Raw genomic sequence first — 56,787 nt, forward strand, 5'->3', positions numbered from 1 at the left:
GCTGTCAGGCCTTTACTGCTGAGCCAGGCTGCGGTGTCGTCTACCCGTTTACGAGACAGGCAATAGACGATACCGGCATCGTGCTCATGCTCGTTGCGGATAAACCGCAGCAATTGATCTCGGGCATTACCCTGGTTTTCGGCGATTCGATAGCGGATGTTGGGGCGGTCAAAACCGTTGTTGAAAACGACGGCTGATTCCAGTGCCAATCGTTGAATAATCTCTTGTCGAGTGCGGGCATCAGCGGTGGCGGTGAGGGCAATTCTCGGGATGCCGGGGTAGCGTTGATGAAGAATGGAAAGCTGAATATATTCTGGTCGAAAGTCGTGTCCCCATTGGGACACACAATGGGCTTCGTCAATAGCAAACAGGGCCAGTTGGCTATTGTCCAACAGCTCCAGCATCCGGGGCATCATCAGGCGTTCTGGGGCGACGTAAAGCAGATCAAGATCGCCATTTCGCAAACGATGCTCGACCTCAAAGGCTTCACTGCCACTGAGGCTGGAGTTTAAACAGGCGGCGCGCACGCCATATTGCCGTAGGGCATCGACCTGATCTTGCATCAGCGCGATCAAGGGCGACACCACAATGGCGGTGCCGCTGCGCAGCAGGGCGGGAATCTGGAAACAAAGGGACTTGCCGCCGCCGGTGGGCATCAGTACCAGCGCATCACCGCCACCGGCAACCTGCTGGACAATGTCACTTTGAGGGCCACGAAAAGCTTCGTAGCCGTAAGTGTGTTGGAGTATCTCCAGTGCCTGCTCTTGCAGTTGCTGGCGGTGGGGAGCCGGGCTTTGCTTGGGGATTGTGTTGGCTTCGATATGCATTACCACATCAAATCATCGGGGATTTGATAATCGGCGTAAGGATCATCTTCGGCGATTTCAGTCTCGCTCTGGTCATTGAGGACCAGAATTGCGGCTTCATCCCGTTGGCGAATTTTTTCGGCGATTTGTACGGGTACCAGCTCGTATTGATCTTTCAGCCTGGCCACAGCCAGTTGTCCTTTAACCAGTTGGCGGTGCTGGAGCTCGCTGACATAGATTTTTTTGATTTTCTTGGCGTCACTGAAGTTATAGGGGGTGTCGCCCGGACCTTTGGCAACCCGGTTGAGTTCGATCAACTGAATAATTTGCGCCTGAATGGCTTTCTTTTCGGCCTCTACGTTGCGCAGGCGATTCATTTCTCGATCTCGCTCGGCCTTTTCTGCCAAGGCCCGCTGCGCGGCTAATTTACCCTCGTCGACGGTCTGGCCTTTGCCCTGTTGCTTGGTTTCCTTGCGCTTCTCTTGTTTAATTTTTTTGGCTTTTTTCTTATCGACGATGCCGGCTTGCAGAAGCTGTTCTTGTAATGAAGGCATAGAGGGTTCCGGTGCTGGGCTGGTGGTCAGCGGGTAAGTTTACGGGATCGGCGCCGTCTCTTGAAGTGTTGTCGTAAGCTGTTTGAATGTGGGCGCTTTAGGGCACTATTGTAGAAATTGGGGCTCTGAACTACGTAACTGCAGTAGCTGCTATATTTAGGGAGAATTTGCTTTTTTTATGCTCATTTGTGGTGATTTACGCACATTTTCAGAAATCGTACGCAGTCTGGGTGGCGCTTTGCTGGGGCTCGCTGCTGTCGCGCTTGTTGGTTGTGCTACCGCGACGAATACACAGGAGGCTTCTGTTGATAGCCCTCGTCATCCGCCCCTGTCGGTTACTTTTTCGCTGAGTGATCCCCAGTTGCTAAGAGATTGCCTTGGTTATAGCGAACGCCATGCGGTCAATCACTGCACGTTAAACATGCTGGATTTAAGCTATTATTGGAAAAGCCTGAACGACAGTCATCAGTTTCAAAAAGTACTCTATAACAGCGATAACTCTGATTACCAGCTGGCAATCACAACGGCTTATTATTCTGAAGAAGGGGTGCGGGATATTGCGATGTCGTATTTGTCAGGCCTGACATTCACGCTTTATCCGCTGACTACTCACCATGAAGTTGAAGCAACGCTAAGCTTGATGTGGCGGGATAAAGTGCTTAAGCGTTATCACTACCGCCTGCCATTTGATCGCAAAGTACGTCTTTATTATCGATAGGATGGTCTCCTCCTCGCTCCAATCTGCATAGCGATGTGCGAATATTGGAGACTTACTTTGTCTAACCGAGTAGGGAGAAGCCATCATGAAACTTAAAACACTCGCAATAGATTTGGCAAAAAATACGTTCTACCTTGTGGGCTTTGATCTGGACAATCAGCCCGTGTGGCGCAAGAAGCAAAGCCGCCGACAGCTAGAAATCTTTATTGCCAAACAAGAACCCCACCTTATTGTCATGGAAGCCTGCGCCAGCGCGCATCATTGGGCCCGCCGATTCAGCCAGCTTGGTCATCAGGTCAAACTATTACCGCCTCAGCATGTTAAAGCTTATCTTCGCGGGCAGAAGAATGACTATAACGATGCCCAAGCCATCGGCGAAGCATCTCTTCATGGCGTCACACGAAGCGTGCCAGTCAAAACGGTTGAGCAACAAGACAAGCAGGCCTTTCACCGTATCCGTCGTCAGCTCATGGGTGAACAGACGCGAATCATCAATCAGTTGCGGGGGTTATTGGGCGAGTACGGCATCATCATTGATACCGGTATTCACCAAGCAAACAAAGCGATCCCCCTTATCCTTGAGGATGCTGAGAATGGTCTGACGCCAAAGTTACGTGAGTTAGTATACCGGCAGTACCAGCGCTATCTCGTACTCAGAGAGGAGCTGGCATGGTATGAGCAACAGCTTGAGCAGGTGGCGAAAACCGATCCCGATGTTAAGCGCTTACAAGATGTGCCGGGATTCGGCCCCGTGAACGCTAATGTCCTGTGTAGTTGGCTAGGCGACGGCACTCAATTCAGTCGTGCTAGAGACGCCTCCGCAGCGCTGGGGGTCGTCCCGAGGCAGCATACGACCGGTGGGCATGACCGTTTATATGGCATTACGAAGCGGGGTGATAGTTATGTTCGCAGCATGGTCGTACATGGCGCTCGAGCAGTGGTCAGCCGTGCCAAAGGAAAAACAGATGCTCTGAGCCACTGGATAAATCAACTGGTAGCAAGGAGAGGCTTCAACAAAGCCGCTATTGCGTTGACCAATAAAATGATTCGCATTGCTTGGGTGTTAGTTACCCGAGGCGAGCGCTATAAACCCGCTCTGAGTATGTAAGCAGACAAAACAGAAAAGAAAAATCAGTAAGGGGTAAGTACTTCCCCCCAAGGTTGCGTAGGTAAAAGCAGAGATAGCAGCACAGGTGAGACCGGCATACTGTAAACCTGAATCCCCCGTTGACCCGATTCCTGAATCGATTAGGTCGTATTAACGTATAGGGCAGTGTGCGCGGATATTTATCGAGGCCAGAAGCTCAGCTTCAATAATAGGCCGGATATACGACAGCAAACCTGGTTCTGTTACCCGCTATTACCTTGCAAAAGAGGAGGAGACCATATACCGGGGGATGACAGCCGAGAGTTTGTCGATGAGCTGCTTGCCCGTTTTATGAATGACGCCGAGGCCGATGGTGCATTTTCTGAAGAATTTTTATACAGCGTGCTGAATGCGAGTGACTACTCTCAGGTTCTTGGAGAGGTGGCTCAGCTGGACAAATTACAGTTGAAAAAACAAAAGTTATCGCCCAATCCTTATCGGGGGCTGCATTTACAATACGAGTTGCCAAAGCAGCCAGAAGGGCAGTTTGAGGTGTATGTGTACCCAGTAGCGAGAACCGACTGGTCAGACCTCAATAGCACCTTATTAGAAGAAGAGTTACGAATCCGCCACTCCCAGGCCGATGTGGTTGTGGGCGATCTACTTGGCAGCATCGATTATGCAGATTCTATTTTCGTGTTATTTGAAAGCGAACTGAATTTGCCGATGAGAGGATTGTTGTTTCGAGGCGAGATTCTTACCAGCTTTGGTCAACGCCTCGTAAGAGATACCTATCTGTTTTTAAAGGAAGATAAATTTATTCAAGCCAGGGTGACTTGCCCTAATATTGAGTGTCTTGAGCAGAGTCGCTCGTTTGCTCGCAATGTAGCAAGACGCTTTGAGGCGCCGCCAGAGTCGGAGTTTATGGCAGATTTACGGCAGCGACACCGCCGAATATCATTGCGACGTTAGCCGTCAATGGTTTGGAGCTGAGGATAAGGTGGGGGGGGGGGTACAGAGCGCCATGGTGGCGCTCTGTTAAATCGGCGTTCTTATTAATTGCTACGGTCACGGCGGTTAGGACGGTAGCCTTGCTGTTGGGCTTGCTGGTTCACTTCTTCAAATGCCGCAATTTCAGTGTCTGCAACCAGTCCTTGGCTGAGGTAGGGGCGGTATTTGTCCAAGCGTCGTTGACCTTCTGCCTGGCTGAGTTCTACTGCGGGTCCAGCAACGTGCTCTTTTTCGTAGGACAGTTCAGTTAAAAATGGCGGTCTTGCTTGGGTACTGGCAGCGAAGACAGCTGTTGCGGCGAAAAGTCCAAAACGACTGATCAATCTCATAAACATTCTCCTTAAAGAGGGACAACAGGGTTTAAGACAAATATTAATAGCGCTAGTTTAGGGTGGTTTCTTTAAGTTTTCGCCCAATCTGCTGATAGCTTTTATTGATCAATACTGGCCTTGATATTGCAACTACCCATGTAAGTAATCATGGCGAAACCCGCAACTGACGCGGGTAGGGGTAGAGACAATGCATCAATACCAAGGGTCGAAAAGTCGAGATAGCCGCGCATTCTGCACAAAAATAATCCTTTCTTTGTTTTTTGTGCACTTTTTTTGTGCATCTTTGGTCAGTGCAGCTGACCTTGTGTCAGACCCGCAAGCCGTTTCCAGAAATGCTATGCAACACGCCCAGGTTGCTGAAATTGACTTGCTAGAAAAGAACACAGATGTTTTTTATCTTCGTGCTCGTTTGGGCGATGCTGATGAAAGCGAGTTTCTATTGGACACCGGTTCAGGTTATCTCGCGATCAGTGAGGATGAGCTGGCCAAGTTAAAGCAAAGTGATATGGCCCGGTATGAGCGCGGAATTAATGCCCGCTTAGCCAATGGTCAGGTTAAACGGGTATCGATCTATATTGTTGACAGTTTGGATTTAGGCGGTGGCTGTGTACTGCACAATGTTGAGGCGGCGGTGTTGCCAGGGGCAACCCGTAATATTATTGGTATGAATGTACTGAAAATGGTGGGTAACTTTAGTATTTCGTTTAACCCGTCCAAGCTGACGCTTAGCGACTGCAGTGCTAACACTGCCGAGGCCGTAGCAAGCCTTTAACCGTTTGAGTTAACAAATATTAAAACGAAATGAGGGCGATGTATTGCACCAATGCCCTTGTCACTGACGATTTGGCATGATGAACCTGCCCCTCGTTCCCTATTAGATCAGCACTAACTTTCCTGTGCTGGCTCCAGATGCCAGTTGCTGTTGCGCACGCGCCGCTTCTTCAAGTGAAATACGCTCACCGATCAACGGATCAATTTTGTTTTCTGCCAGCAAGCTTAATAGTGTCTCTAGATCTTCTCGATAAAACGCCGGGCGTTCAGTGCGCCAGGTATCGACGTTATAACCCACGACACCTTTGCTGGCACTAAGCAATTTCAAGGGCGATGCAGACAGGTTGTGAAGAAGGCTTTTGAGTACACTCAGCATATTGAGGCGACCATTTTTGGTTATGCCTAACATGCCATAACAGACCACCGTGCCGCTGGGTTTTAGCATGCTTAGCGCACGGCTGGTTTCTTTGCCGCCAATAGCATCAAAAACAGCATTAAGGCCTTTGCCTTGAGTGAAGGTGTCCACGGCTTGTTCAATGTCTTCGTTGCGGTAGTCGAGGGGGTGGCCGCCACGCTCTGTCACTATGGCGTGCTTTGACTTGGAGGCGTAGCCAATCGCGTTAACACCATGCATCGCGGCTAGCTCAAGTAGAGCTGTACCGACTCCGCCTGCGGCAGCGTGAATCAATATCGTGTCCCCAGCTTGTACCTTTGCAACTCTGTGCAGCATTTGCCAGGCGGTTAGGTAATTCAGTATCAGTGCAACGGCTTTTGTGGCATCAAGCGATTCCGGCACCACAACGCATTGATCTGCGGGTAGCAGGCGGTGTCGAGCGTAGCTGCCATAGACTGTGAGGGCTGCGACCCGAGTACCGGGTGTGAAATGTTCTGGTACGCCTGCACCCACGGCTTCGATTTTTCCTACAACATCGTAGCCGGGAGTTCTTGGCCAGCCAATATCTTTTGGCAGCGGATAAATACCTTCTCTAAGCATAATGTCGGCAAATGCAACGCCGGCTGCTTCCATCTTGATTTGAATTTCACCCGGGCCGGGTTTGGGAATTGGTGGGTGCAATGTTTTGAAAACCCGCGTATCGCCACGCTTTATAGCAATAATCTTGGTGGATAATTTGTCGCGCATGGTCTTCAGGTCCTAGAGAAATGACTTGGAAATAGTATTTCTGGCCTTATTTTCCGTCTGCAAGGCGGATAGGCCGCTATTTTTTAGCGCCCTTCTTGCGAGCCGCTTTTTTCTTGGCCGGGGCTTTTTTAGCTGCCGCCTTTTTAGGCGCTGCTTTTTTTACCGCCACTTTCTTTGCGGCTGCTTTCTTGGGCGCGGCCGGCTTCTTCGGCGTAGCTTTTGCCACGGCGGGCTTTTTAGTAGCTGCTTTCTTGGGTGCTACCCTCTTTTTAGGCGCTGTTTTCTTGGGGGCGGCCTGCTTCTTTGGAACAGCCTTTGCCACGGCGGGTTTCTTAGCAGCCACTTTTTTGGCGGCGACTTTTGTTTGGGTCGTGGATTTGCGAGGGGCTGCCGCTTTTGCGGGTGCCTTAGTCGCTGAGGTTTTAATAGGCTTTTTCGGATTAGCCTTGCTTGCTACGGCTTTTTTAGCTGTGGTCTTGACGGCCGCTTTTTTTACCAGCGATTTAGCTGCTGGGGCTTTTTTCACTTTGGCTTTCTTCTTGGTCGAAGCCGTTACCGCTTCCGCTTTAGATGCCGCGCGCTCCGCTTCTTCGATTTCGCCGCGCTTAGATGCCCAGAAAACACCTTTAATTCGGCTTATGCCATCTTTTCGAGCCTGAATCGCCAGTTGTTTAGCTTTCTTCTCGCCAAAGGTGTTGTAAGAAAAGCTGGCTTTGGCGCTACCGTTTTCGCCTACCGGCCAATGGGCTTCCCAATAGCGGGTTTCTCTTACACTGCCGTCTTTTAACTTATAGCGTTTGCCGTAGGTGTATACGCCAGGTATGCCCGAGGTATTGTTGCGGCGAACAGTGGCGCAAAACTGTTTGCGAGTTGTGGGTGGAAATTTGGCAATGATCTCGTCTCGAAATTGCTTGGCAGCCTGTTGGGCCTTGCGCTTGCCGCCAAATTTCTTGTCTGGAAAATTGCGGACGAGGAGTTTGCCCTGTCTACGAATACTGACTCGCCATGCATGCGTGCGATACAAATCGTCATCAATGCGAGATATTCCATACATTGCTTTGTTCTTGGTCATAGAATTTAAATCTAATCCGGTTGCAAAGGCAGCTGGTTCGCAATGAGGTGGGAGAGGTTTTCGAGAGGGAAATCCGTTTTCAGCTCATTCGCAATCCAAGGTCAATGGGTTTCGCGCCATTGATCTCTGCGGGAGATATGTGATTGTTGGGTATTCTAACAAGGGGCTTATCATGAACTTTAACTCAATAGAGTCAGCAAGATAGTCTATGGCGACCCATTGTCGTAACTGCAGGAATAATAATGTTTTTACCACTGATTAGCAATAATTTCAAAAAGTAAAAAGCTGGGCGGCAGTGGGTTTTAGCGGAATCACATCGTTTTTGTGAAGATTATTTCAACCGCGTTATTAAAAATGCTGGGTGTCACTTTGTGTGTATTTTGTATATTAAGGTTGCTTGGCGCCCACTCTGTTGGCCAAGATAAGATATACCATAGGTGGCGTTAATCTTGGCGTGGCAGCATAAATGTAGTCGGAGATAACATTTATGCTGCGCTTATTACTTCATTATTAAATTTTGGTGGGGCTCATTGGTTTGGGCTTGATACTTCCACTTGCCAGTTGTTACAGGCATGATTGCGGGTAGTTGTTAGTGAGGAGCAAGTTAAATATGTCATCTGAAACACAAGACATCAGAGGGGCGGGCTTAAAAGTCACTTTGCCTCGAGTAAAGATTCTACAATTGCTAGAGTCTGCAGCAGAAGAGGGTGCACATTTAAGCGCTGAAGATGTCTATAAACGGCTCATTCAAACCGGAGAAGATATCGGTTTGGCAACGGTATATCGTGTGCTGACTCAGTTTGAATCAGCGGGGTTGGTGATGCGGCATAATTTCGAGGGCGGGCACTCGGTGTTTGAGTTGGCCAGTGGTGAACATCATGATCATATGGTTTCTGTCGAGACCAATGAAGTGATCGAATTTACCGATCCGCTTATCGAGAAGCGTCAGCATAAAATTGCTGAAGAACACGGCTATGAATTAGTCGACCACTCTTTAGTTTTGTATGTGCGTAAGCTGTAAAGCAAACACCTCTGTGCTGGTATCGTTGCCAGTCAAGCGCCTGTAAATATACCAATCTCTACCGATATGTAATGTGCGAAGAGAGATTCTCTCTTCGCACATTTTTTATTACATACGTGCCTTGCAATGCAATGCAAGGCTCTAGCGTAAAAATTAGTACTGTTTCCTTGTTCTGTAAAAAGCTGAAATAAATTCGCTGCAATATTGCAACTTTGGCTTTTTCGGTTTGTCCGGATAGTAATGGCTCATGTAGTCATGTCCTTTACTGATTACGGGAGAAACAGCATGAAAGTACAAGAAGTGATGACCGCAAAACCAGAATACCTTCAAGCCGATGCCACTATTCGTGAAGCCGCTATACGAATGATGGAACACGATAGAGGTTTTGAACCCATTGGCGACGACAATAAACTCGTCGGGGTGATCACCGATCGAGATTTGGCATTGCGAGGCATGGCTGATGGCAAAACGCCAGACGATGCGGTGAGCTCGGTGATGAGTGGAACGCTACTTTATTGTTTTCAAGATCAGGATATTAACGATGTGCTGGAAAATATGAAGCAGCAAGCTGTGCAGCGTTTGGTTGTGCTAAACAACGAGAAGGATAAAGAGTTTGTTGGGATTGTTGCCATTAGCGATATTGCTGATCATTGTAAAGACCCGGCGCTAGCCCAGCGTATTGTGGATTGCTGTCGCGTTTATCATTAAACCGGTAGCTTGGAGTCGAGGCGATCTTGCTTCGGCTCCAAGCTTAAACGATACGGCCATTGACTCTATTCTACTGACCGAATAACACCACAGGCAACACGACCACCGGCATCCCCCGACGGCTGAGATACCAGATCATCAGCATTAGCGTGAACCACCACGGCTCTATTCAGAATATTGTTCTCTCCTGAAAAAGCGAGTCGTTCGTTGTTTATTTCTATATCAACATCGCCTTTGTTATTGGCAGTGATATTGCCGAGATCACCGACATGCTGAGAGGCTTGCCGGGGGCCGCTATGGTCGACTTCTTGTGGGTTAAAGTGACCGCCGGCTGCCTTACCTTGGTTGTCACAGTTAGGATCGGTATGAATATGAAATCCGTGTTCTCCGGGGGTAAGGCCGCTGATGTTGATGCTGACCTTCATTTCTGAGCGACCCTCGCTGGGCATAAAAGTGACTAAACCGTCGATTGTATTATCTTTAGTGCCTTTCAGTTTGGCCTGAGCTTTTTCGACAAGTGAGAATTTTTCTTTACCAGTGCTGCCGGCCTCCGCTTTTTGGTTATCTGCAAGTCCTTCAGGGACTCTCGGATTCGGGCGCTCGCATGCAGTTATTCCTAAGCATAAAATTGCACTGGCCGAGGTAAGCAATATAGTTTTTGCCATTGGCATTGTTTTGCCTCCGTTATCTATATGATGAACAAAATTGCTTCTACACCAGCTCCGACAAATAGAATGTACATTAATTCAGCCTCTTCTATTGATGGTTATATTTTCAATATTTTCTGTAAATTACTAAATGTTTTTTCCGAAAGCTTGTCGTAGCTAGACAGGCATTGATAACACATTTAGAAGGAGAAAATGTATGAGTAATGTCCATAAATTAGCCGACAAAAAAGTCGCTATTCTCGCGACAGATGGTTTCGAGCAGAGCGAGCTTTTAGAGCCTTTATCTGCACTTCAAGAAGCAGGCGCGTCGGTGGACGTGGTTTCACTTAAGGCAGGAAAAATTCGCGGTTGGCAAAAAGATGATTGGGGTGACGAAGTTGATGTTGATAAAACCCTGAGTGAAGTAGCGGCTGATGATTACAATGCCTTGGTCTTACCGGGTGGCTTGTTTAATCCTGATATTTTACGCACTGAGCCCAATGCCGTGAAGTTTGTGAAAGGTTTTTTTGGTCAAGCAGAAATTAAACCGGTTGCCGCAATTTGTCATGGTCCCTGGATGCTGGCCGAGGCAGGGGTGTTAGAAGGGCGAACCGTAACTTCCTACCCGAGCATTCAGACTGATGTGAAAAACGCCGGTGCCACCTGGGTAGATAAAGAGGTGGTGGTGGATCATGGGTTGGTCACTAGCCGAAATCCGAATGATCTTCCCGCGTTCAATAGCAAATTAATAGAAGAGATTGCCGAGGGACGCCACGCCGCTTAAATTGGCTCCGCAGGCGTTGTAGTAGACCCTGTAGTAGAGACCTTGTATAAGCGCAGACCAAGCTGCCTCGTGCATTTTCGGCTTGGTCGCGCGCTTTAAATTATGAGGCACATGCCTTTATTCAGCCAGCTGTGGCCAGCGTGTATTCAATCTACATTTACTGGGTGGGTGGTGCTGGGAGCTTCGCTTTCGTTGTGAGTGCTGCTGCGTAATTCATAATATGAAATATGCGGTTTTGCTCGTGGCTACCACTAACTAGTTCTGCACCGGGACCGGAGGCAAAAATGGCGACGTCTTCGCCGCCGTGGGTTTCTGAGGAGAGTGGTACCAACGACGATTGTATAAAGTTTGGGTCTTCAGTATCTATGCTCTTTAGATCTGGTCGGGACTCGGTGTTTGTGTGGTCTTGTTCATCCAAAAGAGCCATATGTGCACCGGGACCATTGCTGTAAGCCAAAGTGGTGTAGGGCTTACCGTCGTTTGCCAGCGTGGGCTTGTTTGAGCCAATGCTAACGACTTTGCCTAAAATGGGGTTGCCTCGTTTAGGGTAGCCCGCCATGGTAAATACATGGCTATGATCTGCTGTCACAATAATCAAGGTGTCATCGCTACTACTTAAACGCGCTGCAGTTTCTACAGCGTCTGACAGCGCGACAGTATCACTGAGTGCTCTATAGGCATTGCCAGCATGGTGAGCGTGATCAATACGACCTGCTTCCACCACCAAGAAATACCCCTTGTTGTTCTGGCTGAGTAGGGTGATCGCCTTTTCTGTCATTTCTGCCAAAGAGGGCTCGGTACTATCACCTTGCTTTCTGTCCGCCTCAAATTGCATATGAGATGGGTTGAACAGCCCTAGTAATTGCTGTTTTTCCTTAAGGTCAGCGGCCAAAAGCTCACTGCGAGTGCTGATGTATTGACCCGTTGGCGACTGTTGCTGCCATTGTTTAATTAGGTTGTTGCCATCGCTGCGTACGCCTGTTGTGGCCGTTGCGGTTTTGCCAGTGGGTAGGGTAGAGGCATTGGAGGCAGTTGCTGGCTCGTTATCGTTTTTAAGCGTTGGCTGGGCCGGAAGAAAGTTACGACGCCCACCGCCCAGTATCACCTCAATACCATTGGTTTTTTGGCCTGGAAATCGCTGGCTAAAGTGTTCTTTAAAGCGAATCAGTTGCAGGGCAATATCTTCACAGCCTGCGTCTTGTTCTGCTTTGGGTATATCGCTGTCGCTTTCCCAATTGCGCTCAATGGATTTGGCATAATTTGCCGCTGGTGTGGCATGGGTAATACGTGCGGTGCTGATGATGCCAGTGCTTTTGCCTGCCAGCTCAGCAAGTTCTAGTGCAGAGGGGAGCGCTGTGCCTTTTTGGGTGGCGCAGTGGCCGCGCTCAACACTTTCATTCACGGCCAGTACTCCCGCGTCAGTTTTGGCACCAGTAATAATAGCTGTCATGGTACCGGCAGAGTCAGGAACCTGCGCGTCGACATTATAGGTTTTGATTAGGCCGCTGTAGGGAAAACGCTCAAAACTCAGGCTGTTTTCCTCGCCACTTTTTCCTTGTTGCTGGCCCTGAAAAATGCGCGCTGCGGTAAGGGTCGAGATGCCCATGCCATCGCCAATAAAGAGGATAATATTCTTTGCTTCACCCCTTTTATGATTGCTATTGGCTCGCGTCATCATTGAGTTGTTGACGCTGTGGTGTCCGGCACGATACCAGGTGTTTGTCAGGGCATTTTGAACAATAGCGGCGGGGGCTGCTGTGTTGCTGGCTGGTTCAGCTGCTTTTTCACAGGCACTAAAAAATAGGCAAAGTGCTAGAAGGGCTGGGGTTCTCATTTTAACTCCGGAGTGTATAAATGGCTGCGCAGAGATAGTATCTAAGCCAAATGACAGTTTAAGGACGTTATTTTTGCCAGACAGTTGTGGCAAGCACTTTATGCGGTTAATTTGAGGCCCGCCGCGCCAATAATAATTAAACCAATACAAGCCAGTCGAACAGGGCTGATGGCTTCACCAAACCAGATGACTCCGCAGACAGTGACCCCTACGGCCCCTAATCCGGTCCAAATGGCATAAGCCGTTCCCATGGGGATTCCTCTGAGTGCAAAGCTCAGTAAGCTAATTATCGCAAAGGCTAATAAAAATACGGTGATCCCAGAAAAGATCCCCGGCTGTTTGCTGAACCACTTCATTGACATGGCCCAGGCAATCTCAAATAAAACAGCAAGAAGTAATAATAGCCAATAGCCCATGTTAATGCTCGGTAGTTTAGGTTTGTGACGCAAAGATAAGCCCATAAGTGCTTAGCAGCTCAGCAGTATAAGCAATGCAATGCTAATAATCGAAATTGATTTTATGGGGTTTAGTGTGCTCAAAATTCGTGGTTTTAGGGTTTATATCAGAGTGTATTCGCCTATATTGCAAAACAGATTATCTCATTAGGTGTTTTTACGTATGTCTATACCGCTTTCTAAGGATCAGAATCACAAATTCTGAATATTGAGATTTCTATCAATAATAATTGTTCTCATGGAATGAGGTCGATATTGGGAATGTATTAAAAATAGGGTCTTCTATCATTACGCGGTCAGTTGCTTGAGCGTTTTCTGTGATTTAGTGGGTTTGATTTTTGAAAGTAGTACGTATTAGAGGTTTATATATGAAAAAAATAATGGTTACTGGTGCCATCGCTTCCTTAATACCATCGTTGTTAAATGCTGGCGCTCTAGAAGAAGTTGTCGTTACGGCTCAAAAACGTTCCCAGTCTATTAATGATGTTGGCTTGTCGGTATCTGCAGCGACGGGTGAGCAAATTACCGATGCGGGTATTAGTGACACGGGTGATTTGATCAAAGTTTCTCCTGGCCTGGTGTTTACTGCCAGCCAAAACGGTACGCCTTTATTCTCTCTGCGCGGTGTTGGTTTTAACGACTATACCTTGGGTGCCAGTCCTGCGGTGAGCGTGTATGTGGATGAAGTTCCGCTGGCCTACGGTGCTTTTACCAAAGGGGCGACGCTGGACCTGGAGCGGGTTGAAGTGCTTAAAGGTCCACAAGGCTTATTGTTTGGTCAAAACTCGACCGGTGGGGCAATTAACTATATTGCGGCAAAGCCGACAGAAGAATTTGAAGCCGGTGGTCGCATTAGTTATGGCCGCTTTAATAAGATGGAAGTTGATGGGCATGTTAGCGGCCCTCTGTCAGAGACGGTTTCTGGCCGCGTGGCATTGGCGACGACCCAGGCTGATGAATGGCAAGAAAGCATTTCTTCCAGCCGAGAACTGGGCGCTGAGGATTTGTTTAAAGGCCGTGCTCAGTTGTTAATTGATGTGAGTGATCGCACCACGGTATTGGCTGGGGTCAATGGCTGGACAGACAAGTCAGACACTCAAGCAGCGCAGTTACAGGATTTAAAACTGCAATATTCGTCACCCAGTGAGCCACTGGTGTCTGATACGGCGGCAATGCAGTCCCGTATTGATGCTTTTTTCGATCAGCCCAATGCTGACAATGATGCCCGTAGCGCTGAGTGGGATGAAGGCCGTGATTTATCCCGAGATGATAGGGAAGGTCTGCACAACCTCCCTCGTTCATAAAAATACCGCTAAAAATACGCGTTAGTTTCTTGGGCCGCGGTGATTCTCAGCTTTTCCCGGCCTGTAACCAGCCATTTGGCTGATTACAGGCGCACCTTCCCTACGAAGGCAGATATTTCTCCGCTCTCAGCAGGTTGGTAAACGCCGAGAGGACATACAGGCGATTGGTGTTTTTCGCCAGTCCACGGTAGCGAACCTTCCCATAACCAAACTGCTGTTTGATCGTCCGGAACGGATGCTCGACTTTCGCACGCACGCTGGCCTTTATTCCCTCCAGCATTTCCTGTAGCTGGTCAGCCAGCTTGCGCCGGGTGCCGGGGCGTAGCGCGATACGCCAATCGACATCCCGATCTTTAAACTCATCTCGCTTATGGATGCCGGTATAACCCGCATCACCCCAGACCCGCTGCTCTTCTCCGTGAAGAAGCTGATCTGCCGCAGTGAGATCATGCACATTCGCGGCTGTGGTCTCGATGCTGTGAATCAAGCCGTCCCGGTCATCCACGCCAATATGCATCTTCATGCCAAAGTGCCATTCATTGCCTTTCTTTGTCTGGTGCATCTCCGGATCCCGCTCCCCGTCCTGATTCTTGGTTGAGCTGGGCGCGGCGATAATCGTGGCATCAACAATGGTGCCTTCACGCATCATCAGACCCTGCTGGCGCAGCTGGGCGCTCACGGTATCGAAGATCACTTTGCCCAATTTGTAGCGTTCTAAAAAATGACGGAAGCGGAGAATGGTGCTTTCATCCGGTAGCCGATCAGACAAACGGAGCCCGGCAAAGCGGCGCATCGACTCGATCTCGTACAGGGCATCCTCCATCGCCGGATCACTGAGGTTGTAGAACAGCTGCAGGCAGTGAACCCGAAGCATTATCGCCAGCGGGTACGGCGGATTCCCGTTCTCACCCTTGGGATAGTGCTTGCGGAGCTTCTTCTCCAGCTTGGCCCAGGGAATCAAGCCATCCATTTTCTCGAGGAACAGCTCCCGCCGCGTCTTGCGCTTCTTGTTTTGGTATTCGGCTTCGGCGAAAGTCAGTTGGCTCATGCTATATTCCGGTTGAAATGGGTCATCACGAAATTATCTCAAATTTTCGAGGTTGTGCAGAGGTTCCATAGTTTTCTGCAGTTTACCTTACGGGTTGATCACGATATTAATGACAGCTTGACCTTTACGTCTATTACGGCGGTTTCAGAGTATGAAGAAGATTACTCGATGGATCGCGATGGCACCACGCTGGAAAATATGGGCATCAATTCTGTCGGCAGCGTAGACAGCTTGACTCAGGAGTTGCGTCTGTCTGGCAACACGGACCGCAGCCAGTGGTTGCTGGGTGTTAATTATGCCACCAATGATGTCGTCAGTGATGAAACCGTTCTCGTCGGGGACTCAACCAATGTGGCGCTGTTGCCCGGCGGTCCTTTTATCGATAATGCGACCACCAGTATCACCCAGGACATAAAGGATATTGGTATTTTCGCCAACCTCGAATACGATCTGAGTGAGCGTTTTACACTGCTAGCCGGTGCTCGCTACACAGAGAGCAGCAATGACTTCTCGGCCTGTAGTCATAGCCAGGATCCGGGTTTGAATGCCACTTTTGCTTTTGTCTCTGATGCCCTGCAGGGCCAAGCTCCGGGCACGACTGTTATCGCTCCAGATGAGTGTGTGACCTTGGATGCGACCACTGTTCAAGTAACTCGAACGCCTTATACCGACTCGCTGGATGAGGATAATGTGTCATGGCGTTTGGGCCTGAATTATCGGGCCAGTGATGACCTGCTGTTATATACCTTGGCATCTAAGGGCTATAAAACAGGCAGCTATCCCATTCTTCCTGCATCGACAAACGCGCAGTTTGAAGCTGTCACGCAGGAATCTGTTCAAGCGCTTGAGGCGGGTTTGAAATGGAGTTTGCTGGATCGTAAAGCCCAATTGAATTCGGCGGTGTTTTATTACGAGTACGATGACAAGCAGGTACGGGGCAGTGTCAAAGACCCAGTTTACAACCAGCTTGACCGTTTGGTGAATATTCCTGAGTCCAGCATCCAAGGGATTGAAATGGATTTCACCTACAGTCCTATCGACGGTTTGTTGCTGCGGGCATCGGGAACTTACGTGGATACCGAAGTGAATGAGTGGTACACCTTTGTTAACCCAACCACGGGTCAGGATGAAGATGGTCTGAATGGCCTGAGAGAGCAGGGGGATTTCAGCGGCTCTGAATTGCCCTTTACCCCAGAATGGCACTTTGTTGCAGATGTGGATTATCGCTGGCCAGTTAGCGACACCCTCGGCGCATTCGTTGGTGCTAATTTGCTCTATAACAGCGAAGCCAATTCCACCTTTGGTGACCCGGAGCAGACACGCATCGACAGTTTCGCAACCCTGGATCTGCGGGCCGGGCTTGAGTCACTGGATGGACGTTGGACTGCCACTGTCTGGGGGCGGAATGTCACTGATGAATACTACTGGAGTAATCAGTTTGTGACCCAGGATGTCGTGGTGCGCTACGCGGCCAAGCCAGTGACCTACGGCATCAGTTTCGCCTACAACTTTATGTAATGATATTGCCGTCATTAGGACAAAAGTTATGACCTGAGCGACGATATATCAGTACCACCATAAAGGCCTGTTCAATGGACAGGCCTTTTGTTTGTTGGCGTCGAAGTAAGAAGATAATCGTTGAGTTATTGTGGTGCATGCGCTCTAAAGTGGTGCTTTCCTGGCTTGGGTTGCTCCTTGATCAGCGGTTCGCCTTGGCGGTAAAACACGCTGATTTAGCGGGTTTTATGCAAAAAAAGAGGCTTGGCACGAAACCTGTATTAGTGATAATGTCCGCACTCTTGGTGAAACAGGACGCAATACAATTTAAAAATGGAAGGCTAGGGTTCCGGTTGTGGTTTGGATTTTTAAACTGCAATGACTGGTCCGAGAGCTTTCGACCTTCGCACACTTCTTTCTGATTTTTTTCAAAAGTAGTGTCAGGCTTCGGCCCTCAGCAAGGTTACACGGCGGGACAAAAGCCCGGGAGACGATCGGCGATTTCGCCAGGAGTGCTCCGTAATCTGTGTAACAAACCGCTGGAGGTTTGCAATGAAGCGACTCGCTGCTTTACTACTCACACTGACGTTCTCGTCATTCTCATCGGCTGCAGATAGCTTTAAAGTCTGTTGGTCTATCTACGTTGGTTGGGTGCCCTGGGGCTACGCCGACGAGCAAAAAATCGTTGATAAATGGGCCAAAAAATACGGCATCGAAATCGACGTGGTACAAATTAACGACTATGTCGAATCCATTAATCAGTATACCGCTGGCGGTTTTGACGCCTGCACCATGACCAATATGGATGCGCTGACGATTCCTGCCGCAGGTGGCGTGGACAGTACTGCGTTGATTGTGGGTGACTTTTCCAACGGCAACGATGGCGTTGTCCTGAAAGGCAGTGACAGCTTGGCGGATATCAAAGGCCAGCGGGTTAATTTGGTTGAGCTAAGCGTATCTCACTATTTATTGGCCCGTGGCCTCGAATCTGTGGGCATGAGCGAGTCAGATGTCACGGTGGTTAACACCTCCGATGCCGATATGGTCGCGGTCTTTCCAACCTCGGGTGTGACCTCGGTAGTAACCTGGAATCCGCTACTCAGCGAAATACTCGAAATGCCCGCCGCCAATAAAGTTTTTGATTCCTCGCACATTCCCGGTGAAATTATCGACCTGTTGGTGATCAATACCGAGACCCTCAAAGCCAACCCCAAATTGGGTAAAGCCTTGACCGGTGCCTGGTATGAAATTATGGCGACTATGAGTGGCGAGAGTGAAACAGCCGTGGCTGCCCGCACGGCAATGGGTACCGCGTCGGGTACCGATTTGGCGGGTTATGACGCCCAGCTTGCCAGCACCGAAATGTTTTTTGAGCCTTCTGCAGCGGTGGAATTTACTAACAGCGCGGCGTTAAAAGAAACCATGAAAAATGTTGCGGAGTTTTCTTTTGCCCACGGCCTTTTGGGCGAGGGCGCGCCAGATGCTGGTTTTATCGGTATTGAAACACCCGCAGGTGTTTATGGTAATCCCGGCAATATTAAATTCCGCTTTGATCCCAGTTATATGCAAATGGCTGCCGACGGCAAACTGTAAGCCCTCCGCTGAGTGGTGGGCATTATTTTTATGGCCACCACACATTGTTAAGCCACGGGCATTACAGCCAATGCCCCTCATTTAGAAGGCAATATGAAACGACTCATCAACCAAAGCCCTAACCGCGTCTGGCGTGTCGGCCTGGCATTGTTGCCCTTTGCCATTTTGTTGCTGCTGTACATCTCGGCATCAGAGGCGCGATTGGCCGAGAATGCCTATGACAAATTGCTGCCCAGTTTTGAGCAAATGGGCGATGCTATTCATCGTTTGGCCTTTGAGCCCAGTAAGCGCAGCGGCGACTATTTGTTTTGGCAGGACACTGGCAGCAGTTTGCGTCGCTTGGGCTTGGGTATGTTGATTGCCGCGTCGTTGGGAATGTTTTTGGGCTTAATGACCGGCGCCATTCCACTGCTAAATGCCTCGTTTGCACCGCTGCTGACGATTGTTTCGCTGGTGCCACCAATGGCGTTGCTACCCATTCTGTTTATTGTGTTTGGCTTGGGGGAGTTGTCTAAGGTGGCATTGATCGCGATTGGGGTGACGCCTTTTGTCGCCAGAGATATTCAAAAGCGGGCATTAGAAATACCTCGGGAGCAATTGGTCAAGGCGCAAACCTTGGGGGCAAACAGTGCTCAGATTATCTTACGGGTATTAATTCCCCAGCTGATGCCTCGGCTGATTGATGCGGTGCGATTATCGCTGGGTAGCGCGTGGTTATTTCTGATCGCCGCCGAGGCGATTGCTTCCACAGATGGCTTGGGTTATCGGGTATTTTTAGTGCGCCGCTATCTGTCGATGGATGTGATTTTGCCCTATGTGGCCTGGATTACCTTCCTCGCTTTTCTGATCGATTATGCCTTGGTCAAAATCAGTCACTTTGCCTTCCCCTGGCATGCGCAGCAGGAGGGTAAGTAATGATTGAGGTAAAAAATATCTGGAAGCGTTACGGCCATAATGTGATTCTGGAAAATATTTCCGCCACCGTTAAAGAAGGGGAGTTTATTACTCTCGTCGGCGCATCTGGCTGTGGTAAATCCACCTTTCTAAAAATGCTGCTGGGGACAGAAACACCCTCACAAGGCAGTATTCTTATTGATGATAAACCCATTCCCGCTGAGCCGGATGCCGAGCGAGGGGTGGTTTTTCAGCAATACTCCGTGTTTCCACATATGACAGTGTTAGAAAACGTCGCAGTTGGTCGCGCGTTTGAAAAAACCAAGCTGGGTTTTCTTTTTGGTGCTCGTAAAAAGGCAGCGCGGGCCGAGGCTGCCGAGCTGTTGGACATAGTGGGCCTGAGTCATATGCAAGACCGCTATCCCGATGAGCTATCCGGCGGTATGCGTCAGCGTTTGGCTATTGCCCAGGCACTGATTTTAAAGCCCCGCATTCTTTTGCTAGACGAACCTTTCGGCGCATTGGATCCCGGTATTCGCGCCGATATGCACGAGCTGGTATTGAATCTGTGGCGCAAACACAAGCTCACTATTTTTATGGTTACCCACGATTTGAAAGAGGGCTTTCATTTGGGCACTCGGCTATGGGTATTCGATAAACTTCGTGTCGACCCTCAAAGCCCTAATGCCTATGGCGCCGGTATTACCTACGATTTACCGGTGGGCGTGTGCGGTGACGAACTGCTGAATGAAATTGATCAAAGCCTGTCCGCCAATGCGGCAGAGGAACTGTAGTGATGGATGTTTATAAAACCCAAATTCCCGCCGGTGGCCACTGGTCGCTGGAAGTGCGCAAGGGCACGCAACTGACCCTCACCGATATTAATGGGAGTGGTAACGCGGGAATGTTGTTCTACAACCCCCGCAATTTACTGGAACGCTATAACGCCCCCGACACCTTAAAGTGCCAGCACACCTTTAAGCTCACGGCGGGCCACTGCCTGTATTCTGATATGGGGCGTATTTTTGCTTCGGTGATTACCGATACGGCCGGCTGGCACGATACCGTTTGTGGCAATGCCAATGCGAACATCGTGGCTGAAAAATGGGGTGCCAGAGATTACCAAAATCATCGTAATCACTGGCATCAAAATGGCTACGATGCCTTTTTAACCGAGCTGACCAAATACGGCTTAGGCGCTGCCGATATGGCCGCCAATATTAACTGGTTCAGCAAAGTTGCCACCGATGCCCAAGGCAATATGCAGTTGGTCAGCGGTCATAGTCAGCCCGGTAGCCGCGTCACTCTGCGTTTTGAAATGGACACACTCGTTGTGCTTCACGCATGTCCTCATCCTTTAAACAGTGCGGCTGAATATCCACGTTACGACATTGGTATTGACATGGCTGTTGCCACGCCGATGACAGAAGATGATCTCTGTTTAAACCACTGCGACGAAAACCGTCGTGGTTTTGCCAATAACGCCCTCTACCATCTTGGCGCTTGATTACCGGGTAAACGGGAGACATATATGATTAAAGAAAGTGCATTACAGCCCGCTAGCGCCATCTTCAATGAAGTGATTGGCGCTGGGGATTACTACTTGGGTAAAGTCAGTGCCGGACAAACGTTTCGGATATTGGATTTAGAAGGCAATCAAGCCGCAGATACCTTGTTTTACAGTGCCGCCAACCCCAGCGAACGCTATAGCGCCACCGACACTATTCGCGAGCAGGGCAATGTTTACCTCACCGCTGGCAGTGTTTTACGCAGTAATGAAAACAAGCCTATGCTAGAAATTGTGGCCGATACCTGCGGTCGTCACGACACCCTCGGCGGCGCCTGCGCCACAGAAAGCAACACCGTGCGCTACGACCTGGAAAAACGTTGCATGCACGCTTGCCGGGATAGCTGGATGCTCGCCATTGCCGAGAAGCCCGAGTACGGTTTATCCAAACGGGATATTACCCACAATATTAATTTTTTTATGAACGTACCCATTACCGAAGACGGTGGTTTGAGTTTTGCCGATGGCATTTCCGGGGCGGGAAAATACGTGGAATTGAAAGCCCTGATGGATGTGCTGGTGTTGATATCCAACTGTCCGCAGTTGAATAATCCTTGTAATGCATACAACCCCACACCGGTGGCGTTTTTGGTTTGGGATCGCCAAACCGGGGCTTAGTAGGTGGGCGCTTTTATTATGCACGTTGTCGAGGAAGATTTTTTGTTGAAAGCTTTTGTTTCGCCCAGTTGGGCGACTCACTTCTTTTTGCGAAAAAAAGAAGTAAGCAAGAAAATTCGCCCCCAATCACTCGGCCTGCGGCTTCCCTGCGCTTCTCGAAATCCAATGGGAAACGCTGCGGAACTCGCTTCGCTCAAACAGTCCTCGCTAAAAGCCATTCCCAATGGATTTCTGTGATGCTCGGCGAGCTCAAAGGGGGATAGAAAACATTCGCGGTCGGCGCCCGCTCCTACGAAGGGCAATACCTTGTAGGAGGCCGCGCCGAGGCCGAAAAGCTGACTCGCGGAAGATGATGAAGCCAGACGTTCAACAAAACGAGACAAAACTGTTATCAAAAGTGAATTACGACAGGGTGCCTAGACCAAGCCCCTGAAGGCCAAAAACATTCGCGGTCGGCGCCCGCTCCTACTAAGGGCAATACCCTGTAGGAGGCCGCGCCGAGGCCGAAACGCTGACTTGCGGAAGATGATGAAGCCAGATGCCCAACAAGGCGAAACAAATGCTTTCAGCAAAACAGTGAATTACGACAGGGGACTAGAACAAGCCCCTGAAGGCCAAAAAACATTCGCGGTCGGCGCCCGCTCCTACGAAGGGCAATACCCTGTAGGAGGCCGCGCTGAGGCCGAAACGCTGACTTGCGGAAGATGATGAAGCCAGATGCCCAACAAGGCGAAACAAATGCTTTCAGCAAAACAGTGAATTACGACAGTGTGCCCAGACCAAGCCCCTGAAGACCAAAAATATTCGCGGTCAGCGCCCGCTCCTACGAAGGGCAATACCGTGTAGGAGGCCGCGCCGAGGCCGAAGAGCTGACTCGTAAAAGATGAGCAAACCAGACGCCCAACAAGGCGAAACAAATGCTTTCAGCAAAACAGTGAATTACGACAGGGTGCCCAGACCAAGCCCCTGAAGACCAAAAAATATTCGCGGTCAGCGCCCGCTCCTACGAAGGGCAATACCTTGTAGGAGGCCGCGCCGAGGCCGAAAAGCTGACTCGCGAAAGATGAGCAAACCAGACGCCCAGCAGGGCTAATAAACAAGGAAACAACCCCAGTGGACGACCACTGGTGAAAAAACTGAGCGGGACGGCCCGCAAATGGAAGCCCCATGTTCAATAAAGTATTGATCGCTAACCGTGGCGCCATCGCCACCCGTATCCAGCGCAGCTTGAGGTCGCTCGGCGTCACTTCGGTCGCGGTTTATGCCGAGGCAGATGCTCGCAGCCTGCATGTACGCAATGCCGATGAGGCTTATTCCTTAGGGGACGGCGGCGCTGCGGATACGTATCTTGATGCCGATAAAATCCTGCAGATCGCTAAAGACTGTGGCGCGGGGGCGATTCATCCCGGTTATGGTTTTCTCAGCGAAAATGCGAATTTTGTTCGCAGTTGTGAAGCGGCGGGCATTGCGTTTATTGGTCCTACTGACGAGCAGATGCTGGCTTTTGGTTTAAAACATCGCGCCAGAGAAATTGCCGAGTCCGTTGGGGTGCCGCTACCCCCCGGTACCGGTTTGCTACTGGATAAAGACGAAGCCTTGGCCAATGCCGAAAAAATAGGCTATCCGGTCATGCTGAAAAGCACGGCGGGGGGTGGTGGCATTGGTATGCAGGTCTGCCACAGCACTGACGATCTGGCGGGAGGCTTCGATAAAGTTAAAAAACTGGGTCAAAGCAACTTTGCGGATGATGGCGTATTTATTGAAAAATTTATTGCCCGCGCCCGACATATCGAAGTGCAGGTATTTGGCGACGGCAAAGGCAAGGTGATTGCTCTGGGAGAGCGAGACTGCTCCGCCCAGCGACGCAACCAGAAAGTAGTGGAAGAGTGCCCTGCACCGAACTTGCCAGACGAGGTGCGTGCACAGCTCCATCGACAGGCAGAGGAATTGCTCTCTGCGGTCAAGTACCGCAATGCGGGCACGGTGGAGTTTATTTACGATCAAGACAGTCAGCAGTTTTATTTTCTGGAGGTGAACACCCGGTTGCAGGTGGAGCACGGGGTGACAGAAATGGTCTGGGGAGTGGACCTGGTGACGTGGATGCTGCAACTTGCGGCGGAAGAGCTCCCGGATCTGGCATCCTTAAAAGCAGGGCTAACAGCGAAAGGTCACGCCGTGCAAGTACGAGTGTATGCCGAAGATCCATTCCGCCAGTTTCAACCTTGCGCGGGTTTATTGAGTAAAGTCAGTTTTCCGGAAACAGTCAGCGACGGTCAGCTACGTATTGATCATTGGTTGGATAGCGGCATTGAAGTGTCACCTTTTTTTGATCCCATGCTGGCCAAGGTGATTGTGCATGCCGATAATCGCGACAAAGCCATGTCAGGTGTTGCCGAGGCGCTGAACAAAAGCGAACTGTATGGCATCGTTAGTAATGTCGACTATTTATCCAGCCTGCTGCAAGACCCATTGCTGAAACAGGGTTTAATCACCACCCGCTACCTCAATGATTATCGCTGGCAACCGCTGCGCATGGATGTGTTACAGGCGGGGACCCAGACGACCATTCAAGATTATCCGGCACGAACCGGTTATTGGGATGTGGGGGTGCCGCCCTCGGGTCCCTTCGACAATTATTCCTTCCGCTTGGCGAATCGCTTACTGGGAAATGATAAAAGGCTAGCGGGGCTGGAAATAACCCTGCAAGGTCCAAGTCTGCAATTCAGCACCGATACTCGAATCGCCATAACCGGCGCCGAGATTCCCGTCAGTATTGATGGGAAAGCCGCTGCCATGTGGCAGGTATTGGATATTAAAGCCGGACAAACCGTCAGCATGGGCCGTATTCAATGCGGTGCCAGAGCGTATTTGGCGGTGGCTGGCGGCATTCAATGCCCGGAATATTTAGGCTCCCGTTCAACCTTCACCTTGGGGCAGTTTGGTGGCCACAGTGGTCGCGCTCTGCGAGTGGGAGATGTATTAACCCTTAGCCAGCCTGGGTCGTCTCCAGCGGCCACGCTAGTCGACAGCCTTAAACCTGACATCGATAAGCAATGGCAGCTCAGGGTGATTTATGGTCCCCACGGCGCGCCGGACTTTTTTACCGATGATGATATCGCCACGTTTTTCAGCACTGATTGGGAAGTGCATTACAACTCCAGCCGTACTGGTGTGCGCTTAATCGGTCCCAAACCCAAGTGGGCCAGAGACAGCGGCGGCGAAGCGGGGATGCATCCCAGCAATATTCACGACAATGCCTATGCCTTCGGCACGGTGGATTTTACCGGCGACATGCCGGTTATTCTGGGGCCAGATGGTCCTTCCTTGGGAGGCTTTGTTTGCCCAGCTACCGTGATTACGGCCGACTTGTGGAAGTTGGGTCAGCTTCGTGCGGGGGATACTTTGCGGTTTGTGCCGGTCAGCATTGACGATGCGGTTTTGGCAGAAAAATCCCAGACAGAGGCCATTGACGGTCTCTCTGGCGAGCTCCCTGTTAGCAATTCCCTTAAGGCACTGCCTTCGCCCATTGTTCAGCGTTTACCCGCTGAGGAGTTTGGCGATGAGATCGTTTACCGGGTCGCCGGAGATCATTTCCTGTTGGTGGAATACGGCTCCTTGGAGTTAGACATTCGGCTGCGGTTTCGGGCTCATGCCTTAATGCAGCACTTGCAGGCCAAGCCTATTGCCGGGGTGCGGGAAATGACACCGGGTATTCGCTCCCTGCAACTGCATTATGATTCCCAGCAAGTGTCATTACAGCAATTGCTAACGAGCTTGAAAACGGTGGAAACCAGCTTGGCTGCCCAGCTGGAAACCCTGAGTGTGCCGTCTCGCACTGTGTATATCCCCCTGAGCTGGGATGACGAAGCTTGCCACTTGGCGATTAAAAAATATCAACAATCAGTGCGTGAGAACGCCCCTTGGTGCCCAAGCAATCTTGAATTTATTCGCCGTATAAACGGCCTCGACAGCATTGCTGAAGTAAAAGATATTGTATTTGATGCCTCTTATCTGGTGATGGGCTTGGGGGATGTGTATCTGGGAGCGCCGGTGGCGACGCCGGTCGACCCACGACATCGTCTGGTCACCACCAAGTACAATCCTGCTCGAACCTGGACGGCGGAAAACTCTGTTGGCATTGGCGGTTCGTATCTGTGTGTTTACGGCATGGAAGGGCCGGGTGGCTATCAATTTGTTGGCCGTACGTTGCAAATGTGGAATCGCTATCGCCGCACCGCAGAATTTACCGAGCCTTATTTACTGCGCTTCTTTGACCAAATTCGTTTTTACGAAGTGAGCCAGGAGGAGCTGCTGCAAATTCGTGATGACTTCCCGCTAGGCAAATACAGCTTGCGTATTGAAGAGGGTGAATTTTCGCTTTCTGACTATCAAACCATGCTGCAAAACAATGCTGGAGATATTGCCGACCACAGCCAGCGCCGGCAGCAGGCCTTTAATGAAGAGCTGGCCCGCTGGCATCGGGATGGGCAGTTTCATTATGAAGCGCCAGAGATTGATGCCGCAGCAGAAGCGGTGGCCTTGATAGAAGGTGAAATTCCGGTGGATAGCGCCGTTGCCGGTAGCGTCTGGCAGTGGTTAGTCAAGGAGGGTGAAGAGGTCAAAGTAGGGCAGCCGCTATTGCTGCTGGAATCGATGAAAATGGAGATTTCAGTCTTCGCCCCGGAAGCCGGGCAGGTCAAAAAATGTGTGTTAAAAGAGGGCGCAAGGGTCGCTGCTGGCCAAGCTGTGGTGATTTTGGAGGCGCTGTCATGAACTTATCCCTAAATACTTTAAGGTCTGCCTACCAGTCTGGCGCGACCAGCCCCCGCGCTGTTATCGCTGAAATCATCAAGCAATGCGAGCAAAGCCAAGATCACAATATCTGGATTTATCGCCTGTCGACCGAAGAGCTGGAGCCTTATCTACAAAGGCTGGAAGCCTGCGCGCCAAACAGCTTGCCGCTATACGGCATTCCCTTTGCGATAAAAGACAATATCGATTTAGCTGTAGTGCCCACCACCGCAGCCTGCAAAGAATTTGCCTACACGCCAGAAAAATCGGCTTTTGTGGTACAGCGTTTAATTGATGCCGGGGCTATTCCAGTAGGAAAAACCAATCTAGATCAATTCGCCACGGGGCTGGTCGGCACCCGCTCGCCCTATGGCGCCTGCAAAAACAGTTTTGATCCGCAACAAATCAGCGGCGGCTCCAGTTCAGGTTCTGCGGTAGCCGTGGCAATGGGTATGGCCAGCTTTGCATTGGGCACCGACACCGCCGGTTCCGGCCGGGTGCCTGCCTGCTTCAATAATTTGGTGGGGGTTAAACCCAGCATTGGTTTGTTATCGGCCAGCGGTATGTTGCCCGCTTGTCGCTCGCTGGACTGCATGACGATTTTTGCCTTACACAGTGACGATGCCGCGCAAATACTCAATGTGGCAGAAGGCGAAGATGACGCCGATGCCTACAGCCGAGCAAATCCCTTTGCCAATAGCGCCAGGCATTACGGCAAGCACACAGGTCCACTGCGGCTGGGGGTAATGAAAGCCGAGCAGTTGCAGTTTTTTGGTCATCACGGCTATCAACGCTGTTATCAGCAATCCCTCAAGGCAATAGCTGACAGCGGTATAGAACTGTTGGAAGTGGATATGTCCGCTTTCTTGGAAGCGGCTCGATTACTCTATGAAGGACCTTGGGTGGCAGAACGTTATTTAGCCACTATGCCCTTGATAGAAAACAAGCCCGCAGCGCTGTTAGATGTTACCCGAACGATCATTAGTAGCGGTGCAGAGGGCACAGCAACCAACGCTTTTGCCGCCCAGTACAAGCTCAAAGCCCTGCGAAAACAGGCACAACAGGTTTTGGATAGTGTAGACGCCTTACTCACCCCCACCGCAGGCCGACCCTATAGCATCGATGAGCTCAATGCCGATCCTATTACCCTCAACAGCAATATGGGCTATTACACCAATTATATGAACCTGTTTGATCTAGCCGGAGTGGCTGTGCCCACCGCTTTTACTGATCAGGGTTTCCCTTTTGGTTTAACACTGGTTGGCGAGTCTTTTACAGACCGGTATTTATTATCCATCGCCAACCGCTTGCAACAGCAGTTTCAATTGCCGCTGGGTAAGGAGCAGGGAGCGTATCCCGGTTTAAGTGACGCCCCAGTTGCCACTAATCAATCGATTGCCGTTGTGGTGTGCGGTGCCCATCTGGAAGGCATGCCCCTGAACTGGCAGCTCAGCGAACGAGGCGGCAAACTATTACAGAAAACCCACTCTGCCCCAGACTATAAACTCTATGCCCTGGCCGGTGGCCCACCTTTTCGTCCCGGTATGGTTGTTGCGCCAGAAGGTGAGGGTGCCGCGATTGAGGTGGAAGTCTGGTCCGTGCACGCTACGGAGTTTGGTAGCTTTGTGGCCGGCATTCCCGCGCCACTGGGTATTGGCAAAGTAAAACTCGCTGATGGCAGCCTGCTAAGCGGCTTTATTTGCGAAGCGTCCGGTTTGGCCGGGGCGGAGGACATTACACATCTTGGCGGCTGGCGAAAGTATATGGCGACAAAATAAGCTTCTTTGTTGATTCCCCCATAGCTTGGTCAGCTGTTTACCCCTATAACGGTTGGAAAGTCACATTTGCGATCAGTCAATGTTTTACATGTTAAGGGACTTGAGCAGTAGAGCTGTTCAAGTCCCTTACTTCATTGTGCTTCAGTGCCAGAAACTCAAGAAATTGCTTTACCGCCTCACCACCCAGTGTTGAGGGGTGTACCTTGTTGTGAAAACGGATAAAGTAAAGAATCCAGTATATCTGCACTTCTGGGCGGCTTTATTGTGAATCATCGGATTCATACGAATGGCGCTAGGCTTTAGTTTGGGGTTGTCGTAATTGCCTGCCAATAATTAACGACTCAAGCAGGCTTGTTAAAAACGCGGCTGTAATTGCGCCAGCCAATGTTAATGCAATGCGCACAATGGCTGATTCAAAGGGCGATTGACTGCTTAAACCACCAATGGTTAACGCAATCATTACGGAAAACGCAAATTGGTACACCATTGACGGATGGCGGCCGTTCATCATGCGGCTAGCAAAAAAGAGGCCGCCGAGAAAAATAAGTAAAAGCAGAATGGCAAAATGCGCCATTAAAGAAAACAAGGCCACGATAAGCAGCGCCATACCTCCGCCAAGTACGGTTGCAAAAGTGCGCTCCTTGGCTTCAGCAAAGAGCTGTTCGCGGCTCGGGAAAACCAATACGAAAACGGCGGCCATCGCCAGCATAACGCTAGTTTCGTCTACCACGGTATAAAGCCAAAAGGTTTGCAAAAGTAACACCGCTCCGCGGATTAAGGCCTGTAACATAATATGTTCACCTGGTGCGGGCGGGTGAACCTCAATCATTTTTTCTGTGCTTACTGGTGGCATAAGTAAATAGAGCAGGGGTGTGGTAACAAGCGCAACCAAGCTGCCTTCAATAAAGGCGTCGCGCATAACCTCCATGGCCATGAGGGAGTTCATGCCCATGATCGACATCAGTACCGTGACAATAAGAATGAGCATGCCGATGGGGTTGCCGGTTTTGAGAATTAGGTAATACGCCAGAACGTATAGCATTCCAATAATGCTGATGAGTACCGCGGGCATTGGTCTAGTGAGTGAAACGAGGCCAGAAAAAACCACGATCATTACAATCATGACAAGGGGCCCGCCAAAGGCTTTTTGGGGGGCAAAGCGCTTTCGCATTCCAGCCATCATACCAACTGCAAGTGCCGGAATGAGCATTGGCATCGGCGACTGTAAAACTACGGCGATAATGAAGCCAAGTGTTGCGGCAGAGGCAAGGCGAACGGCGAATAAAGGATCATCTTCGACTCTTGGGCGAGGGGCTACGTACATTATTTATACACTCAATACAGGTATGAGAGCCATGAGCGAAGCCGCAATAGGCCTGCTGAGATCCATGCGATCGGATTCTCAGTTCCCTCTGCATAAATAACGACGCCCACTTTTCCCCCAGCTCTTGCCGCCTTAGGCCAGTCATCAAGACTGCCATCTAATTCAATGTGAACGGGAATACGTCGCGCTGGTTCAAACCATTGGTTTTCTGGGCTGTTTTGGACTAAGCCCCCAGCGGTCGGTCGACCCGGATCGATACCCCAGGCAATGCTCTGTACTTGACCAGAAAATACTCTGCCTGGAGCGGCGTCAAATAGAATCTCTGCCCGATCACCTGGCTGGACGTTGCCCAATTGATTTTCCCGTAGATCGGTGGTGACCCAAGCTCCGCGGCCATCAAAAAAGGTGAGGGCGGGGGCCCCTGGTGAGACGTATTGGCCAATTGCTAACTGTAAATTGGTAATTGCTCCTCGGGTTGGTGCGGTGATTGTAGAAAACTGCAGATCCAGTAGCGCTTGCTCGAGCCGTATTCGCGCTGCTTGAACTTCAGGGTTTGATGCACCTTGTTCACCTAATGCCAGCATGGCACTTTCCAAATCGGCCGTGGCGCGATCCAGCTGTGCCTGTGCGGTTCTCAGTTCTGCCCTGGTATTGTCTGCCTGAGATTTAGAGACGAGCCCTCGCTCAGCTAGTGCGAGAGTGCGGTTGGTGCTAGAACGCGTATTTTCTAAATTAGCTCTGGCTTGGCTAACCGCCGCCTGTGAAGAGACGATGGAGGCAGCAGATGCCGCAGTAGATTGTAATGTTTGAGTTAGGCTTGCCTTTGCCTGTTGAACGGCAAGTTCAAATTGGCGCGGATCTAGTTGGAATAGGGGGGTGCCGAGCTCAACAATATCTCCGTCTTTAACGAAAACCTCGGTGACCTGTCCTGCAACTCTTGGGGTTAGTTGCGTTACATATCCAGCTACTGCGCCTCGTGCAGAATAGGGTGCTAGCCGATCTGTTGCGACATACCACGTTACTAAGGTGACGGTAAAAATAAGCAGTAAAACACCTACTTTGGCGGCAGGGTTACGTGGCGTTGCGTTTGCCGGTACTGCCTTGCTTTTAGAGGGGTCGCCAACGGTGTCCGATTGGGAGGGAGTAACAGTTTTTTCAGGCTGATCGACCGCCATACATGCTCCTGTCTTTGAAGGTAAGTCCTTGTCATTCTCAATAAGATACTTGTTTTTGCTATGGATTGGCAGGTGTGTGTATTGAACAGTGAGAATTAAGTTCAGAGTAAAATATTGGCTTGAATCGATAACGAAAGGTTCATGAAAAGGGGACAGATTTATTTTTGTTTAAACCGAAACCGCGTGAAAATAAACCTGTCCCCTTTTCTGCTTTATCTGTGAAGCGTCTGGCTTGGCCGGGGCGGAGGATATTACTCATCTTGGCGGCTGGCGAAAGTATATGGCGACAAAATAAGCTTCTTTGTTGATTCCCCCATAGCTTGGCCAGCTGTTTACCCCTATAACGGCTGGAAAGTCACATTTGCGATCAGTTGATTTTTTACATGTTAAGAGACTTGAGCAGTAGAGCTGTTCAAGTCCCTTACTTCATTGCGCTTCAGTGTCAGAAACTCAAGAAATTGCTTTATCGCCTCACCATCCAGTGTGAGGGGTGTACCTTGTTGTGAAAACGGATAAAGTAAAGAATCCAGTAAACGTAGGCTTCCTCGGTGCGCTTGCCGTAATGCCGCGCCCGTAAGTGATCGCGAATGGATTGGATAAAAGCGGAAGCCATGGCACACTTCTTGTGCTGGGATTTTATACAGAATTAGCCGATTCTGCGGTTTGTGTAAGGATAGGTGTCAAATTGACGCCTTTGGCCAGGTGACTGGTGCAGGTCAAGAAAGGAATTCGATAAATAAACAAAGGGATAGCCAATGAGTTTAAAAAAACCTTCCGTGGATATATGTCAGATTGACGTGTTTAAACACGTCATTTTGATGTTGAATTAGCTGTTATGTAACAAAGGAAGTGTCGTGCGGGAGATAGACATTGATAATCACAAAGGGGTCTTCAGGGAAATAGTTTCCCCAAACTTCGCTGAATTCTATGATTATTACCGGACTAATTCAGACACGAATACACTACGATTGGCTGAAACGTATCGGCGGCTAGTCAATCTAGTTCTCACTATAAATCATCAATCTGACAAGGTTGCAAACGCAATAGGTATAAGTAGTGCCTATCAGCTCATCCAGAATATTAAAGAAACGTATCCCGAAGAGGGCTGTGCCTTAGACTCAGTCAGGAAGCTTGCGAACGATGTTAAGCATTCAGCCAGGCTAATCCAGCATTCTGGATACAGGGGTCCTTCAGTTGGCGACCCAATAGATTACCCGGATACTTTGCCGGAATGGCAAGTGGAATCGCCAAACGGAGAATCTTTTGAAGCATGTGAAAGTGCAATAAAAGCCTATGTTTTTTGGGCAAAATACTATGCTGGCGAAAGGAGCATATAGCATTGTTACATAACAAGAGCCGGCAATATGCTCCCTGCGGTCGCCGGACACCAAAAACGCTGCGCTTATTTTGGCGCCGTTGCGGCTGTCGTTAGTGGTCGAGGCGTGAAGACATGAATGTAATATCAGAAAACAATGAAGTCTTGAATGCCTCAGTTTCGATCCAGGAGATTAGCGGAGTATTTGGCCTTGTTATGGAGTCAAGAGGTGGAGCTAGAGGAAAGCCAAACGAACGAAATACTGACTATTTCCCCGCGCTAGATGCATTGTTAGTACGGCTTAGGAATAGGGGGCTAGATAAGATACGTATTCACATTGTTTCTTCTAAGGCTTTGACCATCTGGAATCCAGGTGAACGGACAATTGAGGTAGACGGAAATCGTGATATTTTTCTCAAAGGCACAGATCTAAAAGACTTACGTGGAAAAATATCTAAAGCCCAGCAAGAGAAAAAGGAAGACCCTAACAGCAAAGGTGGAAATCCTACTAAGCGCATATTGATTGAGGCGAACCTGTCAGAGGGCGTATGGAAGGAAGTCATTTTTGGAGCTGATGCTACGACGATACCAATATCAGAAGATGACGTAGAAACAGACGCCGAGGAGTTTTCGCCAGAAGATGCGGAAAAATCTAAGGAGAAGATTTCAAGGGCTGTTGCTCTTCGGAGAGGTCAGCCGAAATTCCGTAAGCAGCTCCTCAATATGTACGAGAGTACTTGTGCGGTTACAGGTACTTCACTTCCACCAATTCTTGAGGCTGCTCACATTGTTCCATATATGGGTGAGAAGACCAATCATGTAACAAATGGAATCCTTTTGAGGGCTGATATACATACGCTGTTCGACCTAGGATTATTGGGTATAAACCAGAGTTACGAGGTGGTGGTTTCGTCCTCGATGAAAGAGACCGAATATGAAGCCTATAACGGTAGAAAGATTAAGCTTCCCGAAAATGAGGCGGAGTGGCCGAGCTTGCCTGCACTCAAAAGCAGGCCTTTGCCAAGTAGGCACTAACAAGCGCATTTTGTCGCAGCGCAAAACAGCCGCGCCCTGCTGGGACGGCTTACGCGTTGCTTCAGCCGTCCCAAATGCGGGCGTTAAGCATCAATACGTCAAAAAGGAGCGCATTATCAAACACTTAATTTTAGGTATCTCAGTACTACTGTTCGGTCTATTTATCGGTAGTGTGGGTGTCGCATCAGCAGGGATCGGCATAGGCATCCCGATGATTCCTCTTGGTATTTATCTTAGCTACCGAGGCTGGCGTATATACAAACACGAAGAAGAAACCCATGATTCTAATATTTTAAACCCCGAAGCTCTTGAGCCATTAGAAAAAACAAAAATGGGTAAAGTGGGTTTGGGAATCTTGTTTATTCTTGTTGGTGTTGGCACCTCGGCTCAACTTATTGGTATTCCAATACTGGGTGTAGGCCTTTGGTTTATTTACAAGGCGTATGAAGTTGAAATCAAGAAAATGCTTAAAAAGTAAATGGTGCGGGACAAAATGCTGCGCATTTCGCCCCACATTAAAGCGTTAGGCGCTAAGTGAAAAATGGTTACGCTCACAATCAAAACGGACAACTGCGACACCGAAAATTTCTACAAAGTAGAGGCGTCTGCGAACAGCGAAGTGGAACTTCGCATTGCGTTTGATCGGATTGTTAGCGTTCAGTCCAAGAAGAAGACACGAGATGAGTTATGTTCTGCGATTCAGGCGGAACTGGCGAAGTTTAAGTGGATATGCGCGGGCCCGGTAAATGTCGAGTTCCTTTGGTATCTCCACGGTACGCAGAGGCAAGAAACTGACAAGGTAGGCGATCTCGACAATATCACAAAGCCGATTCTCGACGCCTTAACAGGGGCCGCAGGCTTACTCATTGATGACTCTCAAATAGGGTCGCTGCACACCTTTTGGCAGTCGAGGAACCACCAGACAGAAAAAGATGTTCTCTACATCCGCCTACAGTTCATTAACGATGAGTGTTTGAAGAGAGAAAACTTGATCTTTGTTCAGTACGCGGGCGCTGTGTGCCTGCCACTCAACGTTGATTTTGAGTGCATGAGAGATCTTGTCGCGGGGCTGGTGATAATCAAGGCTCGATTGCATCATCGAAAGACGGCGGAGAAGATCAAAAAACCAGGCTATGATGCTGATCGAATGTTAGTGGTGTCTTCTTGGGATGTTCACAGAACTAGGCTTGGCGGGTTCGATTCGTCCAACATCTACCAGTTGGACGCTTTCAAAGCTAAATGTTGCGAGAAGGGGTTGTCATGGCGAGCGCTTCTCAAACAATTTCGGGAGCTTAAACATGCGCGCGCCTAACAATTCGTTGCACCGGACATTTGACCCGCAGCCCATTTTTTCTGCCGCAAAAATAGGCATCGCCTCAAATACCGTTGAGCTCAAGCGTTAGAGCTCCCCATGACTCATCGTTACTATTATATTGATTCGAGCGGCCCGGATACAAATCTTCAATTATATTCATTGCAGCAAGCGAAACTGTACTGGTCAGCTCTGGAGAAAGATCTTGCAGAAAATGATCAAGTTGAGCATTTTCATGAGCGATGTGTTTTTATTATCTGCACAATGGGCCTTAGTGTTTCGCAGTTACTTGGTCAGAATATTATGGAACCAAGTGAGAGAGTACCTTCACCATCGATGATATTTAAGAGTTTGATAAATAAACATAAATTGGAAGGTAGCCTGAAAGAGCAGTTCAGAGAGTTTATAAATACATATGACCATTGTCGGCATTTTGGGCTTACGAATGATGGAAGCAGGCATTGGGAGGTAAGCCAGGTAACCTTAGAAAAAACCAGGAAGATGTATAAGTTCGGGTTACTGGTTTGGGAAACTGTAATTGGAATTTTTCGTAAAGAGCCAGGTAGTGAACTTGATGATTTAGATTTAGAAGGAATCGAGAATGAGATCTAACAAGCCGCTGTTGTCGCCACTATCAGATTTGAAATCGCGTGAAAAAAAATCTGTCCCTTTTTACTGTTTGAGACGTTAAAATCAGTGATTTCCCGCAGCGTCAATGTACTTAATGAAAAATAAGAAATGAGACCAATTCTTGAAAAATCGTGTTAAACATTTTCTGCTAGTTGGCGTCTCATGGTTTCTTATCGTCATCGGTGTGGTGTTTCTTATTTCTCCGATACCAATTGGGGTGTTTTTTATTGCCTTTGGTTTATCGTCGCTGATTTATAGCAGTGACACGGTGGCCCATAGAATTGCCAATTATCGCGGGTGTCACGCGAAGTTGGACGAGCAATTAAACTGGGTTGAAAGGAAGCTGAATAATCGAGTTAGCTTTGTCAGTGATGCCTTGGCTAAAACCCGCCCCATCGTGGATGAGGATAATGGCAGGGCCTGTTAACACTAATTGGATTGTCACTGTTGAGGCTAAAAAAGCGCCAATCTCGGCGCGAGGAGAGCAGTTTGGTCATTCCAAATAAACGACGAGCAACACAGAGTGGTGCTTTTTTAGCCTCAACCCGCAGGGCTGGGGCCATTTATGCCTCCAGCGTTGTTGCCAGCCACTTGTTTAGAATGACTAAACGGCGTGTCTGTCGCCTAGCTGGAGGCAAAAATGACCGCCAGCAGTAATAATCCAATTAGTGTTAACAGGCCCTAGATAAGTTTTACAGCATTATTGCTTATCATGATTTTGATACAACTCGATTGCCTGAACAATTCCCTGTTGCTCAAATGCCGTTAGCCAGTTTTCAATGGCGATAAAAACCTCGTCTTGAGCGGCAATATCTTTGGGAAAAAGACCGTTTGATTCTCTGAGTGCTGGCAGGGCGTTTTTTGCCGAGTTGTTATGCTGCGCAAAAATGGCGTCAAGCTGTGTCGCCATTGGGTCGTTAATGGGGTAACGATTGCCTGTTTCATCTATGCCCTGTAAGTAACGCAGCCACGCGGCCAGTGCGGCGGTGGTGATGACGATAGGGCCCTTGTGTTGCCGTTGCCAGCGTAATATAGGAAACAGCCTGTTGGGGATTTTCTGGGAGCCGTCGATGGCGATTTGTTGGCAGCGGTGTTGCAGGGCGCTATTGGCAAAGCGTTGCAGCAAGCTTTGCTGGTAGGCCTGTAGATCAAAATCAATAGGCATAGACAGGGTTGGTGCGGCTTCTTCTGTCATGAGCTGTTCTATCGCTTTGCGCAATACCGGATTGGCGATAACGCGGTCGACGGTGTTGTAGCCGGCTAGGCAGCCGAGGTAGGCAATGGCGGAGTGGCTGGCGTTTAACAGCCGTAGTTTCATGGCTTCGAAGGGGGTAACGTCAGTCACATACTGTGCGCCGACTTTGTCCCATGGGGGCATGGGGCCAGCGAAATTCTCTTCGATTACCCATTGGCAGAAAGGCTCGCTGAAGACGGCGGCTTGATCTTGATAACCGAGGTCCGTGGCTAGGTCTTGAATGTTTTCTGGCGTGGTCGCAGGCACAATGCGATCTACCATGGTAGCTGGAAAGCGACAGTGGCTATCTATCCAGTCGGCTAAAGTGGGATCAATCCGGCGGCAAAATTGTAATAGCGCACTGCGGAGTTTTTCGCCATTCCCGGAAATATTATCGCAGGAAATAATTGTTAATCCCGGCTTGTGTTGATCTCGCCGGGCTGCCAAGCCTGCTGCCAGAAATCCTAATGCAGTACGAGGCTGGGCTACATTTTTTAGATCGTGTTGTACCTCGGAATGTTGTTCATCTAGCTGCTTACCATCGGGACGGAGGCAATAGCCTTTTTCGGTAATGGTCAGGGTGACCACCTGTGTGGCCGCCGCCGCTAATGCGCTGATGACCTGCTCTGGTTGCTGCGGAGCGATAAGGACCTTGGCCAATGCGCCGATAAGTTGCTGGTGACGATGTACCCCTTCAGAAATGATCAGGGTGTAAAGATAATCTTGTGGCGCAAGTTGATCGTGCACCGTGGGGCTGCGCAAACTCACACCGATAATACGCCAGTCGCCACCAAACTGGTTTAACACTTGCTCGGTATACCAGGCTTGGTGAGCACGATGAAAAGCGCCAAGCCCTAAGTGGACAATACCCGCACGGTGTTGTTCGCGTTGGTAGTTGGCTTGCTTTATAGCATTAGCCAAGCGGCTGTTTTGATTAAGGCGCATGCAGTGTCCTGTTTGTATTGCTTACAAGTGGTAGGCGTTTTTAGCAAGGCTATAACTGAGTTCTGTGGCCAGTGTTACGGCCTCGGTTTCTGTCAGTCGATGATCGGCGACCAGTTCGGCGAGAAAGCTGCAGTCTATTCGCCGGGCGACATCGTGGCGGGCGGGAATAGATAGAAAGGCGCGGGTGTCATCATTAAAGCCAACCGTATTGTAAAAGCCGGCGGTTTCGGTGGTTTGCTGTCGATACCGACGCATACCCTCGGGGCTGTCGTTAAACCACCATGCCGGGCCGAGCTTGAGGCAGGGGTAATGCCCCGCCAAGGGTGCTAGCTCGCGGGCATAACGGGATTCGTCAAGGGTAAAAACAATCAGTCTGAAATCTGGATGGTTGCCAAAGCGATTGAGTAGGGGCTGCAGTGCCTGGACGTATTCTGTGGCAACGGGAATATCACCACCTTTGTCCCGGCCGTATTGGGTAAAGACGAATTGATTGTGGTTGCGATGGACGCCGGGGTGGAGTTGCATCACCAAGCCATCGTCCACGCTCATGGCGGCCATTTCGGTTAATAACTGGGCGCGGAACAATTCGGCGTCGGCACTGCTGAAATGCTGACTGATGATTTTATGAAACAGTTTTTCACATTCAGCCAATGACAGGTTTGCGGTGGCGGCGCTGGGGTGGCCGTGATCGCTGGCAGTGGCGCCGTGTTGTTGAAAAAATCGCCGACGTTGACGCAGTGCGGCCAGATAGCCAGACCAGCTTGTGGTGTCTTCATTTGTTAGCTCGCCAAGGCGAATGAGATTATCGGCAAAACCTTCGTAGCCTGGGTCGACAACCGGATCGGGTCTGAAGGTGGTAATGACGCGGCCCGACCAGTCGCTTTGTTGGATGTTGGCGTGGTGTTGCAAATCATCCAATGGCGATTCGGTGGTGGCCAGTACTTCAATGTTAAATTGCTCAAACAGAGCCCTAGGGCGAAAGTCATCACTGGCTAGCTGGGCGTTTATTTGCGCAAAGTAGTGATCGGCGGTGTCGCTATTTAACACCACGTCGAGCTTGAAGACCTCTGCAAAAACATGATCCAGCCATAGCCGTGAGGGTGTGCCTTGAAACAAATAATAATGTTTGGCGAACAGTAGCCAGCTGTCTTCCGGGTCGATATTGCTCACATTGCCATCAACGTTGGGGATGCCCAGCGCATCCAGCGATACCCCCTGACTGTAGAGCATACGAAACACATAGTGATCGGGGCGGATCAACAGCTCGGTGGCATTGGTAAAGGAATTGTTGTCAGCAAACCAGCGGGGGTCGGTATGCCCGTGGGGGCTGATAATGGGCAGATTTTTGACGGTTTGGTAGAGAAATCTGGCAATACTACGAATGCGGTCGTCGGCAGGAAAAAGCCGATCGGGGTGTAATACTAGCGGGGTATTCATGATCTTTTCCTAATATTGCGATTCCCTCTATCTAATGTCATTTATGTTTAACTTTTGTGACCTACATTGGACAGTCTCAAGGTGTTAATTGGGAATGCCCAAGGGTCTCTATGAAAATTATCGATGCAAGAGTGATTGTTAGCTGCCCCGGACGCAACTTTGTCACGCTAAAAATAATCACCGACGAAGGCGTGTATGGCATTGGTGATGCCACCCTGAACGGCCGGGAGCTGGCGGTGGTGTCGTATCTTCAAGACCATGTGCTGCCCTGCTTGATAGGTCGCGACCCTCAGCAGATAGAAGATATTTGGCAATATCTCTACCGGGGCTGTTACTGGCGGCGCGGTGCGGTAACCATGACCGCCATTGCGGCGGTGGATGTTGCCCTCTGGGATATTAAAGCCAAACTGGCCAATATGCCGTTATATCAACTGCTGGGCGGCCGCTCTCGCGAAGGGGTGATGGTTTACGGCCATGCCAATGGTGCCGATATTAACGAGACCATTGATGAAGTGGGTCGTTATATCGACATGGGATACAAAGCGGTGCGAGCCCAGTGCGGTATCCCCGGTCTGCCGTCAACCTATGGCGTGTCTGGTGACAAGATGTATTACGAGCCAGCCAATGCAGACTTGCCGGAAGAGAACGTCTGGTCCACGGAAAAATACCTGCACCATGTTCCCAAACTGTTTGAAGGCTTGCGGGACAACTACGGTTTTGACGTTCATCTGCTCCACGATTGTCATCATCGCCTATCCCCCATAGAGGCGGGACGCTTGGGTAAAGACCTGGAACCTTATCGTTTGTTTTGGTTGGAAGACACCGTGCCTGCCGAGCTGCAGGAGCGCTTTCGCCTGATTCGTCAGCACACCACCACGCCGCTGGCGGTGGGGGAAGTCTTTCATTCCATTTACGACTGCAGCACCTTAATCAGCGAACAGTTGATTGATTATATTCGCGCAACCGTTGTTCATGCCGGGGGCATTAGCCATGTACGGCGGATTGCGGCGCTGGCTGAAATCTACAATGTTCGCACCGGCTTTCATGGGGCGACCGACTTGTCGCCAGTCACCATGGGTGCCGCGCTGCATTTTGATACCTGGGTGCCCAACTTTGGCATACAGGAATATATGCGCCACACCGACGCCACCGACGAGGTTTTTCCCAGTGATTACACCTTTGAGAATGGTTATTTGAAGGTGGGGGATACACCGGGACACGGTGTTGATATCGACGAAAATCTTGCAGCGGAATACCCCTATCAACGTGCTTATTTGCCGGTGAACCGTTTACAGGACGGCACGCTGTTTAACTGGTGATGTGATGAACGAAGCGCAGCTATTCAGTGTGAATTCTTAAAAAGGCAGCGAATGACCTCACTTCCAAACATCATCGCCATGGGCGAAGTCATGCTGGAGTTCTCGCCGCAGTTCTCGCCGCAGAGAGCTGGCTCGGGTGGCTTTGAGCTGGCCTATGCTGGCGATACCTTTAACACCGCGGTTTATTTAGCGCGGCAGGGCCTTAAGGTCAGCTATCTCACTGAGCTGGGCAGTGACAAGTTCAGCGATCAAATCATCGCGCTGGCTGAGTCAGAATCTGTGTGCATGAATGGGTGTATCCGCAGTGACGGCGCATTACCGGGACTGTATTTAATTGAAAATAATGCCGAGGGCGAACGGGAGTTTTATTACTGGCGACGCCATAGCGCGGCGCGGCAGTTGTTAATGACCCCTGAAAAAGTGCAGCGGATTTGTCGGGCTGTGGGCAAGGCTGATGTGTTTTATCTCTCTGGTATCAGCATGGCGGTGATGGGGCAGGATTCGGAACAGGGCTTTTGGGCCTTGATTGACAGCGTGCAACGGCAGCAAAAGACGCTGGTATTTGATCCCAATTTTCGGCCACGGTTGTGGCCAGATTTAAATCTTGCCAGAGACTTTTATCAAAAAATTCTCGGCTACTGTGATGTGGTGTTTCCCACCTTAGATGACGACACCCTGTTATGGGACCTTAGCGAGCCTGAGACGATTATTGATTTCTATCACTCACTCGGTGTTGCGGAGGTGGTGTTAAAACTCCCCGCCGCCAAGGCAATGGTGAGTACAGGCCATGAGCAGGTGCTGCGATCCTCAAGGTATCGCGGCGCAGTGGTGGATACCACCGGTGCCGGAGATGCCTTTAATGCCGCGTATCTGCATGCCCGTTATGCCGGCGCATCATTGGCGGCCTCCTTGGATGCGGGCCATCGTTTGGCGGCAAAGGTGATAGGGGTACGGGGGGCCATTATTTGGCACAACGCTGAGCCAATGTCTGATTCCTCTATTGTTACTGACGGTCTTCCGCCAGAGGAGCCTTTTTATTAAGTTTAATGAATTGCTCAATACCTTACTCAGCAGGCTGGCAAGCAAAGGGCTTCAGCTTTATCGGTCGCTGTTGGCATTTAAAAACAATAAACCCAAGCCCGCTGATACCGCCCGTTTAAGTTTGCTGGGGGCTGAGCCTGTTGCCGAAATTAATCCACGCTATCTGTCATTTTCGGTAGATATTTCGGTGTTAGCGGGGGGCTTTTGGTGGGAGGGCAGCACCGATAGTCGGCGGGGTTTAGGAACCTTGCGCATTCCGCCCTTAAAACTGAATTCTGAAAAACTGGATCGCTTAGTTAAGTTATTGGGACCGGCCTATTTGCGCATCGGCGGTTCTGAAGCGGATAAAATCCATTATTTTGATAACCCCAATGGCGATGCGGATGCGCTGGTATTAACCCGGCAGCAGTGGGATGAACTGCATGCTTTTTTACAGCGCAATGATTTAAAACTGATTTTTACCTGTAAATATGGGCTGTTTAAACGCGAGCATCATGGCCGCTGGCAAGGCAGCGAATTGTTGAAACTATTGGATTACAGCAAGGCGCAGGGCTATCACATCGATGTATTTGAGTTGGGCAACGAGCTTAACGCGTATTGGGCGTTTCATGGGTTGATGTCTCAGCCTCGGGCGATCAATCTGGCTCGGGATTACAACCAGTTTTACAAAGTGGTGAAGCGGGATTTTCCCAATTCAAAAATTTCCGGGCCGGGCAGTGCTTTTTGGCCCAAGCTGGGGGAAACCGTCCGCCCCATCAGCAATATTACACCTCGGTTTTTAGCCAATCTTGATTTCAAGCTGGATATTGTGGATTGGCATTACTATCCCTTTCAAAGTGATCGCAGTCCGGTACGGACCCGCAAGGCGCGCTTGCATCATTTGCTGGACCCTAAATCCTTTGAGTATTTTCGCTTGTATGGCAAACGGCTGAGTGCCCTGCGGGATCGTTTTCAAGCGCAAGCAGAGGTTTGGACCGGGGAGACAGGCTCGGCTCAATGCGGCGGTCAGCCCGAATTATCGGACCGTTGGGTGTCCAGTTTTTGGTGGGCCGATCAGCTGGGCATGGGGGCCCGTTTAGGCCAAAAGGTCATGGTCAGACAGTCACTCATTGGCGGTGATTACGGCATGATTGTACGGCTTACCCTAAAACCCCGGCCAGACTATTGGGTGAGCTGGTTGTGGGGACAGCTGATGGGCACGCAGGTTTATGCCATCGACAGCAGCTCGCCCCATATTCGCTGTTATCTGCATTCAGCCAAAGAGGGTGAAGGTAAAACCCTGTTACTGATTAATCTTGCTGCCCATGCGGTAGAGCTTGATCTGCCTTCGGTTTTGCAGGAATCTATTCGTGGCGGCTACGAAATGACAGCAAAAAAACTGGCCAGCCGTCGGGTGAGGCTAAACGGTAAAAAGCTGCGTTTTAAAGGAGGCACGGTGGAGTTAGCACATTTTGATCCTGCCCCATTTACGGGCACGTTGTCACCTTATAGCTTGAGCTTTTGGCAATGTGATTTAGCTGCAACACATGATTAAATAAGCGCTATTTGACACTTAATTTTTCTCCTAAAGTTGCTTATGAATTTTAAAACACTGTCAGATGAAGATATTCTTGCCGTGGTTAATCCAATCATGGATAGGCTCATGCAAGGGTCTACAGAAATTAATCATTCAAAGCATACCCAAGACTTTACCGAGCGTATGAAATCTATTGTTACGCCCGAGCGCCTCGAAGAAATGTGTAGTGAATATCAAAAACGCATTGGCTTTTTTCAAGCACGGCAATTCGTCGCACTTTTTCGGCGTCAGGATTCTGTCGCCGTGGTCTGGAAACAGTTCATGTCTAAATCTGAGGATGAATTTGTTGCTGAGGCGGTGTTTGTTTATCGAGACGGCCGTTGCTTAGTGGATCACGCAATGGTGTTTTAATGCTTTTATCTTGCTATACATGGTTATAAGCTTCTTTCAGGTCAGTGACATTAGTGCCGACACTAATAATTCATTATCGTAATAAGGCGCGCTGCGCTTACTGACCAGTCGGGTATCGATTAAGGTCACGCCTAAAGATTTCAGCACTTCCGCAGAGAGCTTTGAGGGATAGTTGCCATTGCGACTGTCCAGCAACACAAAGTTAAGGAGTTTTTTGTTGCTGGTGTTGGTATCGCAGTCCATATGCAATTGGGCGAGCAGGCGTTCTACTGAACTGGCCAAATCCATATTGAATTGTTCGGGGTCGCTCCCTAGGTTGGGAATGTAGACCTTCGGGCAGTCATTGTCGGCGATGGCTCTACCAACGCCTTTTGGCATTAAGTTGACTAATAACGATGAATAAAAGCTGCCAGGGGGGTAGCAGATTAACTCGGCTGAATCGATCAGCTTGCGGTTTTTCTTTCGTAAGGCGGTGGACGCGGGCGATTTTTTACCTATTTTCTCGGAGAGAAAAATCTGATCTATGGCTGAGTTCAGCGGGGGCACTTCTTTACCGGTTAACAGGTGCTGGCCAATAAGCTCGCTGCCATCTTCAAGCTCTGCGCCTAAGTGCAGGTCTTTGTTGACAATGGCACGAACGGTGCCTTGGGCATTCACCAGCTTAGAAAATAAAAAGATGATGGGGTCCAGGTGGCGGTGATTGTTTAAATAGCCGCCAGTGAGAATAAGGTTGCCGATGCTGGCGCCACGCAGGTCAAAATGCTTTGGCATGACCGCAAAAAAATAACCCAGCTGATTGCAGATCAACTGACGCATGGGGTTCGCTATATCACTGATGAGTGGTGATTTGCCGCTTATTAAGGCTTCAAGCTCTTGCCGCAATAGGATTTGAGAGGCATTTTTTTCAAAGCGGTGATTAAACAGAGCGATAATTTCGGGGTGACCGAGCACGGTTTCGTCGGCTAGAGCCATAAGGCGACTGCGCAAATCACCGATGGATGGCATATTAAATGCTTTGCGTAACTCTGCGGAGCTACCGCCCGAATCAAAGGGCGTGACTAAATGAATCGAATTATGGGTGTAATTCTTTAGTGTTTTACATAAGCCGTTTAGAGCGGATCCGCCACTGAAAAATAAAATTCTTGGGCCGAGCTCTGGGATTTTACGATAACGACTAATGCGTAAAGGGTCGGGAATATCAACGCTGCGGCTTACTCTGATGCTACTCATAAATACAAATTTATATCTGTTTGATAGTGGTAATGGAGGACTTGTCGTATTTCTGTAACAGACAAGCTGGGTCTGATGCTTCAGAATGCCCGCTATCCTACGGGTCAATTGTGACGGTTTCGTCAATGGCTAGAGGAATGTCAGTATTCTTTCTGTGCGGATGTAATCTGCTTAATAAGCCTTATTCTGCAAATAAACTGGTATTTGCATGTATCACTGAGAATGCCTTAACGATGACCAAGCATGAAACTGCCTAAAAATATTCGCGATAATTTGCGTTTTCTCTGTATTGAGGTGGATTCGCTGCTGGAAAGTCTTGAAGCCTGCTTTCAAGGTGGGGTGGCTATTCAGGGGCGTCGTATTCTCGACCGGGGCGGTTATGCCTACAATTTAAAAATCCGCATTCACAACGCCAGCCTGCAGCAACTTTCCCAGCTGAAAAAGGGCGATGCCAGCATTATGAGTTTGCGTGGTGCCGAGTTTATCGCCACTGATCTTGAGCGCATCGCGGAGTTATGTCGGGAGAGCGTTAAGCAAATCAGCTATTTAGACAACCTTGAACTGATACATGCAGAGGCTTATCCCGCTTTGCTGGCATTGATCCGGGAAGGGATTGGCATGATTGGCGCTGCCGCAAGAGATAGCGATAGTCGTCAGGCACTGAAGATAGGCCAGTTGGAATCCCAGATAGATCGCGCTTATCACAAGCTATACAAACATTATATTGCCGCCTTAAAAGCCAAGAGCAAGCAGACAGAAAGTCTGGCAACCGCCTTGTTTATAGCCCATAACGTTGAACAGATGGGATATGCACTGCGCAACATCAGTGAGACGATTATCTCTGCCAATATTGGTCAGCCCGTTAATTTTGAACGCTACCATGCCTTGCAGGAGTCGGTGGAGCATCTTGAGACCGAGGTGCTGCGAGGTCAGTTAAAAGTGGCACCCATTGCCGAAACCCGTTCTGGCAGCGCGATTTCTGGTGTGCATGCTGGGTCTGGCAAGTCGAGAGAAACGGTTGCCATTTTTAAAGAAGGACAAAAGCGTAAGCTGAAGGAAGAGCGTCAGGGAGTAGAGAGTTGGCATGAGATCTACCCCGGTTTGGCGCCACGCATTTTAAGTTATAAAAAACGCGGTCAGTCAGCGGCTTTGCTCATTGAGCATTTGCCCGGACTCACCTTTGAGCAAATTGTGCTTAACGGCAATAAACGTCAGCTTGCCGACTGTCTGGCGCACTTACACGACACCTTGCAGTCGGTATGGCAGGAGACCCGCAACAACAAGCCGGTTATGGCGGGGTTTATGGCTCAAACCGCCAAACGACTGCCAGAAATCTATAAAATCCATCCGGAGTTTAATCGCGGAAAAAGCGATATTTGTGGGCTGAAACCCCCGCCATTTGCTGATTTGCTGAGCAAAGCTGCCAGTTATGAGGCGCAGCTAAAAGCGCCGTTTTCGGTGTATATCCACGGCGATTTTAATGTGGATAATATTATTTACGACCCCGCTGAACAGCGAATCAACTTTATTGACCTGCACCGTTCCCGTTATATGGACTATGTGCAGGATGTGTCGGTATTTATGGTTTCAAACTACCGCTTACAAATTCTTGACCACGAGGTGAGAAAGCGAATTATGGCGGTGGCGAGGGCGTTTTGCGAAGCGGCCCGGCAATTTGCTGCCAAGCAAGGTGACGACAGTTTTGAATTGCGTTTGGCGTTGGGATTGGCGCGATCGTTTATCACGTCTACCCGGTTTACCCTCGATAAGTCTCAGGCCAGGCGCATGTATTTGCGATCCTGTTATTTGATTGAACGGGTACTCAGCACGCCAAGCAATAAAGCTTCATCCTTTAAAGTGCCTGTTAAGGAGATATTCATTGCCTGAGTTAAAAATAGCCGTTGTGGGTATACCGGGAAAATGGTCTACCGAAGTACTGGCGGATGCACTGCAAGCGCGAACGGGGTTTCGGTTGATTGTGGATATGGCAGAGGCCAGTCTGGATTTAAGCGGGAAGGCATTGATGTATCGCGGCGTTAATTTATGCGAGCTGGATGGCATTGTGGTGAAAAAAATCAGTGCCCAGTACAGTCCCGATACGTTAAACAGACTTGAAATGCTGCGTTTTGTCGAGGCTTGTGGGGTTAAGGTATTCAGCCCGGCCATGAGTATGCTGGGGCTGATCAATCGATTGAGTTGCACCGTAACGCTGCGTCAGCATGATATTCCGATGCCGGATACGGTAGTGACAGAAGATATTGATGAGGCGATGGCAACGATACGGGATTTTTCTCAAGCGGTGTGCAAACCGTTGTTTTCCACCAAAGCCCGGGGCATGTGCCTTATCGACGGCAGCCAAACGGAAGACGAGCTGCTGACCGAGCTAAAGGCCTTTCAGAGCGCAAACCCAGTAATGTATATACAGCGTAAAATTGCCTTGCCGGGACGTGATTTGGGCATGGTGTTTTTGGGCGGCGAATACTTGGGCAGCTATGCGCGAGTAAATCAAAGTGATAGTTGGAATACCACGATCAATAGTGGTGGCCGTTATGAATCGTCTAATCCTCCTGCAGAAACCATCGCCATTGCGCAGCGGGCTCAAGCGGCTTTTGATTTGGATTTTACCACGGTTGATGTAGCCGAAACGGAGTCGGGGCCTGTGGTGTTTGAGGTATCGGCCTTTGGTGGCTTTCGTGGTGCCTTAGAAGGTGCCGGTATTGATGCGGCAGCGCTCTATAGTGATTACGCAATTAAGCGCCTTTTTCGATGAGTAGTGTTTTATGAGTGTGAATAGCTGCGATATATACCAACAGTTCAGCGATGGGCTTGTGGTGCAAACCCCAGCGCTGAACGTGGAGTGGGCTGGGATTAGAGTCTGTGTTCGCAGTAACTCCAATGCCTTGCTTGATAATCTGGCGGACTATTTTAGCCACTGCCTGGCTCCTCCTGGGGCGGCCAGCGTAAATGCACCGGGTAAACAAATAGATGTGATGGCGGTGGAATGCGATGCCCCCAACTTAGCCTTCGATTTTCAGGATTGGCGTCGCGAACCGGGCAAGCAAGGTAAAAAAGACAGTTATATTGAGCTAAGTGATGGAAGGCTACTTCGTAAAGTCCGTACTGGCATGGTGTTTTTGCAGAACGAGAACTACCTGCTGGCTGCAGGGCCTTGTTTAGCCAATAGCAATCAAGTTATTAACTTTATCAACTCGCAGTTGATGAATCGTTTTCAACATCAAGGCTATGTGATTTGCCACGCTGCGGCGGCAAAGGTGAATGGTGTCGGTTTGGCTTTGGCGGGATTTTCGGGCGGCGGCAAGTCCACCTTGATGCTGAAACTACTTGATAGCCCGAACAGTCAGTTTATTAGCAATGATCGCCTGTTTCTTAAACAACAGGCAGATGGCGTGCACGCATTAGGTATTCCTAAAATGCCACGGGTTAATCCCGGTACCTTGTTGAACAATCCTCGTTTGCGGGAATTAATGCACGAAAAAGATCGACAGCAATTTGAGGCGTTGGCATTTTCTGAGCTGTGGGACCTTGAGCATAAATATGATGTGCCGGTTGATCGTGTTTATGGCGCAGATCGTATTTTGGCCTCGACTGATTTATTAGCGGTAATTATTTTAAACTGGCAGCATGAGAGCCCGCAGCCAACGGCGATCCAATCTGTCGATATCTCATCTCGACAAGAACTATTGGCGGCGATAAAAAAAGCCCCCGGTCCCTTCTATCAAGATGCCCAGGGCGGTTTTTTGCAAGATGCAATTGACGTGAATGATGCTCCGTATTTGCGCTTATTAGAAAATACGCAAGTTTGGGAATTGAGTGGAAAAGTCGATATAGAAAAGGGCGTAACGCTTATTCGTGAGCAATTAGCAGCAGAAGCACTATGCCACGAATAATTGCCGCTCTGGTTCGTCATGGTGATTATCACCAACGTGAGAATACCCCCAGTGCCCATCAGCCTTATCCGCTAACGGAAAAAGGGCAGCAACAGGCAAGTGAAGCCGCCAATGAGCTTGTTGCCGTGGCCGCTAAAAACGACTGGAATATCAACAGCAATATTGATAGCTCGACCCTACTTAGGGCGTGGCAAACAGCTCAGTGCTATCAACGCAGTATTCAACACAATCTGAATAAACACGTTGACGTCACCAGTTTTGACAGCCTGTGTGAGCGCAGTGTGGGCAGTGCCGCCAATTTAAGTTTGACGGAAATTAACAGCTTGATCGGCGATGACCCGCGAGTGGCAACCCTCCCGGAAAACTGGAAGTCCGATAGCTATTTTCGTTTGCCGCTGGTGGGGGCGGAATCTTTAATGGCAGCGGGCGAGCGGGTTGCCGAGCATATTCGTAGTAGTGCCACGCAAATTGATGACTACAGCAAAGATCAACTTAAGATATTTGTCGGCCACGGCGCGGCATTTCGCCATGCCGCCTATCTGCTGGGTGTGCTGAGTTTTGAAGATATTGCGAAATACAGTATGCATCACGCCAGGCCTGTTTATATTGAGCTGGTGGCCAGTGGCCAGTGGCGGCATATTGGTGGTGATTGGAAGCGCAGAGATAAGACCACGTTGTTACTGGACTAGCGCTTAATTTAGGGCCTGTTAACACTAATTGGATTGTCTCTATTGAGGCTAAAAAAGCGCCAATCTCGGCGCGAGGAGAGCAGTTTGGTTATTCCAAATAAACGACGAGCAACACAGAGTGGCGCTTTTTTAGCCTCAACCCGCAGGGCTGGGGGCAAAAATGACCGCCAGCAGTAATAATCCAATTAGTGTTAACAGGCCCTTATGATTCATTGAAATGTCACAGCGTTGCAATATAACGGTAGGCAAACGATGAGGACTGCGAGCAGCATGGCCATTTCCGCCACACCAGAATTTTCTCAAACTACTGAGATCAACGATGCCCTAACGGGACGTTTGGGATTGGCCCAAGAGCCTTGGGAGCTTGGCAGCGGCAGTGATCCGGTGAAATTAATAAAGCGCCGCAGCCTGTTGCGTGAAACCCTGGAAAAATCAGTTGCAGAAGGTTCTTGGCGCTGGCCGAAAAAACCGATTATTTTTATTTCTGATGCCCACGCCGATGCCGAGGCGTTTCGGGAGTCTCTTCTTGCTTCCGGCGGTGTTCGCCTGCATCGCCGCCATGGTTTTGTACTGACCGCATTGGGGCGCAAAGCCAAATTTATTATTGGCGGTGATTGTCTGGACAAGGGACCAAGCAATTTGGCCCTGTTGCGGAGTGTAAAATCACTGATGGACTGCGGAGCAAAGGTCAAGCTACTGGCTGGCAATCACGATGTTCGCTTGCTTGTGGGCTTAAGGGCAATGAGTCTGCCGAAACATTGCGATACCGAGCATATGTTTGTGCGTATGTCGCCCAAAGTCGTGCCGCTACTCCTCGAAATCTATCAGGAATATCTGCAGGGTAAAAAACAGGCCCTACGAAATATCCCTTCAAGTGAAGAGTGTCGGCAGCGCTTGTTTCCGTCGGCTAATTGGGCGGAAGAGTTTGCCGCGTCTGCGCAAGGCCGTATGCCCGAAGAGACGCTGCAGCGCGAATTGGCGCGCATGCGTAAAAAGATAGCGGGCTGTGAGCGAGCGTTTGCCGACGCGGGCATGGGGATGCGAGAGCTGTACGCTACGGCTAAGCGTTGTCAGCAGCTGTTTTTAAAACCGGGTGGTGAATTCTTCTGGTTTTTTAAAAAAATGGAACTGAGCTATCGCAGTGGCTCATTTTTATTTATTCACGCAGGGGTGGACGATCGGGTAATTGAGCTGATCCAATCTGATGGCGTAAAAAAGCTCAACAAACTGTATCGCAAGCAGATCAAACACAATTTATTCGATTTTTATTATGGCGCAGTAGCCAATACCATGCGTACCAAATATCGCGATGTGGATATGCCTCTCTCGACTGAATCGGTAAGCTGTGCGTATCGTGAAGGGATTCATGTGGTTGTGCATGGCCACCGCAATCGTTTAGATGGCCAGCGTTTGATGCTTAGGCATGGCATGTTACATGTAGAAGGGGATATCACCATGGACCGTAATTCCCGAATTAAAGAAGGTCTGACGGGGATTGGAGTTGGCGCCACCATCATTGATCCCCAGGGGCGGGTGATTGGAATAAGCAATGATTATCCAGCCGTAAAGGTGTTTTCTCCATCGCGCTATCTGCAGTTAATACCCGAAATCGGGATTGAGGAATAAGGATATTATGCATCAGGCTAAAGCCAGTTTTCGTCATGAGTCTTTGCAAGACAGCAAGTCGATTCAAGAATTTTTAAAAGCGATTAGCAAGGGGCTGGGCAAGGGCAAACTGCAGTTTAGTGACGAGGAGGGGAAAATAGTGATGTTGCCGGAGGGACTGTTAAATTTAAAGCTCACCGCCACTCAGGATGAGTCCCGTCATCGCATTGATTTGCGGATTAGCTGGCAGAGCGACGATGAGCATGTTGAGCCAAAGACACTGCAAGTCAGCAGTGATTAATCAAACTCAGCCAGCGATAGAATAAAATCAAGCTCCAGTGCAAATCACAATTAACACGCTGCACATGACAACTGCCCAAAGATCAAAGCCGTGGCGCAGCCAGCGCGGCGCGCAGCGTAACTCCATAAACTGAAAACCGACTACCCACACTTTAACAAAGGCGGTAATAATCACCCCGGCCGTGGCCAATGGCAGGCCACCGCTGACGTTGTGACCGGTATTGCCCAGCCACCACCCAATCAATGTGGCAATAATCAGTATCAACCAGGCGATATGAAGGGCTTTGTGTTGCTTGAAAAGTTGTTGGCTAAAAGAAAGAATCGACATTTTTATTAGCTCATTAAAGCAGGTAGAGGAGGGCAAATAGGGCGATCCATAGCAGGTCGACTAAATGCCAGAACAGCGCGCCACTCTCTATAGTGCGCACATCTTTTGTGGTGAGGGGCTTGCGTTTACTGGCGCCACGAATAACAAACAGTACCGCTATACCGACCAGAACATGCAATAAATGGATTCCGGTAAACATAAAAAAATACATGTAAAAGTCATTCGTCATGGGGGATAGCCCCGCACTGATTTTGCCGCCCCATTCCATGCTTTTATTGGCAATAAAGCCGAAGCCGCAGAGAATTGCCAGTGAAAAATAACGGCTTAATTGGGGGCTGCCGCCGGTTTTGGCTTTTTCTACGCCCAGTGCGACAAACCATGAGCCGGTTAACAGTAATAGGGTGTTGGTAATGCCGACCCATAAATCGAGTTGCAGGCGGGATTGGGCGAATATCTCGGTTTGTTCCCGTTGACCTAAAGCAATCAAAATAAAGAAAACGGCGAAAATCATCAGGTCCCCAGCAATAAAAAACCAAATGCCCAGCTCGCCGGGAATCCGAGGTTTTGTATGGGGGGTGGCTTCTGGGATGTTTGCGTCGTGCTTATTGAATTGGGTGGAGTCGTTCATCAAGTACCCTTGGTTATGTTATCTGATCGTATAACAGCTGAGCAGCCAAACCCCTTTGAGTTTGGCATGACTTGAGTCAACACAGGTTTGCAGGGGGCTATCCCCTCACAAACCTATATCAAGCCTGCTATTTAGTCTGCTTTTTTAGCGGCCTTCAGCATTTCAACAGACATAATCAGAATCCAAAGAAAGAAAGCCACAAAAGGAATCCACAGGGCAACAATGCCGTGCCAAGAGAAGGGGCCATCTTTGAAAAACAACACCATTTGGCCGGGGGCAAACAATAAGACGGCCCAAAGGTTGATGTAGGCAACCCAACGAGGGAAGGGTTCTTTGCCTTCTTCAGAAAACAGAATAGACATTGCAATAATCGCACACCAACCACCAAATACGGGTACCGAAAACACGGCTAGAAAGTAGGCGAAGTCCGCAAACATCTGTACTGTGCTGGGATGGTATTCAGTGGGGCGGAAGACCATTAGCGCCCATGTAAACGCCACCAGCAAGGCTACCATGGTGCCGCAGGCGGTAAACATCAATTGCACATAAGAGAACACCGGACGTGACTCTACCCGGCGGGTCTGGGCAGCGATGCCTGCACCAAAGGGGCCGAACAATGCAAAGGAAATCATTAGAAAGACCGAACCTATTCGAATAGAGAACAGGTGCTCGGTGACCTTGCTGACAAACATGTCAGGACTGTCGTTGGCGTGGAGTAGTGGCGGGAGCATTCCCCCGAGTAACATGCCGCCAATAATAAAAAAGAAAATTGCCATAAATCCCGACCAGGCACAAAAGGTCATTGATTTACGAAACAGGATATCGTTATTCGTTGCTTCCACAGAGCATCTCCTTAGAGTTATGTTTATCGTTGTTGTCTACACCGCCTGATTTTATTGACGGTGTTATCGCAAGCTTGGCCATAGGACTCAGGCTTGAAATTCTGGGTTGATCCCTTGTTTGAGTGTAAAGTCGGTTTCGCTGTTAGCAGTGACTCATGCGCCTTGGTTTGTGTACAAGGCGGTGTAAGGCAATGGTGAGCCCTGCAAATATAAATAATTATCTTATGCATTGTATACCTGCAGGCTTATTCTTTGCTATCCGTTATATGCCTTGAAATTGCTTGGCCGTGGGATAGGGTAAAGTGCAGTAATCGAGGGGCCAGTTAAGGCAATATTATTTGTGAGCGATATCGTAACAAGTGATTCAAGCCGGGTGCAGGCTTGGCGCAATGCCAAGACCGGGGTGCTATCAGGGTGGGTGCATACTATTTTGCGAGCCCTTGAAAGCTATGGTGTGCCTCTTGAGCGGGCGGTGATTGAGTCGGGAATCAATCCCGATTTACTCCTTAACGGCGCGTTTCGTTATAGCCAGTCGGATGTTAATCGCCTTTGGATTTATGCCCGCAAGCAGGCTGCAGATCCTTCGTTTGGATTGGCAGTAGCCAAACAGGTGAGGCCGTCGAGCTTTCATGTGGTGGGGCAGGCAATGAGTTGCAGCATGAGCTTGCATAGAGCTTTGCAGCGTCTGAGTCGATATTGCCGACTGTTATCTGATGCCGCCACGGCAACGCTGATTGATAGTGGTGAGACGCTGCGATTACAGTTTTTTTTCGATATGGGTAAGCGACCACCTGTTTATCAGTCTTACGATACGGTGCTGGCCAGTGTGTTGTCTCTGCTGCGCTGGATAAGTCAGGACAATATTGTGCCGGTTGATGTCACGCTGCGCTATACCGGCAATGAGCTGTCGCCAGGTTTTGCCGAGTTCTTTCAGTGCAAGGTGCATTTTTCGCAGGCCCAAGACAGTATCTGCTTTAAAAAGTCAGATCTCGACACCCGAATATTGGCGGCTGACGAACGTTTGGCGACCTTGCTTGATGAAGCGGCCAACGAAGACCTGGATGCGCGCATGGCAGGGCGTTTTACTGTTCGCGTGAGAGACGCACTCATCGCCCAGTTGGCAGAAGGCCCTCCCTCTAAACAGCTAACCGCTGAAGCATTGCATATGACCCAGCGCACCTTGTTGCGGCGCCTGAAGGAAGAAGGGGTAACCTATCTTTCTGTCCTTAATCAGCTTAGAGAGGAGCTGGCCTTCGACTATATAAGCCGAGGCGATATGGACTTGGCGGGTGTTGCAGAACGGTTGGGGTTTTCGGATTACACGGCCTTTTCACGCGCTTTCAGTCGCTGGACTGGCCGCCGTCCCACCCAAATGGTTGCTGATGCCGCCCGATCTCGAAAGCCCCGATAAATCAACGTTCTCACCTTAATGCCCCCCGAAAACTTCCGGGGGCAGATCGGCCGTCTTGTGACAAGTGGCGTTATATTGTCACCTTTAGTCTAGTTTCGTCCTTTTCTGTTCTTCAGATACCTGCCGTGATTTTTTACCTTAGAGCCTGATCGTTATATTAATAAAAACTTCAATAAGAGATTTTTATCATGCAGGACAACCAGGCATCCGCCGCTGTACCCGAAATGCCCACCACTGTAGAAGGCTTGCTTGCCGCGGCAAAAGCAGAAACCGGATTGCAGGATTTTGGGGATATGGGCTTTTTAAAAGGCCTGACGGTATTGACTGAGGCATTACCAAAAGAAGCCAATTTAAATGAGGTTGGGAAACAGATGGTTTACGGCGGATTTATCCGCTTGTTGTGTAATCGTCTTCGTTACCAAGCTGATCTCAAAAGACACCCAGAGATTCTGGACGAGAAAATTGAAGCGCCGATTATTATTCTCGGCTTGCCGCGTACGGGGACCTCTAAGCTGCAGCGGGTTATGTCCAGTGATCCCCACGTGCAGCGCTTGGAGTTTTGGCGCACGATTTTTCCTGCGCCCTTTCCCGACGAGGAACCGGGTAATCCCAAAGCGCGCAAAGAAGCGGCATTGATGGTGGAAGACGCGCTGTCAACGAATTTCCCCGGCTGGATGGCCCGCCATCCTATGGAGGCACTGGAGCCAGATGAAGAGTTGCACATCATGGATATGTCCTTTGATTGCATGATCTCTTGGCTATTTTCTCGGGTGCCGTCTTTTTATCAGTATATGTCTGATTGCGACCCCACGCCGACCTACGACATGTTGTATTCGATGCTGCAATACTTGCAGTGGCAGGATGGCGGCAGCCGGGGCCGTCCTTGGATTATGAAATCCCCCGTTCATCTGGGAGATTTACCGACCCTGTTAAACACCTTCCCCGATGCCGTGTTGGTACATTGTCACCGTGACCCGCGCAAAGTGATTCCTTCCTTTGCTTCTTTGATCGAAGAAGCCCGCAAGATTGGCAGCGACACCGTCGACCCCTTAGAAATTGGTCAGGATATGTTTGATTACTGGGCTGACCAGATGGACCGCTATATGGCCGCGGTGGATGACTTGCCAGAAGACCGTATTTTACATGTGCAGTTTGAAGACACCGTTGCTGATGTGATTGAGGTTATTGGTCGGGTTTATAAAAAAGCCGACCGCAGTCTTACGCCCGAGGCTGTCGCCGCTTTTAAAGAATATGAGCAGCGCCGCCCAGATAAACACTGGGGCAGTTACAGCTACACGGCTGAGCAATACGGTCTGTCATTGGCGGCTATTGATCAGCGTTTTGCTAAATACAATCGGCGTTTTCTCTCGAAATAAGAATATCAAGGAGTGTTTGAATGAGTCTTTCTGAAGCCCCACAGCTGAGTGGCCTGGGTTTTTCTGATCCTAAAATCTGGCAGGAAATAAGCCGTGCCATTGGTGCCATGCAGTCCATTGTCTGGAGCGACCCTTTAATTAAAGATGACCTTACCCGTGCAGAAGGTGTGCGCTATCTGACTCGGCTGATTGCCGGGGCGCTGCCCATGTCCTTGGATTCGTCCTCTGCGGATTACCCACAATTTTTACATTTTCTGTCTACCCGTATTCACTACGGCTTACCTGCCACCGACTGCTATTACATTTGGGCGCCGGTGCATGGCGACAATGTTTATCACATTAAAGGCGATCGCGGCACCGCGCGTTTGTTCGATATAGAAACTCGCCAAGGGCATTTTGCTCATATCGCCCAGTGGGAAACCATTGATCGCAAATCTGACTTTGAGATTGGTGACGATAATCAAATTGATATTGTTCTTAGCCGCGAGCCTCAACCGGGTAACTGGGTGAAACTGCCTGAAGGTGACGGCAATATTATTTTTCGTCAGTACTACTACGATTGGAATACCGAGCGTCCTGCCGATGTCACTATTGAGCGGGTAGGGGCCACTTTTCCGCCACCAGCTTTAACAGAAAAAGATATTGCTGATCGCTGTCAGCTGTTTGTGGATTGGTTGCAATATTTGCCAGAGCGGTTTGCTCAAGTTTATCAAAGCTATCACGAAGCCCCTGAAGACAAATTGATTTTTGATTCTATTAATTTTGGTTGGGAAGACCTGCGTTATGGCAAAGGCACCTACCAATGCGCCGAAGATGAAGCGCTGATCATGGAGGTGACACTACCAAAGGCCGAGTACTGGAGCACTCAACTTTGCAGTCATTTCTGGGAGGCGCGGGATTATCATCTTCGTCAAACTTCTCTCAATGGTCATCAAGCAGAAGTCGGCGAAGACGGTGTTTTCCGTGCCGTTATCAGTCACCGTGATCCGGGTGTGGCGAACTGGTTAGATGCAGGTGGACAAGATCGGGGTTTGATATCCATTCGATATTACAAAGCGGACTCCACGCCAGTGCCCACAATTAAACGCGTGAAGTTTTCAGACCTTGAAAAAGAATTACCTGCTTCAACACCGCGAGTGAGCGCGGAACAACGTCAAGACATTTTACGAGATCGGGCACGCTCTGTTGTGCGCCGTAACTGCGAATAAATTCGAATAAAAAATTGGAGAAATAGAATATGACTGATATTACAACAATGTTTTCCCTTGAAGGCCGTACAGCGTTGGTGACCGGCGCGGGTACCGGCATGGGACGTCAAATTGCTAAAACTTTATCTGCTGCGGGTGCCAGGGTGATTTGCGCTGCACGCCGCTTGGAAATGGTTGAGAGTGTGGCCGCCAGTATCCGTGAATCCGGTGGCGAGGCTATTGGTTTAAGTCTGGATATTGCCAGTACCGACAGTGTGACGACGGTGTTTGATGAAGCCCAAGAAAAATTTGGCAGCGTAGATGTGTTGGTTAACGCGGCGGCGCAATTGGATTTTGCACCCTTTCCGGGAATTGATGATGAGGCTTGGACCAATCTGATTAACGTTAACTTCACCGGCACGATGCGTATGTGTCGGGAGTTTTCCAAGCGCTTGTTGGATGCAGGCAAACCCGGTTCTATTATTAATATCACCTCAGTCACGGGGATGCAGGTCCTTAAAAACGTGCCTTGCTACGGCAGTATTAAAGCCGCTGTTA

The 56,787-nt window shown here is 49.6% G+C and carries 56 protein-coding genes and 1 riboswitch (2 of these 57 running past the window's edge); of the genes, 37 read left to right on the forward strand and 19 right to left on the reverse strand.

Annotated elements, in window-relative coordinates:
* Together recQ and IMCC21906_RS07730 are read right to left on the reverse strand one after the other, a co-directional pair.
* Positions 1-827, reverse strand: the 5' end (the start) of a protein-coding gene (gene recQ, locus IMCC21906_RS07725) for a DNA helicase RecQ (protein WP_082117404.1). It extends 1,339 nt beyond the left edge of the window; 827 of the gene's 2,166 nt are visible here — the first part of the coding sequence; the start codon lies at positions 825-827; the stop codon falls past the left edge of the window.
* Positions 827-1,360, reverse strand: a complete 534-nt coding sequence (locus tag IMCC21906_RS07730) for a DUF2058 domain-containing protein (RefSeq protein ID WP_047011689.1) — start codon at positions 1,358-1,360, stop codon at positions 827-829. Before IMCC21906_RS07730 ends, recQ begins: the two co-directional genes overlap by 1 nt.
* Before the next feature lie 178 nt (positions 1,361-1,538).
* Here IMCC21906_RS07730 and IMCC21906_RS07735 point away from each other — a divergent pair, with 178 nt between their 5' ends.
* The 3 genes from IMCC21906_RS07735 to IMCC21906_RS07745 all read left to right on the forward strand — a co-directional run bounded on the left by IMCC21906_RS07735 (position 1,539) and on the right by IMCC21906_RS07745 (position 4,137).
* A complete protein-coding gene (locus tag IMCC21906_RS07735) occupies positions 1,539-2,078 on the forward strand; it encodes a hypothetical protein (protein ID WP_047011690.1) in 540 nt (179 codons plus the stop codon).
* An 85-nt stretch (positions 2,079-2,163) separates the two neighbouring features.
* Positions 2,164-3,186, forward strand: a complete 1,023-nt coding sequence (locus tag IMCC21906_RS07740) for an IS110 family transposase (RefSeq protein ID WP_231580288.1) — start codon at positions 2,164-2,166, stop codon at positions 3,184-3,186.
* Between the two features lie 330 nt (positions 3,187-3,516).
* Positions 3,517-4,137 carry a hypothetical protein gene (locus IMCC21906_RS07745; protein WP_047011692.1) on the forward strand — a complete coding sequence of 207 codons (621 nt, stop codon included), beginning with the start codon at positions 3,517-3,519 and terminating at the stop codon, positions 4,135-4,137.
* An 83-nt stretch (positions 4,138-4,220) separates the two neighbouring features.
* On the opposite strand, the gene IMCC21906_RS07750 is transcribed toward IMCC21906_RS07745, so the two are convergent.
* Positions 4,221-4,505 carry a hypothetical protein gene (locus IMCC21906_RS07750; protein WP_047011693.1) on the reverse strand — a complete coding sequence of 95 codons (285 nt, stop codon included), beginning with the start codon at positions 4,503-4,505 and terminating at the stop codon, positions 4,221-4,223.
* A gap of 340 nt (positions 4,506-4,845) precedes the next feature.
* Here IMCC21906_RS07750 and IMCC21906_RS07755 point away from each other — a divergent pair, with 340 nt between their 5' ends.
* Positions 4,846-5,280 (forward strand): TIGR02281 family clan AA aspartic protease, encoded by a 435-nt coding sequence (locus IMCC21906_RS07755; protein WP_047013243.1) that lies wholly within the window; start codon positions 4,846-4,848, stop codon positions 5,278-5,280.
* A 102-nt stretch (positions 5,281-5,382) separates the two neighbouring features.
* On the opposite strand, the gene IMCC21906_RS07760 is transcribed toward IMCC21906_RS07755, so the two are convergent.
* On the reverse strand, positions 5,383-6,420 hold the full coding sequence (locus tag IMCC21906_RS07760) for a medium chain dehydrogenase/reductase family protein (RefSeq protein WP_047011694.1): 1,038 nt from the start codon (positions 6,418-6,420) through the stop codon (positions 5,383-5,385).
* A 76-nt stretch (positions 6,421-6,496) separates the two neighbouring features.
* The gene (locus IMCC21906_RS16310; RefSeq protein WP_082117405.1) at positions 6,497-7,492 is read right to left on the reverse strand and encodes an AP2 domain-containing protein; all 996 of its coding nucleotides are present in this window, start codon (positions 7,490-7,492) and stop codon (positions 6,497-6,499) included.
* A 610-nt stretch (positions 7,493-8,102) separates the two neighbouring features.
* Here IMCC21906_RS16310 and fur point away from each other — a divergent pair.
* Positions 8,103-8,513 carry a ferric iron uptake transcriptional regulator gene (gene fur, locus IMCC21906_RS07770; RefSeq protein WP_047011695.1) on the forward strand — a complete coding sequence of 137 codons (411 nt, stop codon included), beginning with the start codon at positions 8,103-8,105 and terminating at the stop codon, positions 8,511-8,513.
* A 285-nt stretch (positions 8,514-8,798) separates the two neighbouring features.
* Complete coding sequence (locus IMCC21906_RS07775; protein ID WP_047011696.1) at positions 8,799-9,221, forward strand: CBS domain-containing protein; 423 nt, start codon at positions 8,799-8,801, stop codon at positions 9,219-9,221.
* Between the two features lie 65 nt (positions 9,222-9,286).
* Here the strand turns inward: IMCC21906_RS07775 and IMCC21906_RS07780 are convergent, their stop codons facing one another.
* The gene (locus tag IMCC21906_RS07780; protein WP_082117406.1) at positions 9,287-9,892 is read right to left on the reverse strand and encodes a superoxide dismutase family protein; all 606 of its coding nucleotides are present in this window, start codon (positions 9,890-9,892) and stop codon (positions 9,287-9,289) included.
* A 193-nt stretch (positions 9,893-10,085) separates the two neighbouring features.
* Here IMCC21906_RS07780 and IMCC21906_RS07785 point away from each other — a divergent pair, with 193 nt between their 5' ends.
* Positions 10,086-10,652: a type 1 glutamine amidotransferase domain-containing protein gene (locus tag IMCC21906_RS07785; protein WP_047011697.1), complete on the forward strand. Its 567-nt coding sequence runs from the start codon at positions 10,086-10,088 to the stop codon at positions 10,650-10,652.
* A 157-nt stretch (positions 10,653-10,809) separates the two neighbouring features.
* On the opposite strand, the gene IMCC21906_RS07790 is transcribed toward IMCC21906_RS07785, so the two are convergent.
* Positions 10,810-12,486: an alkaline phosphatase gene (locus tag IMCC21906_RS07790; RefSeq protein WP_047011698.1), complete on the reverse strand. Its 1,677-nt coding sequence runs from the start codon at positions 12,484-12,486 to the stop codon at positions 10,810-10,812.
* 98 nt (positions 12,487-12,584) lie between these two features.
* Complete coding sequence (locus IMCC21906_RS07795) at positions 12,585-12,947, reverse strand: multidrug efflux SMR transporter (RefSeq protein WP_369795832.1); 363 nt, start codon at positions 12,945-12,947, stop codon at positions 12,585-12,587.
* Between the two features lie 362 nt (positions 12,948-13,309).
* On the opposite strand from IMCC21906_RS07795, the gene IMCC21906_RS07800 reads away from it, so the two are divergent.
* The gene (locus IMCC21906_RS07800) at positions 13,310-14,245 is read left to right on the forward strand and encodes a TonB-dependent receptor (protein WP_052763435.1); all 936 of its coding nucleotides are present in this window, start codon (positions 13,310-13,312) and stop codon (positions 14,243-14,245) included.
* 100 nt (positions 14,246-14,345) lie between these two features.
* On the opposite strand, the gene IMCC21906_RS07805 is transcribed toward IMCC21906_RS07800, so the two are convergent.
* Complete coding sequence (locus tag IMCC21906_RS07805) at positions 14,346-15,293, reverse strand: IS5 family transposase (RefSeq protein ID WP_047011319.1); 948 nt, start codon at positions 15,291-15,293, stop codon at positions 14,346-14,348.
* Between the two features lie 54 nt (positions 15,294-15,347).
* Between IMCC21906_RS07805 and IMCC21906_RS07810 the strand changes: the two genes are divergently transcribed.
* From IMCC21906_RS07810 to atzF, 9 genes are all read left to right on the forward strand, one after another.
* Positions 15,348-16,811: a TonB-dependent receptor gene (locus tag IMCC21906_RS07810; RefSeq protein WP_197085975.1), complete on the forward strand. Its 1,464-nt coding sequence runs from the start codon at positions 15,348-15,350 to the stop codon at positions 16,809-16,811.
* 309 nt (positions 16,812-17,120) lie between these two features.
* Positions 17,121-17,282: riboswitch (guanidine-I (ykkC/yxkD leader) on the forward strand.
* A gap of 60 nt (positions 17,283-17,342) precedes the next feature.
* On the forward strand, positions 17,343-18,383 hold the full coding sequence (locus tag IMCC21906_RS07820) for a putative urea ABC transporter substrate-binding protein (protein WP_047011700.1): 1,041 nt from the start codon (positions 17,343-17,345) through the stop codon (positions 18,381-18,383).
* Positions 18,384-18,476: 93 nt separating this feature from the next.
* The gene (locus tag IMCC21906_RS07825) at positions 18,477-19,298 is read left to right on the forward strand and encodes an ABC transporter permease (protein WP_047011701.1); all 822 of its coding nucleotides are present in this window, start codon (positions 18,477-18,479) and stop codon (positions 19,296-19,298) included.
* Positions 19,298-20,071 carry an ABC transporter ATP-binding protein gene (locus IMCC21906_RS07830; protein ID WP_047011702.1) on the forward strand — a complete coding sequence of 258 codons (774 nt, stop codon included), beginning with the start codon at positions 19,298-19,300 and terminating at the stop codon, positions 20,069-20,071. The genes IMCC21906_RS07825 and IMCC21906_RS07830 overlap by 1 nt, the downstream gene beginning before the upstream one ends.
* 2 nt (positions 20,072-20,073) lie before the next feature.
* Positions 20,074-20,784: an urea amidolyase associated protein UAAP1 gene (locus IMCC21906_RS07835; RefSeq protein WP_047011703.1), complete on the forward strand. Its 711-nt coding sequence runs from the start codon at positions 20,074-20,076 to the stop codon at positions 20,782-20,784.
* Positions 20,785-20,808: 24 nt separating this feature from the next.
* On the forward strand, positions 20,809-21,462 hold the full coding sequence (locus IMCC21906_RS07840) for an urea amidolyase associated protein UAAP2 (RefSeq protein WP_047011704.1): 654 nt from the start codon (positions 20,809-20,811) through the stop codon (positions 21,460-21,462).
* A gap of 42 nt (positions 21,463-21,504) precedes the next feature.
* Positions 21,505-21,699: a hypothetical protein gene (locus IMCC21906_RS07845; RefSeq protein WP_197085976.1), complete on the forward strand. Its 195-nt coding sequence runs from the start codon at positions 21,505-21,507 to the stop codon at positions 21,697-21,699.
* A gap of 930 nt (positions 21,700-22,629) precedes the next feature.
* Positions 22,630-26,235 (forward strand): urea carboxylase, encoded by a 3,606-nt coding sequence (uca, locus tag IMCC21906_RS07855; RefSeq protein ID WP_047011707.1) that lies wholly within the window; start codon positions 22,630-22,632, stop codon positions 26,233-26,235.
* The gene (gene atzF, locus IMCC21906_RS07860) at positions 26,232-28,031 is read left to right on the forward strand and encodes an allophanate hydrolase (protein ID WP_047011708.1); all 1,800 of its coding nucleotides are present in this window, start codon (positions 26,232-26,234) and stop codon (positions 28,029-28,031) included. The genes uca and atzF overlap by 4 nt, the downstream gene beginning before the upstream one ends.
* 91 nt (positions 28,032-28,122) lie before the next feature.
* Here the strand turns inward: atzF and IMCC21906_RS16825 are convergent, their stop codons facing one another.
* The 4 genes from IMCC21906_RS16825 to IMCC21906_RS17230 all read right to left on the reverse strand — a co-directional run bounded on the left by IMCC21906_RS16825 (position 28,123) and on the right by IMCC21906_RS17230 (position 31,143).
* Entirely contained in the window at positions 28,123-28,278 is a 156-nt protein-coding gene (locus tag IMCC21906_RS16825; RefSeq protein ID WP_156166015.1) for a phage integrase N-terminal SAM-like domain-containing protein, read from the reverse strand.
* Between the two features lie 45 nt (positions 28,279-28,323).
* Positions 28,324-29,355, reverse strand: a complete 1,032-nt coding sequence (locus IMCC21906_RS07865; protein ID WP_047011709.1) for an FUSC family protein — start codon at positions 29,353-29,355, stop codon at positions 28,324-28,326.
* Between the two features lie 11 nt (positions 29,356-29,366).
* On the reverse strand, positions 29,367-30,530 hold the full coding sequence (locus tag IMCC21906_RS07870; protein WP_082117407.1) for an HlyD family secretion protein: 1,164 nt from the start codon (positions 30,528-30,530) through the stop codon (positions 29,367-29,369).
* Between the two features lie 463 nt (positions 30,531-30,993).
* On the reverse strand, positions 30,994-31,143 hold the full coding sequence (locus IMCC21906_RS17230; protein ID WP_082117408.1) for a phage integrase N-terminal SAM-like domain-containing protein: 150 nt from the start codon (positions 31,141-31,143) through the stop codon (positions 30,994-30,996).
* A 241-nt stretch (positions 31,144-31,384) separates the two neighbouring features.
* Between IMCC21906_RS17230 and IMCC21906_RS07875 the strand changes: the two genes are divergently transcribed.
* From IMCC21906_RS07875 to IMCC21906_RS07900, 6 genes are all read left to right on the forward strand, one after another.
* Complete coding sequence (locus IMCC21906_RS07875; RefSeq protein WP_047011710.1) at positions 31,385-31,867, forward strand: hypothetical protein; 483 nt, start codon at positions 31,385-31,387, stop codon at positions 31,865-31,867.
* Between the two features lie 113 nt (positions 31,868-31,980).
* Positions 31,981-32,880, forward strand: coding sequence for an HNH endonuclease (locus tag IMCC21906_RS16315; protein WP_052763437.1), 900 nt, complete (start codon positions 31,981-31,983; stop codon positions 32,878-32,880).
* Positions 32,881-32,890: 10 nt separating this feature from the next.
* On the forward strand, positions 32,891-33,358 hold the full coding sequence (locus tag IMCC21906_RS07885) for a hypothetical protein (RefSeq protein ID WP_047011711.1): 468 nt from the start codon (positions 32,891-32,893) through the stop codon (positions 33,356-33,358).
* A 63-nt stretch (positions 33,359-33,421) separates the two neighbouring features.
* Positions 33,422-34,192: a RusA family crossover junction endodeoxyribonuclease gene (locus tag IMCC21906_RS07890; RefSeq protein WP_047011712.1), complete on the forward strand. Its 771-nt coding sequence runs from the start codon at positions 33,422-33,424 to the stop codon at positions 34,190-34,192.
* Positions 34,193-34,291: 99 nt separating this feature from the next.
* Positions 34,292-34,804, forward strand: coding sequence for a hypothetical protein (locus IMCC21906_RS07895; RefSeq protein WP_047011713.1), 513 nt, complete (start codon positions 34,292-34,294; stop codon positions 34,802-34,804).
* 139 nt (positions 34,805-34,943) lie between these two features.
* Complete coding sequence (locus IMCC21906_RS07900) at positions 34,944-35,249, forward strand: hypothetical protein (protein WP_047011714.1); 306 nt, start codon at positions 34,944-34,946, stop codon at positions 35,247-35,249.
* Between the two features lie 273 nt (positions 35,250-35,522).
* On the opposite strand, the gene IMCC21906_RS07905 is transcribed toward IMCC21906_RS07900, so the two are convergent.
* Positions 35,523-37,001, reverse strand: coding sequence for a mannitol dehydrogenase family protein (locus IMCC21906_RS07905; protein WP_047011715.1), 1,479 nt, complete (start codon positions 36,999-37,001; stop codon positions 35,523-35,525).
* Positions 37,002-37,022: 21 nt separating this feature from the next.
* Complete coding sequence (uxaC, locus tag IMCC21906_RS07910) at positions 37,023-38,438, reverse strand: glucuronate isomerase (RefSeq protein ID WP_047011716.1); 1,416 nt, start codon at positions 38,436-38,438, stop codon at positions 37,023-37,025.
* 110 nt (positions 38,439-38,548) lie between these two features.
* Here uxaC and manD point away from each other — a divergent pair, with 110 nt between their 5' ends.
* From manD to IMCC21906_RS07930, 4 genes are read left to right on the forward strand one after another with little or no spacing between them, the layout of a single operon-like run.
* A complete protein-coding gene (gene manD / locus IMCC21906_RS07915; protein ID WP_047011717.1) occupies positions 38,549-39,757 on the forward strand; it encodes a D-mannonate dehydratase ManD in 1,209 nt (402 codons plus the stop codon).
* 51 nt (positions 39,758-39,808) lie between these two features.
* Complete coding sequence (locus IMCC21906_RS07920; RefSeq protein ID WP_047011718.1) at positions 39,809-40,798, forward strand: sugar kinase; 990 nt, start codon at positions 39,809-39,811, stop codon at positions 40,796-40,798.
* A 10-nt stretch (positions 40,799-40,808) separates the two neighbouring features.
* Positions 40,809-42,332, forward strand: a complete 1,524-nt coding sequence (locus IMCC21906_RS07925; protein WP_231580336.1) for a glycoside hydrolase — start codon at positions 40,809-40,811, stop codon at positions 42,330-42,332.
* Between the two features lie 42 nt (positions 42,333-42,374).
* Positions 42,375-42,725, forward strand: coding sequence for a hypothetical protein (locus tag IMCC21906_RS07930; protein ID WP_047011719.1), 351 nt, complete (start codon positions 42,375-42,377; stop codon positions 42,723-42,725).
* Between the two features lie 36 nt (positions 42,726-42,761).
* Here IMCC21906_RS07930 and IMCC21906_RS07935 read toward each other — a convergent pair whose 3' ends face one another.
* Entirely contained in the window at positions 42,762-43,955 is a 1,194-nt protein-coding gene (locus IMCC21906_RS07935) for a GAK system CofD-like protein (protein WP_047011720.1), read from the reverse strand.
* Between the two features lie 243 nt (positions 43,956-44,198).
* On the opposite strand from IMCC21906_RS07935, the gene IMCC21906_RS07940 reads away from it, so the two are divergent.
* The 6 genes from IMCC21906_RS07940 to IMCC21906_RS07965 all read left to right on the forward strand — a co-directional run bounded on the left by IMCC21906_RS07940 (position 44,199) and on the right by IMCC21906_RS07965 (position 50,458).
* A complete protein-coding gene (locus tag IMCC21906_RS07940) occupies positions 44,199-45,842 on the forward strand; it encodes a phosphotransferase (protein ID WP_047011721.1) in 1,644 nt (547 codons plus the stop codon).
* A complete protein-coding gene (locus IMCC21906_RS07945) occupies positions 45,835-46,725 on the forward strand; it encodes a GAK system ATP-grasp enzyme (protein ID WP_047011722.1) in 891 nt (296 codons plus the stop codon). Before IMCC21906_RS07940 ends, IMCC21906_RS07945 begins: the two co-directional genes overlap by 8 nt.
* A gap of 10 nt (positions 46,726-46,735) precedes the next feature.
* The gene (locus tag IMCC21906_RS07950) at positions 46,736-47,863 is read left to right on the forward strand and encodes an HprK-related kinase B (RefSeq protein ID WP_047011723.1); all 1,128 of its coding nucleotides are present in this window, start codon (positions 46,736-46,738) and stop codon (positions 47,861-47,863) included.
* Positions 47,851-48,552, forward strand: coding sequence for a histidine phosphatase family protein (locus tag IMCC21906_RS07955; protein WP_047011724.1), 702 nt, complete (start codon positions 47,851-47,853; stop codon positions 48,550-48,552). The genes IMCC21906_RS07950 and IMCC21906_RS07955 overlap by 13 nt, the downstream gene beginning before the upstream one ends.
* A 270-nt stretch (positions 48,553-48,822) precedes the next feature.
* Positions 48,823-50,178 carry a metallophosphoesterase family protein gene (locus tag IMCC21906_RS07960; protein ID WP_052763438.1) on the forward strand — a complete coding sequence of 452 codons (1,356 nt, stop codon included), beginning with the start codon at positions 48,823-48,825 and terminating at the stop codon, positions 50,176-50,178.
* A 7-nt stretch (positions 50,179-50,185) separates the two neighbouring features.
* Entirely contained in the window at positions 50,186-50,458 is a 273-nt protein-coding gene (locus tag IMCC21906_RS07965) for an amphi-Trp domain-containing protein (RefSeq protein WP_047011726.1), read from the forward strand.
* A 27-nt stretch (positions 50,459-50,485) separates the two neighbouring features.
* Here the strand turns inward: IMCC21906_RS07965 and IMCC21906_RS07970 are convergent, their stop codons facing one another.
* The 3 genes from IMCC21906_RS07970 to IMCC21906_RS07980 all read right to left on the reverse strand — a co-directional run bounded on the left by IMCC21906_RS07970 (position 50,486) and on the right by IMCC21906_RS07980 (position 52,255).
* Complete coding sequence (locus IMCC21906_RS07970) at positions 50,486-50,785, reverse strand: cytochrome C oxidase subunit IV family protein (RefSeq protein WP_052763439.1); 300 nt, start codon at positions 50,783-50,785, stop codon at positions 50,486-50,488.
* Positions 50,786-50,798: 13 nt separating this feature from the next.
* A complete protein-coding gene (locus IMCC21906_RS07975) occupies positions 50,799-51,413 on the reverse strand; it encodes a cytochrome c oxidase subunit 3 (protein WP_052763440.1) in 615 nt (204 codons plus the stop codon).
* A gap of 131 nt (positions 51,414-51,544) precedes the next feature.
* Positions 51,545-52,255, reverse strand: coding sequence for a hypothetical protein (locus tag IMCC21906_RS07980; protein WP_047011727.1), 711 nt, complete (start codon positions 52,253-52,255; stop codon positions 51,545-51,547).
* Between the two features lie 340 nt (positions 52,256-52,595).
* On the opposite strand from IMCC21906_RS07980, the gene IMCC21906_RS07985 reads away from it, so the two are divergent.
* The 4 genes from IMCC21906_RS07985 to IMCC21906_RS08000 all read left to right on the forward strand — a co-directional run.
* Positions 52,596-53,666: an AraC family transcriptional regulator gene (locus IMCC21906_RS07985; protein WP_047011728.1), complete on the forward strand. Its 1,071-nt coding sequence runs from the start codon at positions 52,596-52,598 to the stop codon at positions 53,664-53,666.
* Positions 53,667-53,854: 188 nt separating this feature from the next.
* Complete coding sequence (locus tag IMCC21906_RS07990) at positions 53,855-55,042, forward strand: sulfotransferase (protein ID WP_047011729.1); 1,188 nt, start codon at positions 53,855-53,857, stop codon at positions 55,040-55,042.
* Positions 55,043-55,062: 20 nt separating this feature from the next.
* Positions 55,063-56,250, forward strand: a complete 1,188-nt coding sequence (locus IMCC21906_RS07995; RefSeq protein ID WP_047011730.1) for a DUF1214 domain-containing protein — start codon at positions 55,063-55,065, stop codon at positions 56,248-56,250.
* Between the two features lie 29 nt (positions 56,251-56,279).
* A protein-coding gene (locus IMCC21906_RS08000; protein WP_047011731.1) for an SDR family NAD(P)-dependent oxidoreductase crosses the window boundary here: on the forward strand, positions 56,280-56,787 show its 5' portion. It continues 269 nt past the right edge of the window; the window shows 508 of its 777 coding nt (coding positions 1-508); its start codon is at positions 56,280-56,282; its stop codon lies beyond the right edge, outside the window.

This window comes from Spongiibacter sp. IMCC21906 (assembly GCF_001010805.1).
Classification (GTDB): Bacteria; Pseudomonadota; Gammaproteobacteria; order Pseudomonadales; family Spongiibacteraceae; genus Spongiibacter.

Coding starts and splice junctions, on each gene's coding strand:
- IMCC21906_RS07730 (WP_047011689.1), bottom strand. CDS start 1,360: ATGCCTTCATTACAAGAACAGCTTCTGCAAGCCGGCATCGTCGATAAG.
- IMCC21906_RS07735 (WP_047011690.1), top strand. CDS start 1,539: ATGCTCATTTGTGGTGATTTACGCACATTTTCAGAAATCGTACGCAGT.
- IMCC21906_RS07740 (WP_231580288.1), top strand. CDS start 2,164: ATGAAACTTAAAACACTCGCAATAGATTTGGCAAAAAATACGTTCTAC.
- IMCC21906_RS07745 (WP_047011692.1), top strand. CDS start 3,517: ATGAATGACGCCGAGGCCGATGGTGCATTTTCTGAAGAATTTTTATAC.
- IMCC21906_RS07750 (WP_047011693.1), bottom strand. CDS start 4,505: ATGAGATTGATCAGTCGTTTTGGACTTTTCGCCGCAACAGCTGTCTTC.
- IMCC21906_RS07755 (WP_047013243.1), top strand. CDS start 4,846: ATGCAACACGCCCAGGTTGCTGAAATTGACTTGCTAGAAAAGAACACA.
- IMCC21906_RS07760 (WP_047011694.1), bottom strand. CDS start 6,420: ATGCGCGACAAATTATCCACCAAGATTATTGCTATAAAGCGTGGCGAT.
- IMCC21906_RS16310 (WP_082117405.1), bottom strand. CDS start 7,492: ATGACCAAGAACAAAGCAATGTATGGAATATCTCGCATTGATGACGAT.
- fur (WP_047011695.1), top strand. CDS start 8,103: ATGTCATCTGAAACACAAGACATCAGAGGGGCGGGCTTAAAAGTCACT.
- IMCC21906_RS07775 (WP_047011696.1), top strand. CDS start 8,799: ATGAAAGTACAAGAAGTGATGACCGCAAAACCAGAATACCTTCAAGCC.
- IMCC21906_RS07780 (WP_082117406.1), bottom strand. CDS start 9,892: ATGCCAATGGCAAAAACTATATTGCTTACCTCGGCCAGTGCAATTTTA.
- IMCC21906_RS07785 (WP_047011697.1), top strand. CDS start 10,086: ATGAGTAATGTCCATAAATTAGCCGACAAAAAAGTCGCTATTCTCGCG.
- IMCC21906_RS07790 (WP_047011698.1), bottom strand. CDS start 12,486: ATGAGAACCCCAGCCCTTCTAGCACTTTGCCTATTTTTTAGTGCCTGT.
- IMCC21906_RS07795 (WP_369795832.1), bottom strand. CDS start 12,947: ATGGGCTTATCTTTGCGTCACAAACCTAAACTACCGAGCATTAACATG.
- IMCC21906_RS07800 (WP_052763435.1), top strand. CDS start 13,310: ATGAAAAAAATAATGGTTACTGGTGCCATCGCTTCCTTAATACCATCG.
- IMCC21906_RS07805 (WP_047011319.1), bottom strand. CDS start 15,293: ATGAGCCAACTGACTTTCGCCGAAGCCGAATACCAAAACAAGAAGCGC.
- IMCC21906_RS07820 (WP_047011700.1), top strand. CDS start 17,343: ATGAAGCGACTCGCTGCTTTACTACTCACACTGACGTTCTCGTCATTC.
- IMCC21906_RS07825 (WP_047011701.1), top strand. CDS start 18,477: ATGAAACGACTCATCAACCAAAGCCCTAACCGCGTCTGGCGTGTCGGC.
- IMCC21906_RS07830 (WP_047011702.1), top strand. CDS start 19,298: ATGATTGAGGTAAAAAATATCTGGAAGCGTTACGGCCATAATGTGATT.
- IMCC21906_RS07835 (WP_047011703.1), top strand. CDS start 20,074: ATGGATGTTTATAAAACCCAAATTCCCGCCGGTGGCCACTGGTCGCTG.
- IMCC21906_RS07840 (WP_047011704.1), top strand. CDS start 20,809: ATGATTAAAGAAAGTGCATTACAGCCCGCTAGCGCCATCTTCAATGAA.
- uca (WP_047011707.1), top strand. CDS start 22,630: ATGTTCAATAAAGTATTGATCGCTAACCGTGGCGCCATCGCCACCCGT.
- atzF (WP_047011708.1), top strand. CDS start 26,232: ATGAACTTATCCCTAAATACTTTAAGGTCTGCCTACCAGTCTGGCGCG.
- IMCC21906_RS07865 (WP_047011709.1), bottom strand. CDS start 29,355: ATGTACGTAGCCCCTCGCCCAAGAGTCGAAGATGATCCTTTATTCGCC.
- IMCC21906_RS07870 (WP_082117407.1), bottom strand. CDS start 30,530: ATGGCGGTCGATCAGCCTGAAAAAACTGTTACTCCCTCCCAATCGGAC.
- IMCC21906_RS17230 (WP_082117408.1), bottom strand. CDS start 31,143: ATGGCTTCCGCTTTTATCCAATCCATTCGCGATCACTTACGGGCGCGG.
- IMCC21906_RS16315 (WP_052763437.1), top strand. CDS start 31,981: ATGAATGTAATATCAGAAAACAATGAAGTCTTGAATGCCTCAGTTTCG.
- IMCC21906_RS07890 (WP_047011712.1), top strand. CDS start 33,422: ATGGTTACGCTCACAATCAAAACGGACAACTGCGACACCGAAAATTTC.
- IMCC21906_RS07895 (WP_047011713.1), top strand. CDS start 34,292: ATGACTCATCGTTACTATTATATTGATTCGAGCGGCCCGGATACAAAT.
- IMCC21906_RS07905 (WP_047011715.1), bottom strand. CDS start 37,001: ATGCGCCTTAATCAAAACAGCCGCTTGGCTAATGCTATAAAGCAAGCC.
- uxaC (WP_047011716.1), bottom strand. CDS start 38,438: ATGAATACCCCGCTAGTATTACACCCCGATCGGCTTTTTCCTGCCGAC.
- manD (WP_047011717.1), top strand. CDS start 38,549: ATGAAAATTATCGATGCAAGAGTGATTGTTAGCTGCCCCGGACGCAAC.
- IMCC21906_RS07920 (WP_047011718.1), top strand. CDS start 39,809: ATGACCTCACTTCCAAACATCATCGCCATGGGCGAAGTCATGCTGGAG.
- IMCC21906_RS07930 (WP_047011719.1), top strand. CDS start 42,375: ATGAATTTTAAAACACTGTCAGATGAAGATATTCTTGCCGTGGTTAAT.
- IMCC21906_RS07935 (WP_047011720.1), bottom strand. CDS start 43,955: ATGAGTAGCATCAGAGTAAGCCGCAGCGTTGATATTCCCGACCCTTTA.
- IMCC21906_RS07940 (WP_047011721.1), top strand. CDS start 44,199: ATGAAACTGCCTAAAAATATTCGCGATAATTTGCGTTTTCTCTGTATT.
- IMCC21906_RS07950 (WP_047011723.1), top strand. CDS start 46,736: ATGAGTGTGAATAGCTGCGATATATACCAACAGTTCAGCGATGGGCTT.
- IMCC21906_RS07955 (WP_047011724.1), top strand. CDS start 47,851: ATGCCACGAATAATTGCCGCTCTGGTTCGTCATGGTGATTATCACCAA.
- IMCC21906_RS07960 (WP_052763438.1), top strand. CDS start 48,823: ATGGCCATTTCCGCCACACCAGAATTTTCTCAAACTACTGAGATCAAC.
- IMCC21906_RS07965 (WP_047011726.1), top strand. CDS start 50,186: ATGCATCAGGCTAAAGCCAGTTTTCGTCATGAGTCTTTGCAAGACAGC.
- IMCC21906_RS07970 (WP_052763439.1), bottom strand. CDS start 50,785: ATGTCGATTCTTTCTTTTAGCCAACAACTTTTCAAGCAACACAAAGCC.
- IMCC21906_RS07975 (WP_052763440.1), bottom strand. CDS start 51,413: ATGAACGACTCCACCCAATTCAATAAGCACGACGCAAACATCCCAGAA.
- IMCC21906_RS07990 (WP_047011729.1), top strand. CDS start 53,855: ATGCAGGACAACCAGGCATCCGCCGCTGTACCCGAAATGCCCACCACT.
- IMCC21906_RS07995 (WP_047011730.1), top strand. CDS start 55,063: ATGAGTCTTTCTGAAGCCCCACAGCTGAGTGGCCTGGGTTTTTCTGAT.